The 54448-nt window shown below is 57.6% G+C and carries 60 protein-coding genes (2 of these 60 only partly in view); 25 read left to right on the top strand and 35 right to left on the bottom strand.

What is annotated here, in order from left to right:
• The 6 genes from panC to A7P95_RS03610 form a co-directional block, all read right to left on the bottom strand.
• A protein-coding gene (gene panC, locus A7P95_RS03585) for a pantoate--beta-alanine ligase (RefSeq protein ID WP_067591588.1) crosses the window boundary here: on the bottom strand, positions 1-179 show its start. It extends 655 nt beyond the left edge of the window; only the first 179 of its 834 coding nucleotides appear in the window; it begins with the start codon at positions 177-179; its stop codon lies beyond the left edge, outside the window.
• Between the two features lie 173 nt (positions 180-352).
• A complete protein-coding gene (locus tag A7P95_RS03590) occupies positions 353-1327 on the bottom strand; it encodes a glycosyl transferase family 90 (protein ID WP_067591291.1) in 975 nt (324 codons plus the stop codon).
• A gap of 5 nt (positions 1328-1332) precedes the next feature.
• Positions 1333-1575 (bottom strand): zinc-ribbon domain-containing protein, encoded by a 243-nt coding sequence (locus A7P95_RS03595; protein ID WP_082890710.1) that lies wholly within the window; start codon positions 1573-1575, stop codon positions 1333-1335.
• A gap of 73 nt (positions 1576-1648) precedes the next feature.
• Entirely contained in the window at positions 1649-2140 is a 492-nt protein-coding gene (locus tag A7P95_RS03600; RefSeq protein ID WP_067591294.1) for a peptidylprolyl isomerase, read from the bottom strand.
• A gap of 76 nt (positions 2141-2216) precedes the next feature.
• Positions 2217-2777 carry a YceI family protein gene (locus tag A7P95_RS03605; RefSeq protein WP_067591297.1) on the bottom strand — a complete coding sequence of 187 codons (561 nt, stop codon included), beginning with the start codon at positions 2775-2777 and terminating at the stop codon, positions 2217-2219.
• A 30-nt stretch (positions 2778-2807) separates the two neighbouring features.
• Positions 2808-3380 (bottom strand): peptidylprolyl isomerase, encoded by a 573-nt coding sequence (locus A7P95_RS03610; RefSeq protein WP_067591300.1) that lies wholly within the window; start codon positions 3378-3380, stop codon positions 2808-2810.
• Between the two features lie 269 nt (positions 3381-3649).
• On the opposite strand from A7P95_RS03610, the gene A7P95_RS03615 reads away from it, so the two are divergent.
• The 3 genes from A7P95_RS03615 to A7P95_RS03625 all read left to right on the top strand — a co-directional run bounded on the left by A7P95_RS03615 (position 3650) and on the right by A7P95_RS03625 (position 6129).
• Positions 3650-5278: an ABC-F family ATPase gene (locus A7P95_RS03615; protein ID WP_067591303.1), complete on the top strand. Its 1629-nt coding sequence runs from the start codon at positions 3650-3652 to the stop codon at positions 5276-5278.
• A gap of 9 nt (positions 5279-5287) precedes the next feature.
• Positions 5288-5548 carry a hypothetical protein gene (locus A7P95_RS03620; RefSeq protein ID WP_067591306.1) on the top strand — a complete coding sequence of 87 codons (261 nt, stop codon included), beginning with the start codon at positions 5288-5290 and terminating at the stop codon, positions 5546-5548.
• Positions 5549-5634: 86 nt separating this feature from the next.
• Positions 5635-6129 carry a hypothetical protein gene (locus A7P95_RS03625; protein WP_067591594.1) on the top strand — a complete coding sequence of 165 codons (495 nt, stop codon included), beginning with the start codon at positions 5635-5637 and terminating at the stop codon, positions 6127-6129.
• Between the two features lie 95 nt (positions 6130-6224).
• On the opposite strand, the gene A7P95_RS11040 is transcribed toward A7P95_RS03625, so the two are convergent.
• The 8 genes from A7P95_RS11040 to dsbD all read right to left on the bottom strand — a co-directional run bounded on the left by A7P95_RS11040 (position 6225) and on the right by dsbD (position 13919).
• On the bottom strand, positions 6225-6500 hold the full coding sequence (locus A7P95_RS11040; RefSeq protein WP_082890711.1) for a hypothetical protein: 276 nt from the start codon (positions 6498-6500) through the stop codon (positions 6225-6227).
• A 32-nt stretch (positions 6501-6532) separates the two neighbouring features.
• The gene (locus A7P95_RS11495) at positions 6533-7057 is read right to left on the bottom strand and encodes a hypothetical protein (protein ID WP_156503481.1); all 525 of its coding nucleotides are present in this window, start codon (positions 7055-7057) and stop codon (positions 6533-6535) included.
• Positions 7058-7526: 469 nt separating this feature from the next.
• Positions 7527-7724: an alternative ribosome-rescue factor A gene (arfA, locus tag A7P95_RS03630; protein ID WP_067591309.1), complete on the bottom strand. Its 198-nt coding sequence runs from the start codon at positions 7722-7724 to the stop codon at positions 7527-7529.
• Between the two features lie 280 nt (positions 7725-8004).
• Positions 8005-8745, bottom strand: coding sequence for a tRNA adenosine(34) deaminase TadA (gene tadA / locus A7P95_RS03635; RefSeq protein ID WP_067591312.1), 741 nt, complete (start codon positions 8743-8745; stop codon positions 8005-8007).
• Between the two features lie 303 nt (positions 8746-9048).
• Entirely contained in the window at positions 9049-9915 is an 867-nt protein-coding gene (locus tag A7P95_RS03640) for an ATP-binding protein (RefSeq protein ID WP_067591315.1), read from the bottom strand.
• A 112-nt stretch (positions 9916-10027) separates the two neighbouring features.
• Positions 10028-10399: a hypothetical protein gene (locus A7P95_RS03645; RefSeq protein ID WP_067591318.1), complete on the bottom strand. Its 372-nt coding sequence runs from the start codon at positions 10397-10399 to the stop codon at positions 10028-10030.
• A gap of 197 nt (positions 10400-10596) precedes the next feature.
• Positions 10597-12006, bottom strand: a complete 1410-nt coding sequence (locus tag A7P95_RS03650) for a leucyl aminopeptidase (RefSeq protein WP_067591321.1) — start codon at positions 12004-12006, stop codon at positions 10597-10599.
• 128 nt (positions 12007-12134) lie between these two features.
• The gene (dsbD, locus tag A7P95_RS03655; RefSeq protein ID WP_067591324.1) at positions 12135-13919 is read right to left on the bottom strand and encodes a protein-disulfide reductase DsbD; all 1785 of its coding nucleotides are present in this window, start codon (positions 13917-13919) and stop codon (positions 12135-12137) included.
• A 243-nt stretch (positions 13920-14162) separates the two neighbouring features.
• Between dsbD and grpE the strand changes: the two genes are divergently transcribed.
• Positions 14163-14729 carry a nucleotide exchange factor GrpE gene (gene grpE, locus A7P95_RS03660; RefSeq protein ID WP_067591327.1) on the top strand — a complete coding sequence of 189 codons (567 nt, stop codon included), beginning with the start codon at positions 14163-14165 and terminating at the stop codon, positions 14727-14729.
• 396 nt (positions 14730-15125) lie between these two features.
• Here grpE and A7P95_RS03665 read toward each other — a convergent pair whose 3' ends face one another.
• From A7P95_RS03665 to A7P95_RS11050, 3 genes are all read right to left on the bottom strand, one after another.
• Positions 15126-15710: a biliverdin-producing heme oxygenase gene (locus A7P95_RS03665; RefSeq protein WP_067591329.1), complete on the bottom strand. Its 585-nt coding sequence runs from the start codon at positions 15708-15710 to the stop codon at positions 15126-15128.
• Positions 15711-15935: 225 nt separating this feature from the next.
• Complete coding sequence (locus A7P95_RS03670; RefSeq protein ID WP_067591332.1) at positions 15936-18389, bottom strand: TonB-dependent hemoglobin/transferrin/lactoferrin family receptor; 2454 nt, start codon at positions 18387-18389, stop codon at positions 15936-15938.
• 40 nt (positions 18390-18429) lie between these two features.
• Entirely contained in the window at positions 18430-19380 is a 951-nt protein-coding gene (locus tag A7P95_RS11050; RefSeq protein ID WP_082890713.1) for a transferrin-binding protein-like solute binding protein, read from the bottom strand.
• A gap of 149 nt (positions 19381-19529) precedes the next feature.
• Between A7P95_RS11050 and A7P95_RS03680 the strand changes: the two genes are divergently transcribed.
• The gene (locus tag A7P95_RS03680; protein ID WP_067591338.1) at positions 19530-21092 is read left to right on the top strand and encodes a porin family protein; all 1563 of its coding nucleotides are present in this window, start codon (positions 19530-19532) and stop codon (positions 21090-21092) included.
• A 479-nt stretch (positions 21093-21571) separates the two neighbouring features.
• Here the strand turns inward: A7P95_RS03680 and A7P95_RS03685 are convergent, their stop codons facing one another.
• From A7P95_RS03685 to A7P95_RS03705, 5 genes are all read right to left on the bottom strand, one after another.
• Positions 21572-22537, bottom strand: a complete 966-nt coding sequence (locus tag A7P95_RS03685; protein WP_067591341.1) for an SPFH domain-containing protein — start codon at positions 22535-22537, stop codon at positions 21572-21574.
• On the bottom strand, positions 22537-22956 hold the full coding sequence (locus A7P95_RS03690; RefSeq protein WP_067591344.1) for an NfeD family protein: 420 nt from the start codon (positions 22954-22956) through the stop codon (positions 22537-22539). The genes A7P95_RS03685 and A7P95_RS03690 overlap by 1 nt, the downstream gene beginning before the upstream one ends.
• A 118-nt stretch (positions 22957-23074) precedes the next feature.
• Positions 23075-23512, bottom strand: a complete 438-nt coding sequence (locus A7P95_RS03695) for a protein tyrosine phosphatase family protein (RefSeq protein WP_067591347.1) — start codon at positions 23510-23512, stop codon at positions 23075-23077.
• 82 nt (positions 23513-23594) lie between these two features.
• Positions 23595-24089, bottom strand: coding sequence for a pyridoxamine 5'-phosphate oxidase family protein (locus tag A7P95_RS03700; protein WP_067591350.1), 495 nt, complete (start codon positions 24087-24089; stop codon positions 23595-23597).
• A gap of 151 nt (positions 24090-24240) precedes the next feature.
• Entirely contained in the window at positions 24241-24480 is a 240-nt protein-coding gene (locus A7P95_RS03705) for a DUF7660 family protein (RefSeq protein WP_067591354.1), read from the bottom strand.
• Positions 24481-24770: 290 nt separating this feature from the next.
• Between A7P95_RS03705 and A7P95_RS03710 the strand changes: the two genes are divergently transcribed.
• Positions 24771-25757: a putative transporter gene (locus A7P95_RS03710; protein ID WP_067591357.1), complete on the top strand. Its 987-nt coding sequence runs from the start codon at positions 24771-24773 to the stop codon at positions 25755-25757.
• Between the two features lie 112 nt (positions 25758-25869).
• Positions 25870-27132 carry a serine/threonine transporter SstT gene (gene sstT, locus A7P95_RS03715; protein WP_082890715.1) on the top strand — a complete coding sequence of 421 codons (1263 nt, stop codon included), beginning with the start codon at positions 25870-25872 and terminating at the stop codon, positions 27130-27132.
• Between the two features lie 102 nt (positions 27133-27234).
• On the opposite strand, the gene A7P95_RS03720 is transcribed toward sstT, so the two are convergent.
• The 5 genes from A7P95_RS03720 to A7P95_RS03740 all read right to left on the bottom strand — a co-directional run bounded on the left by A7P95_RS03720 (position 27235) and on the right by A7P95_RS03740 (position 32477).
• A complete protein-coding gene (locus A7P95_RS03720; RefSeq protein WP_067591360.1) occupies positions 27235-28674 on the bottom strand; it encodes an alanine/glycine:cation symporter family protein in 1440 nt (479 codons plus the stop codon).
• A 378-nt stretch (positions 28675-29052) separates the two neighbouring features.
• Complete coding sequence (ilvE, locus tag A7P95_RS03725; protein ID WP_067591363.1) at positions 29053-30069, bottom strand: branched-chain-amino-acid transaminase; 1017 nt, start codon at positions 30067-30069, stop codon at positions 29053-29055.
• A gap of 178 nt (positions 30070-30247) precedes the next feature.
• Entirely contained in the window at positions 30248-31108 is an 861-nt protein-coding gene (ypfJ, locus tag A7P95_RS03730) for a KPN_02809 family neutral zinc metallopeptidase (RefSeq protein ID WP_067591366.1), read from the bottom strand.
• 86 nt (positions 31109-31194) lie between these two features.
• On the bottom strand, positions 31195-31947 hold the full coding sequence (locus A7P95_RS03735) for an SIMPL domain-containing protein (protein WP_067591369.1): 753 nt from the start codon (positions 31945-31947) through the stop codon (positions 31195-31197).
• Positions 31948-32066: 119 nt separating this feature from the next.
• Positions 32067-32477 carry an RNA-binding S4 domain-containing protein gene (locus tag A7P95_RS03740; RefSeq protein WP_245636553.1) on the bottom strand — a complete coding sequence of 137 codons (411 nt, stop codon included), beginning with the start codon at positions 32475-32477 and terminating at the stop codon, positions 32067-32069.
• Positions 32478-32706: 229 nt separating this feature from the next.
• Here A7P95_RS03740 and A7P95_RS03745 point away from each other — a divergent pair, with 229 nt between their 5' ends.
• The 11 genes from A7P95_RS03745 (at position 32707) to A7P95_RS03790 (ending at position 38760) form a co-directional block, all read left to right on the top strand.
• Positions 32707-33207 carry a hypothetical protein gene (locus A7P95_RS03745; protein WP_067591372.1) on the top strand — a complete coding sequence of 167 codons (501 nt, stop codon included), beginning with the start codon at positions 32707-32709 and terminating at the stop codon, positions 33205-33207.
• Positions 33208-33235: 28 nt separating this feature from the next.
• Positions 33236-33991, top strand: coding sequence for a hypothetical protein (locus A7P95_RS03750; RefSeq protein WP_067591375.1), 756 nt, complete (start codon positions 33236-33238; stop codon positions 33989-33991).
• 39 nt (positions 33992-34030) lie between these two features.
• Positions 34031-34696: a PspA/IM30 family protein gene (locus tag A7P95_RS03755; RefSeq protein ID WP_067591378.1), complete on the top strand. Its 666-nt coding sequence runs from the start codon at positions 34031-34033 to the stop codon at positions 34694-34696.
• A gap of 86 nt (positions 34697-34782) precedes the next feature.
• Positions 34783-35019 (top strand): hypothetical protein, encoded by a 237-nt coding sequence (locus A7P95_RS03760; RefSeq protein WP_067591382.1) that lies wholly within the window; start codon positions 34783-34785, stop codon positions 35017-35019.
• Positions 35020-35081: 62 nt separating this feature from the next.
• A complete protein-coding gene (locus A7P95_RS03765; RefSeq protein WP_067591385.1) occupies positions 35082-35387 on the top strand; it encodes a hypothetical protein in 306 nt (101 codons plus the stop codon).
• Positions 35388-35496: 109 nt separating this feature from the next.
• The gene (locus A7P95_RS03770) at positions 35497-36195 is read left to right on the top strand and encodes a GNAT family N-acetyltransferase (RefSeq protein ID WP_067591388.1); all 699 of its coding nucleotides are present in this window, start codon (positions 35497-35499) and stop codon (positions 36193-36195) included.
• 175 nt (positions 36196-36370) lie between these two features.
• Entirely contained in the window at positions 36371-37030 is a 660-nt protein-coding gene (locus A7P95_RS03775) for a YqiJ family protein (RefSeq protein WP_067591391.1), read from the top strand.
• 34 nt (positions 37031-37064) lie between these two features.
• Positions 37065-37190, top strand: coding sequence for a hypothetical protein (locus tag A7P95_RS12330; protein WP_255593132.1), 126 nt, complete (start codon positions 37065-37067; stop codon positions 37188-37190).
• 15 nt (positions 37191-37205) lie between these two features.
• Entirely contained in the window at positions 37206-37607 is a 402-nt protein-coding gene (locus A7P95_RS03780; RefSeq protein WP_225748462.1) for a hypothetical protein, read from the top strand.
• Positions 37608-37752: 145 nt separating this feature from the next.
• Positions 37753-38256 (top strand): hypothetical protein, encoded by a 504-nt coding sequence (locus A7P95_RS03785; protein ID WP_156503483.1) that lies wholly within the window; start codon positions 37753-37755, stop codon positions 38254-38256.
• 21 nt (positions 38257-38277) lie between these two features.
• Positions 38278-38760, top strand: coding sequence for a hypothetical protein (locus tag A7P95_RS03790; RefSeq protein WP_179945894.1), 483 nt, complete (start codon positions 38278-38280; stop codon positions 38758-38760).
• 344 nt (positions 38761-39104) lie between these two features.
• Here the strand turns inward: A7P95_RS03790 and A7P95_RS03795 are convergent, their stop codons facing one another.
• From A7P95_RS03795 to A7P95_RS11500, 3 genes are all read right to left on the bottom strand, one after another.
• A complete protein-coding gene (locus A7P95_RS03795) occupies positions 39105-40898 on the bottom strand; it encodes an ABC transporter ATP-binding protein/permease (protein WP_067591400.1) in 1794 nt (597 codons plus the stop codon).
• Between the two features lie 188 nt (positions 40899-41086).
• Positions 41087-43336 carry a TonB-dependent siderophore receptor gene (locus A7P95_RS03800; RefSeq protein WP_067591403.1) on the bottom strand — a complete coding sequence of 750 codons (2250 nt, stop codon included), beginning with the start codon at positions 43334-43336 and terminating at the stop codon, positions 41087-41089.
• A 482-nt stretch (positions 43337-43818) separates the two neighbouring features.
• On the bottom strand, positions 43819-44283 hold the full coding sequence (locus tag A7P95_RS11500) for a hypothetical protein (RefSeq protein ID WP_156503484.1): 465 nt from the start codon (positions 44281-44283) through the stop codon (positions 43819-43821).
• A 151-nt stretch (positions 44284-44434) separates the two neighbouring features.
• Between A7P95_RS11500 and A7P95_RS11505 the strand changes: the two genes are divergently transcribed.
• Positions 44435-44977, top strand: coding sequence for a hypothetical protein (locus A7P95_RS11505; RefSeq protein WP_156503485.1), 543 nt, complete (start codon positions 44435-44437; stop codon positions 44975-44977).
• Between the two features lie 49 nt (positions 44978-45026).
• On the opposite strand, the gene A7P95_RS03810 is transcribed toward A7P95_RS11505, so the two are convergent.
• Positions 45027-45524, bottom strand: coding sequence for a hypothetical protein (locus tag A7P95_RS03810; RefSeq protein ID WP_156503486.1), 498 nt, complete (start codon positions 45522-45524; stop codon positions 45027-45029).
• A 295-nt stretch (positions 45525-45819) separates the two neighbouring features.
• Here A7P95_RS03810 and A7P95_RS03815 point away from each other — a divergent pair, with 295 nt between their 5' ends.
• The gene (locus A7P95_RS03815; RefSeq protein WP_067591408.1) at positions 45820-47574 is read left to right on the top strand and encodes a flotillin family protein; all 1755 of its coding nucleotides are present in this window, start codon (positions 45820-45822) and stop codon (positions 47572-47574) included.
• A 75-nt stretch (positions 47575-47649) separates the two neighbouring features.
• Here A7P95_RS03815 and A7P95_RS03820 read toward each other — a convergent pair whose 3' ends face one another.
• The 3 genes from A7P95_RS03820 to A7P95_RS03830 form a co-directional block, all read right to left on the bottom strand.
• Complete coding sequence (locus tag A7P95_RS03820) at positions 47650-48045, bottom strand: ClpXP protease specificity-enhancing factor (protein ID WP_067591606.1); 396 nt, start codon at positions 48043-48045, stop codon at positions 47650-47652.
• A 94-nt stretch (positions 48046-48139) separates the two neighbouring features.
• Complete coding sequence (locus tag A7P95_RS03825) at positions 48140-48745, bottom strand: glutathione S-transferase N-terminal domain-containing protein (RefSeq protein ID WP_067591415.1); 606 nt, start codon at positions 48743-48745, stop codon at positions 48140-48142.
• A gap of 278 nt (positions 48746-49023) precedes the next feature.
• Positions 49024-50271, bottom strand: a complete 1248-nt coding sequence (locus A7P95_RS03830; RefSeq protein WP_067591418.1) for a YihY family inner membrane protein — start codon at positions 50269-50271, stop codon at positions 49024-49026.
• Positions 50272-50472: 201 nt separating this feature from the next.
• Here A7P95_RS03830 and rlmH point away from each other — a divergent pair, with 201 nt between their 5' ends.
• The 5 genes from rlmH (at position 50473) to A7P95_RS03855 (ending at position 54244) form a co-directional block, all read left to right on the top strand.
• Entirely contained in the window at positions 50473-50943 is a 471-nt protein-coding gene (rlmH, locus tag A7P95_RS03835; RefSeq protein WP_067591421.1) for a 23S rRNA (pseudouridine(1915)-N(3))-methyltransferase RlmH, read from the top strand.
• Positions 50944-51327: 384 nt separating this feature from the next.
• Complete coding sequence (dnaQ, locus tag A7P95_RS03840) at positions 51328-52047, top strand: DNA polymerase III subunit epsilon (RefSeq protein WP_067591423.1); 720 nt, start codon at positions 51328-51330, stop codon at positions 52045-52047.
• Positions 52029-52751, top strand: coding sequence for a 2-C-methyl-D-erythritol 4-phosphate cytidylyltransferase (gene ispD / locus A7P95_RS03845; RefSeq protein WP_067591426.1), 723 nt, complete (start codon positions 52029-52031; stop codon positions 52749-52751). Before dnaQ ends, ispD begins: the two co-directional genes overlap by 19 nt.
• A 271-nt stretch (positions 52752-53022) precedes the next feature.
• The gene (locus A7P95_RS03850) at positions 53023-53520 is read left to right on the top strand and encodes a YbhB/YbcL family Raf kinase inhibitor-like protein (RefSeq protein WP_067591428.1); all 498 of its coding nucleotides are present in this window, start codon (positions 53023-53025) and stop codon (positions 53518-53520) included.
• A 181-nt stretch (positions 53521-53701) separates the two neighbouring features.
• Entirely contained in the window at positions 53702-54244 is a 543-nt protein-coding gene (locus A7P95_RS03855; RefSeq protein WP_156503487.1) for a hypothetical protein, read from the top strand.
• A gap of 99 nt (positions 54245-54343) precedes the next feature.
• Here the strand turns inward: A7P95_RS03855 and ribBA are convergent, their stop codons facing one another.
• A protein-coding gene (gene ribBA / locus A7P95_RS03860; RefSeq protein ID WP_067591434.1) for a bifunctional 3,4-dihydroxy-2-butanone-4-phosphate synthase/GTP cyclohydrolase II crosses the window boundary here: on the bottom strand, positions 54344-54448 show its final stretch. The gene runs 1257 nt beyond the window's last position; the window shows 105 of its 1362 coding nt (coding positions 1258-1362); its start codon lies beyond the right edge, outside the window; it ends in the stop codon at positions 54344-54346.

Genomic DNA, 54448 nt, shown 5'->3' on the forward strand with positions numbered 1-54448 from the left:
TGGCCGAATTGTAGGCGGTTTACGAAAATGCTGACCACAACCTGCTGCGCGCGTTTGGCCGCTTCGCGCACCAAGGCCAGATGGCCTTCGTGCAGGTTGCCCATGGTCGGCACCAGCGCCACGCTGCCGGCTTCTTTGCGCCAGGCGCGGAGTGCTTCGATAGTATGGATGATTTGCATAATGGTTTGCCCGATAAACAAAATGCGGCGCAGTATACTCCGCTGCGCGTGGGGAGGCTACCTGAAAACTTTTGTTTGGGTGATAGGGAGGCGGGTTTTGGGCGGGGAGGCAGGTATTGCCCAGCTCAAGTGAAACGTGTTGGGCTGTGTTGAAGGGCGATGGCGCAAAAGCCTCAGTCTTGCAGTTGGCTGAAGTATTTCTGCATCACGAGCAGGCTGGTGATGAGCTCTTGCTTGGGCTGAAAGAAGGGCTGCATATAGGCGTTGGCATTGCGGATGATGCGTTCGGCGGCTTGGGGGTGTTGGCGGTAGAAGTTGAGTTTTTCGTCGAAGTCGCTGTAGTCGGGCTGGAGGTGGACATAGTGGATTTCGGGTTGGAGATGGCCTTCCATGAGCCAGGTTTCATATACGGGGCTGGTCATGAAGCAGAGGGAGCGGGATGCCAATATCCATTTGAGGTTGGTGGCGACGTCGTTGCCTTCGATGCTGAGGATGTATTTGTATTGCAGCTGCTGGCCGACGCTGAGGAAGCTGCGGTGGTATGGCTCGTGGGCGGATTGTTTGAGTACGCAGCCGACGTCGCACAGGGGGTGGCTGTGGTATTGGCGCAGGAAGCGTAGGCGCTGTTCTTGGTGGGCGGCGCCGCGCCAGACGAGCCGGTCTTGTTTGGCGGCGAAAGGGGTGCGGTCGGGGTAGATGTAGAAGTGGCGCACGCTGTCGAACTTGAGCAGGACGGAGTGTTGGTTATCTTTCCGGATGGGGCGGCTTTTGACGAAGGCGGGTTGGGCGGGGATGTGGGTAACGTCGCCGAATTCGTAGGCGAATCGGGCGCTGGCGGGGAAATAGCGCAGCAGGGCGGCAAGGTCGTAGTAGTAGGAAGAGATATGATCGCCGCGTTTGAACGCTCCGGCCTGCCCTATGGGGGTGAGGCTGCCTGAAATAGTAAATGGCTGATTTTGCTTGTTGTAATAATCAACTCGCTCGTGGATGTGCTGTTGGGTTTCAGCAGGCAGGTGGGCAAATTCGGCCAGCGCGGGTCCGATGGCTTTGGCGAGCAGGCGGTGCGGCAGCAAGCCGAGGGGGCTGTGGCGGGTGTAGTAGGCGAGTTTGTGCAGGCGGCGGTGGTAGATGCCGAGATCGATAGACATAGCGTTTAGCGGGCTTGCAGCAGTCGTTTGGCTTCCTGGCGTTTGAGCTTCCAGCCGTGGGAGCAGATGGGGCAGGCGAGGTAGTATTTGGATTCCATGCGGAACAGGGGGATGAAGAAGAGGGTGAATTTGGTGTAGGCGTTGGTGATGTGAAGGTTGACGCGGTTGTTGCAATTGCCGCAGATGCAGCTCTCGCCGCTTTCGCCAAGGTCGTCGAAATAGCCTTTGCTGCCGAAGATGAAAATCATGCTGTGCTTTCTGTTTGGAAGGTTGCCTGCTTGCTCCGGGTCGGCTGGTGTGCGGCCGACCCGGATGCTTGGCTTAAACGATTTCGGCTTTGGTGATGACCACGGGCTCTACGGGCACGTCGTCGTGGTAGCCGTGGCGTTTGGTGGTGACGCCTTCGATGGCGTCCACCACATCTTGGCCTTCCACGACTTTGCCGAATACGGCGTAGCCCCAGCCGTGCAGGCTGGGCTCGGTGTGGTTGAGGAAGGAGTTGTCTTTGGTGTTGATAAAGAATTGGGAGGAGGCGCTATGCGGGGCTTGGGTGCGCGCCATGGCAAGGGTGTATTTGTTGTTTTTCAGGCCGTTTTGGGCTTCGTTTTTGATGGGCGCGCGGCCGGGTTTTTCATGCATGTTTTCGTCCATGCCGCCGCCTTGAATCATGAAACCTTTGATCACGCGGTGGAAAATGAGGCCGTCGTAGAAGCCGTCTTTCACGTATTGTTCGAAGTTGGCGGCGGTTAGGGGGGCTTTTTCGTGGTCGAGCTCGATGCCGATGGTGCCGAAGTTGGTGTGGAGTTTGATCATGTTGGTTGGTCCTGTATGGGTGGGGGAAATGGGAAGAGGCTACCTGAAATTTTCAGGTAGCCTTTGTTGTGCCGGATTATTGTTTGAAGGCTTCGATTTGGATGTTCAGCTTCACTTGGTTGCTGACGATGCCTTGCAGGAAGTTCATGCCCCATTTGCTGCGGTCGATGGTGGCGCTGAAGTCGCCGCCGCATACTTGGGCGTTGGCGCGCTGGCTGTGGTAGCAGTTGAAGCGGTCGGCGTTGAGGCGCACGGGGTGGGTTTGGCCGAGCAGGGTGAGGCGGCCGTCTACGCTAGCGAGCTTGCTGCCGCGGAAGTTGAAGCGGGTGGATTCGAAGCGCATGTTGGGATATTGGGTGGCATTGAAGAGGTCGGCAGAGGCGAGGTGTTTGTCGAAGTCTTCGTTGCCGCTGCGCAGGTTGGCCACGGGGATGTCGATACTCACGCTGCCGCGTTTGGCTTGGGGGTTGTATTCTACGGTGCCGTTGAGGTTGTAGAAGCCGCCGGTGTTGGTGCTGGTGTTGAAGTGGTCAATGGCGAAGCGGGCGTTGGCGTGGTGGCTGTCGATTTTGTAGGTGTCGGCCTGGGCGCTGCCGAAGGCGGCGGCGAGGATGGCGAGGGCGAGGACTTGTTTCATGCTGCGATACTCCTGATGTGGTTGGGAAAACTACTGGGAAAGGATGCGCACTTGGCGGATGACGACGGGCGTGCGCGGCACATCTTGATACATACCGTTGCTGCCGGTGGGGGTGGCGGCGATTTGGTCCACCACGTTTTGCCCGGCCACCACTTTGCCAAACACGGCATAGCCATAGCCGCGGGCGGTGGGGGCGGTGTGGTTGAGGAATTCGTTGTTTTTCACGTTGATGAAAAATTGGCTGGTGGCGGAATGGGGCTGGGCGGTGCGCGCCATGGCAATGGTGTAGCGGTTATTTTTCAGCCCGTTGGCGGCTTCGTTTACGAGCGCGGGGCGAATGGGGGCTTTTTCGGCCATTTGGGCGGTGAGGCCGCCGCCTTGGATCATGAAACCGGGAATCACGCGGTGGAAAATGGTGCCGTTATAAAAGCCGCTGCGGGCATAGGCCAGAAAGTTTTCCACGGTTTTGGGGGCTTGCTCTTCGTTCAGGGCGAGCTCGATGTTGCCTTGGCTGGTTTCGAGCAGCACGCGGGTTTCGGCTTGGGCGGCGAAGGCGGCGCAGCCGAGCGCGGCGGCGAGAATGAGTGTGCGGAAGGGTTTCATGTTGTTTGCTAAAAAATGAAAAATCGGTAGGTGCGCTAGGGTAAAGGCTACCTGAAAATTTTGCAAGCTTGGCCAAAGCAATTCTTTCTTCCTGCTGCGTTATCTCGCCTTGCCGTATTGCCCATACTGTTTGCGGCTTACTGCCTGGCATGAAGAAAAAATGTCTTCAGCCGCAAGATGCACCGGATGGCTGTTTTTAGTACAGAAAATATTGATTGTGTTAAAATCGCCCGCTTTTTCTATTCCATTTTCCGCAGAGGCACACACCCATGATTTCCACTTCTGGCATCACCATGCAGTTCGGCGCAAAACCGCTGTTTGAAAACGTATCCGTCAAATTCGGCGAAGGCAACCGCTACGGCCTTATCGGCGCGAACGGATCGGGCAAATCCACGTTTATGAAAATTCTGGGCGGCGATTTAGAGCAGACCAGCGGCGAAGTGGCGATTGAAAACGGCGTGCGGCTGGGCAGGCTGCGCCAAGACCAGTTTGCTTATGAAGATATGCGCGTGCTGGACGTGGTGATGATGGGGCACACCGAAATGTGGGCGGCGATGACCGAGCGCGACGCGATTTACGCCAACCCAGAAGCCAGCGAAGAAGACTACATGCACGCCGCCGAGCTGGAAGCCAAGTTCGCCGAATACGACGGCTACACCGCCGAAGCGCGCGCCGCCGAACTGTTGAGCGGCGTGGGCATAGACGAGAGCCTGCACAACGCCGTGATGGCCGAAGTCGCCCCCGGCTTCAAGCTGCGCGTGCTGCTGGCACAAGCCCTGTTTTCCAAACCCGACGTGCTGCTCTTGGACGAGCCCACCAATAACTTGGACATCAACACCATCCGCTGGCTGGAAGGCGTGCTCAACCAATACGACAGCACCATGATTATCATCAGCCACGACCGCCACTTTTTGAACGAAGTCTGCACCCACATGGCGGATTTGGACTACAACACCATCACCGTGTATCCCGGCAATTATGACGACTATATGCTCGCCTCCGCCCAATCCCGCGAGCGCGCGCTGAAAGACAATGCCAAAGCCAAAGAAAAATTGCAGGAACTGCAAGAGTTTGTGGCGCGTTTCTCTGCCAACAAATCCAAAGCCCGCCAAGCCACATCGCGCCTGAAACAGGCCGACAAAATCAAGGCCGAAATGGTGGAAGTGAAGCCCTCCACCCGCCAAAACCCGTATATCCGCTTTGAAACCGACGAGAAAAACAAGCTGCACCGCCAGGCCGTGGAAGTGGAGAATCTGGCCAAAGCCTTCGACAAAACCCTGTTTGAAAAACTGTCCTATATTTTGGAAGCGGGGCAGCGGCTGGCGATTATCGGCCCCAACGGCGCGGGCAAATCCACCCTGCTGAAACTCTTGGCCGGCGCGTTTGACGAAAAACTTTCAGGTAGCCTCAAACCCGATTCAGGCAGCATCAAATGGGCGGAAAAAGCCACCATCGGCTATTACCCGCAAGACCACGAAAACGACTTCGACTGCGACATGGATTTGACCGAATGGATGCGCCAGTGGGGGCAGGAAGGCGACGACGAACAAGTGATTCGCGGCACACTCGGCCGCCTGCTGTTCGGCAGCAACGATGTCGTCAAAAAAGTCAAAGTGCTCTCCGGCGGCGAAAAAGGCCGTATGCTCTACGGCAAACTGCTGCTGCTGCGCCCCAACGTGCTGATTATGGACGAACCCACCAACCACATGGACATGGAAAGCATCGAATCGCTGAACATGGCCTTGGAAAAATACACAGGCACGCTGATTTTCGTATCGCACGACCGCCAATTCGTCTCCTCGCTCGCCACGCAGATTATCGAACTCGACGGCAAAGGCGGCTTTGAATACTACATGGGCGACTACGAAAGCTATCTGGTAAAAAAAGGCATCGAATAAGAAAAGAACATGAACGCCCATTTAAAGAAACTGCTGCAAAACCTGTTTGCACTCATCGTATTACCCGCGCTGGGCTGGTATATCACGCGCGGCGGCACGGTGGATGTGGTCGATACCGAAAATGCCCGCCGCAAAGGCCGTGCCATTGACTGGCTGTTTAACGAATTCGGCGTAACAGGCGTGTGGGGGCTGCTGGGCGCGACGTGGATTGTGTGCCTGATTTTCGCCGTCCGCTCGTATCGGGCGTGGCAGCAGGAGAAGCGGCAATAGATGATGGAGGCTACCTGAAAACGCAAAATCGGTTTTCAGGTAGCCTTTTTCAGATGGTTTCACAACAAGACAAAGAAAGAAAAAACATGTTCACACTCAACGGCTTCGGCACCACATTTGTTGGCGAATGCGATTATGAACCGGACGGCAGCTACATCACCACCGCTTGGATTGTGGCGTTGTGGATACTGCTGATTCCGCTGTATAGCGCGCGGATTTTGTCGGCGGATTCCACCCTGCTTTCCGGCACGAACTACCAAATCATCAAGCTGCCGGTTGATTGGCGGCAGGCAAGGCGGATATGGGCATACGTCCTCGGCATACCCGCGCTGCTTGCCCTATTTGTTTGGATGACGGACGTGCTGGATGCTGTGCCGTCGCCGGCAGGGCAAATCCTATTTTGGCTGGCAGCGGGAGCGATGCTTGCCTACGCCTTTCTGCCGTATTTCCTGCGTTATCGGGCCTGCAAGGCAATCGGGCTGCGCTATGGCGGGCTGAATGCCTCGCCCCTGACTTGGCTGATGCTGGTGTTGCTGGTGCTTGCCATCGGTTATGCGGCATTGTCCGGCGGCAATGCGTAGTGCAAGCAAGAGGCTACCTGAAAAACAGCCGGCTTGATTTTCAGGTAGCCGTTTGAACACGGAATGGAGATTATTAAGGCGGCTGTTCAGCCCAATTACGAATCAAACCATATCCTTCTCATTTCAGCGAGTAACTCGGGTGTAATCTCGTATCCCTGTGATTCCCCGATTACACTATCAATACCGCAATACGGGCACCAAGCAGTACAAACACCGTCATCCTCAGGAATAAAATCTTCATCTTTCAACTCGCTGGATGAATAAATACGCTGGCAATAGAAACAACCACACAATTGTTCTTTTTCAAGGGCAGATTTATTTTTAAAGCTGGCTGAATGGGCTTCAATGGCAATTTTTTTTAAATTTTGCATATTTTATTCTCTTCAATAAGGCTATATTCTGTTTAAGAAAAATCAAATGAATCTATATCATATTCTATTTTTAGTTTAGGTTGAAATTCTTGTTTTGTATCCAAGCTAATCAGCACTGGGCAGAAATAAACTCGCTCTTCGATAGGGATACTTGTCCTAGGGGCTCCTATAGATAATCCTTTAATTTCTGGTTTGCTGCGGCTATCATATTTTTGCAGATCTTCTAATTTAAAGCTAATACTACTATCATAAATACTGCCATCATAACTATCATTTTTAAATTGTTTTAAAAGAATTGGATCATTTCCTGAGTCATAGCGTACAAAACCGTCTGCAAACATTAATTCTAGCAGTTTGCCTGCTTGATAAAATTCCTCAGGAGCTTTCTCCCATTTGATTACTTGTTCAGGCATCAAACGAAGGCAACCTGCCACATAAAGCGATACTTCTGCCTTACTCAATTTAGCCAGTATATTGCGGTTGCTTACAGTGCAAACACGATATTCAGTAGGCTTTTCAGGCAGCAAGCGGATAGTAATACGTAATTTAGTTATCATAATTTTTCCCCCAAACTAATGGATAAGTAGCCATAGGTACAATTTGATAGCTAAGAAAATCATCGAGACAGCAGCCTACATAGCCACAAAGGTAAATCTTCAGCTGATTTGGATTTAAACTGCTCAGCAATTTGGCAGGCAGGCTTAGTTGAGATACATGTGGTCGAACACGGTAGCATTTTTTGCTGAAGCAGCGGTAATAAACCAATACTATGGTGTGCATTACAAGCTCCAATCATTATGAGCAAAGCCAGCACCAGTATCCGAGTAAAACCTACAACGCTGGTGGGTTTTGCAATCGGTTAAAAATTAAATAATGGGGTATGGGAATTATCGTTCCAGAACGGAACTTAAATAAAGCTGCGAACGAGCTAATGAGTTACGTTTTCAGTATAAGGAAAAATCGGATTTAAGGCAAGCAGTAACGAAAATTATCAGGCAAACTATCGTAAAAATGGAACAAAACAGCCTAGGGAAAATAGCCTTCAGCCAGCCCAAATAAAACGGGACGGTTTTCAAAACCGTCCCGCCATTTTTTGGCCGTTTGCCTGTGATAGCTACCTTTGCCTTTTTTCTTGCGTTCCACCTTGTGCCGGAACAGGTTGGAGCGCACCAGCGCCTTGAGCGCGTTGTCGCGGATTTTGCCTTTGTTGGTTTGGTGTTTCATGGTTTTCCTTTGTGATGGAAACAGACGGGCGCGGATTGTATAGTGAATTAAATTTAAAACGCTACAGCGTTGGCTCGCCTTGCCATACTATCTGTACTGTCTGCGGCTCGCCGCCTTGTCCCGTTTTAAATTTAATCCACTATATCGCGGGGCGGCGTGTGGTGAAAGGGTTTTACTGCGTTGCAGCTTGTGCTGTTGGGTAAGCTGTTGCGCTTATGTCGGGCAAGGGGCTACCTGAAAAATGCCGGGCAGGATGCTTGCCCGGCTGCGTTTTGGTTTTTCAGGTAGCCTGCCTGTCCGAGCGCCGTTCGCTGAAAAACTGCTGCAACAGCCGCGTGCTTTCGTCGGCCAGGATGCCGCCCAGCACGGCGGTGTGCGGGTTGAGCGCTTTGTGAGCAAACAGGTCGAGCACGCTGCCGGCGGCGCCGCTTTTGGGCTCGGCGGCGGCGTAAACCAGCCGGGCGATGCGCGATTGCATGATGGCGCCGGCGCACATGCCGCACGGCTCGAGGGTAACGTAGAGGTCGCAGCCGTCGAGGCGGTAGTTGCCGAGCTTTCGGCCGGCTTCGGTGAGGGCGAGGATTTCGGCGTGGTGGCACACGCTGTGCCCGCCGATGCAGGCGTTGGCGCCGCTGCCGATGATTTCGCCCTGGCGCACCACCACGGCGCCCACGGGCACTTCGCCGGCGGCTGCGGCCTGTTCGGCCTGGTGCAACGACTGCCGCATCCAATATGCCATTTCCTCTTGCGGCGGGAACACGGCCACGGGGCGGTGGGCGCGCAGGCGGCTGCGCCATTGGGCTTTTTCGGCATCGTTTAAATGGTCGGTACGCCCTTTGGCCAGCAAGACGAGTTGCCACAGGGTGGATTCGGTGATGGTGAGCCCGGCGGCTTTGAGCAGCAGGAAGGCTGCGGCGGGGCCGGTGCGGCGCAGGGCGGCGGTGTCGGCAATGCCGAGCCGGAGTAGGGTGCGCCGTGTTTGCGGGGCGAGCGGCGGGGTGGTAAGCGGGCGGGCGGTCATGGCGGGATGGGTTGGGAAAGCGTCTGATATATCAATAATGTGTCGGGTTTCCTGGCAATGTGTAGCGGTGGGGAGGGGCTACCTGAAAGCGCAAGCTTCAACGCAGTTAAAACGGGCAAAGCGGGTTTCTGCGAAGCTGGAATTTTTGCTGTGCAGAAACTCGGCCCTGGTTTTGCCAAGACGGCGGTCCACCGCGTTGAAGCTTGCGCTTTAGCTTTGCTGAAACTCAGCCTTGCTTCGCAAGACATCGATCCACTTCGTTGAAGCTCACGCTTTCAGGTAGCCTTTGCTTGGCCGGTGGTGCTAATCGACGATTCTTTCGTGCGGGAGGCGGCCGGCCCAGTCGCTGGCGAATTGGTAGGCGGTGCGGCCGGAGCGGCTGCCGCGCATTTGCGCCCAGTTGAGGGCGGCGCGGCGGGCGGTGTCGTCGAGGGGGAGGCCTGCGTCGGCGAGCCAGCTTTCGGCGGCGGCGAGGTAGTCTTCTTGGCTGAAGGGGTAGAAGCTGAGCCAGAGGCCGAAGCGGTCGGAGAGGGAAACTTTTTCTTCTACGGCTTCTTGTGGGTGGACTTCGCCGTGTGTGCCGGTGCGGCCGAGGTTGTCGGCCATGTGTTCGGGCATGAGGTGGCGGCGGTTGGAGGTGGCATACACGAGGACGTTTTCGGCACGGCGGGAGAGGCCGCCATCGAGGGCGGTTTTGAGGGCTTTGTAGCTGTCTTCGCCATCTTCGAAGGAGAGGTCGTCGCAGAAGACGATGTATTTTTCGCTGCGGGGGGCGAGCAGCTGGAGCAGGGCGGGCAGGCCGGCGAGGTCGTGTTTGTCGACTTCGATGAGGCGCAGGCCGCGCTCGGCATATTCGTGCAGCAGGGCTTTGATAAGGGAGGATTTGCCGGTGCCTCGGGCGCCGGTGAGGAGGGCGTTGTTGGCGGGGCGGCCGGCGAGGAATTGTTCGGTGTTGCGCACGAGGCGTTGGGTTTGCGGGCTGATGGCGGCGAGGCGGGAGAGGGGGAAGGTGTGGGGGCGCGGGAGGGCGGTGAGCAGGCCGCCGTTGCCGTGTTTCTGCCAGCGGTAGGCGAGGGCTTGCCAATCGGGCTCTTGCTGCTCGGGGGGGAGGATTGGGTCGAGGCGGCGGAGGACGGAGGCGGCTTGTTTGAGGAAGGTTTTGAGTTTCATGGCGGTTGGGCGGGCGGTGGATGGGCTACCTGAAAAATTGGAGGCTACCTGAAAAGCGGGTTGGGATAAAGGGTGTTTTGTTTTTCAGGTAGCCTTGGGTGCGGGGGTGGGTTTAGTCGTAGCGCTGGCAGCGGATGTTGGTGTCGGCGCAGAAGATGGCGTTTTGTTCGGCGTTGCAGGCGCGGCGCACTTGGGCGCGGGCGAGACCTTCGTTGTGGCTGGTGGCTTCGTAGGTTTTGCGGAAGGGGGAGATGCTGCACACATACACGGGGTCGCGGCCGGTGCGGTGCTCGATGATGACCTCGTTGCTCCGGCTACCCTGGGATTGGTTGCGCTCGAGGATGGCGATGCGGTTTTCCAGGTCGGCGATGCGCTGCTCGAGGGCGGTGATGCGGGCGCTGTCGGTGTGCACGGCGGGGGCGGCGGAGAGGGTGGCGGGCAGGAGGGCGAGGATGGCGAGTGCGGGGAGGAGGTGTTTTTTCATGGGGGATTCCTTGTTTGGAAAAGTTTAATTTTGCTGAGGCTGTTTTTCAGGTAGCCGGAATGGGGGTAGGCTACCTGAAAATCGGGGAATAAAACAGGGCGGGTGTGAATGAATGGGGTGGTGTTTGGTTGGTATGTTCTCAGGTAGCCTGCTTTTGGCAAGAGGCTACCTGAAAACTTTGTGGCCGCTGCGCTGCCTTATGCGCGGGCAAGGTTGCAGAGGTATTGCCACAGGAGGGGCACGGGGCGGCCGGTGGCGCCTTTTTCTTTGCCGGATTTCCAGGCGGTGCCGGCGATGTCGAGGTGGGCCCAGGTTTGCTCTTTGGCGAAGTGGGCGAGGAAGGCGGCGGCGGTGAGGGTGCCGGCGGGGCGGCCGCCGATGTTTTGCAGGTCGGCGAAGTTGGATTGGAGCTGTTCGCCGTATTCTTCAAACAGGGGGAGCTGCCAGGTTTTGTCGCCGCTTTGTCGGGCGGCGGCGAGCAGGCTGTCGGCGAGGGCTTGGTTGTTGGCTACGAGGCCGCTGGCCACGTGCCCCAGGGCGATCACGCAGGCGCCGGTGAGGGTGGCCACGTCGATGAGGGCGGCGGGCTTGAATTGAGCGGCGTAGGTGAGGGCGTCGCACAGGATGAGGCGGCCTTCGGCGTCGGTGTTGAGGATTTCGATGGTGGTGCCGTCCATGGCGGTAACGATGTCGCCGGGTTTGTTGGCGGCGGCGTCGGGCATGTTTTCGCAGGCGGGCACGATGGCGATGAGGTTGAGCGGGAGTTTGGCGCGGGCGGCGGCAATGAAGGTGCCGATTACGCTGGCGCCGCCGCACATGTCGAACTTCATTTCGTCCATTTCGGCGCCGGGCTTGAGGGAGATGCCGCCGCTGTCGAAGGTGACGCCTTTGCCGACGAGGACGACGGGGGCGGCGTTTTTATCTGGCGCGCCGAAGTAGGAAAGCTCGATGAGGCGGGGCTCTTGGGCGCTGCCTTTAGCCACGGACCAGAAGGAGCCCATGTGCTCGCGGATGTAGTCGGCGCCGAGGATTTTGGCGGCGGCGCCGGCGGCCTGGGCTTCGGCGCGGGCGGTGTCGGCGAGGTAGGCGGGGGTGCAGATGTTGCCGGCGGTGTTGCCGAGGTCTTTGCACAGGTTGATGCCGTGCAGCAGGGCTTGGGCTTGCTCGAGGGCGGTGCGGGCGGCTTCGTCGGCGGCGGGGGCGTAGAAGTCGGCTTGTTGCAGGGCGGCGGGTTTGGCGGTTTTTTTGAAGCGGTCGAAACGGTAGGCGGCTTCGCCCAGCGCGGTGGTGAGCGCGGTGAGGGCGGCGGGCAGCTCGGCGGCGGGGAAGGCGCTCAAGTCGAGGGCGAGGGAGGGCTGTTTCTGCGCCCAGGCGGTGGCGTGGCGGAAGGCTTTGGNGAGGGTGTCGCGCTCGGTGTTGCCGAGTCGGAGCACGGCGATGTCGGTGAAGCTGCCGTTGGCGGGAATGCGGGCGGCGGCAAAGGGTTCGCTGTCAGTCAGGCCGGCGTAGAGGGCGGCGGCGGTGGGGTCGGCGGGGGTGCCGGTGCTGAGGTAGAGGCGGGCGGGGGCGTTATCGGGCAGAGCGGCGGGGTGGAGCTGGAATTGCATGGTGGTTTCCTTTAATTATGGCTGTGTAAATAAACAGGCTGGATTTTAGCGGCTGGGGTGGGTAAAGGCTACCTGTAAAAATATCGAGCTGATTTTTTTCAGGTAGCCTTTTGTGCAGGAAAACGGGTTTACGACACCTGCTGCCGATACCACTCGATAAAGTCTTGCGGGGCGGTGTAGCCGATGAGCGGGCTGCTGCGGCGGCCGTCGGGGTGGATCACGAAGATGCCGGGCGGGCCAGGCAGGCCGTATTCTTTCAGCAGGGCGCGCTGCTCGGGGGTGTTGGCGGTGAGGTCGATTTGGAAGATGCGGTTGCCGGGGATGGCGGCCTGCACTTCGGGCTGGTTGAAGGTTTTGTGTTCCATTTCTTTGCAGCTGGCGCACCAGTCAGCATAGAAATCGAGCAGCACGGGTTTGCCATCGGCCAGGGCTTGGCGCATGGCTTGGTTGAGCTGCTGCGGGGCAGTGAATACTTGGTGCGCTTTTTCCTGTGGCAGCAGGAGGTTGAGCGCCTGATGCAGGGCAGTGGGCTGCATGCGCACACTCTGCACGGCAAAGAACACGCCGCCGGCCAGCAACACGCTGCCCAAGCCCATGGCCAGCGGCTTGAGCTGGCGGGAGCGCAGGTGTTTGCCCAGCAGGAGGCCGCCGGGAATCACCAGCAGCAGGGCATACAGCGCCACGGTGAAGCCATAGGGCAGGAAGGGCGCGGCCAGATACACGGCCACGGCCAAAAGGATGATGCCGAAGGCATGCTTGATGCTGTTCATCCAAGCGCCGGCCTTGGGCAGGATGTGCCCGCCGAACGTGCCCACCAGCATCAGCGGCAGGCCGGTACCCAGCGCCATGCTGTATAAGGCCAAGCCGCCCAACGCGGCATCGCCGGTTTGGCCGATATAGCCCAGCGCCACGGCCAAGGGCGGCGCCACGCAGGGGCCGACAATCAGCGCCGACAGCATGCCCATCACAAACACGGAAGCCATTTTGCCGCCGGAAAGTTTGCTGCTCTGCTGCTGGAAATAGCTTTGAATGAATGAGGGCAGCTGGATGGCGAACACGTCAAACATACCCAGCGCCAGCACCACAATCAGCCCGGCGGCAGCCAGCACCACCCAAGGCTGTTGCAGCCACACGGTGAGCAGCGAGCCTGTGAGCCCGGCCAGCACGCCCACTGCGGCATAAGTGAGCGCCAAGCCCTGCACATAAATGGCCGATAAAGCCAATCCGCGCCGTTTTCCGGCATTGGCCCGGTCGCCCACAATGATGCCCGACACGATGGGCAGTAGCGGATACATGCAGGCGGTGAAACTCAAGCCAATGCCGAAGCTAAAAAAAGCCAGCAGGTTTGCTCCCAAAGTGTCGCGCGAAAGGGAAAACGGGCTTTTGCGCGGCTGCGGAATCGGGCTGGCGGCGGGCGCGGCATCCTGCGGCGCGGTAAAGCGGCTGCCGCTACCGGCCGGGGCGGAAGCGTTGCCGCCGTAGATGCCCGGGCCTTTGATTTCAATCGTTTGCGTTACCGGCGGATAGCACACGCCCGCATCGGCGCAGCCTTGGTAGCTCAGCGTGAGGCGGTAGGGCGCGGCGGGCGCGGTTTGATAGGGCAACTTCACCACGGCTTGGCGGTAGAACACGGTTTGCTTGCCGAAAAACTCGTCTTCCTTTTCCTTGCCCGGGGAAAATTCGGCCGCGCCCAGCAGGCCTTCAGGCTCGGTGGTGGCGCTGATTTTCTCTTGGTAGAGGTAATAGCCATCGGCGATGGCGAACTGCATGGAAATGCTTTGCTCTTCCGCAATCACGGTGGGGCGGAAAGCCTGCTCCGCCGGCAGCAGGCTGTCGGCATCAATGGCCTGCGCCGCCAGGCTGGTGCCGAGCAGGGCAGGCAAAATAAGGAATCGGATAAACTGCTTAAACATGAGGCTACCTGAAAACCGATACGGCTTAAAATATTTGCGGATTATAAGGAAATATGCCCACCCCCGCCATGACCTTAATTTAACAGAGCGATTAAACAGATTTACCAGGGCAGCCCCACGGCAAAGCCCGCGCCCGTTCTGACAACACCCCGCCGAATGCCGTAAAATAAGCTCGCCGGCTTGAAAACCGCCATTCGCGCCCCATTTGGCAGGGCAACCGTATATCTATTGCCGAGGAAAACCATGTCCCACCACAATCACCACCAACACCCCGAAACCGAACAGCCGCAACACGAAGCCGCCGTGGAAACCCCCGAGCAGGCCGATGCCCAAGTTCAGCCCGAAGACACCCCCGAGCAGCTCAAACAGCGCATCGCCGAGCTCGAAGCCGAGCTGGCCGACATCAACAAATACCACCAAGCCGAGCTGCAAAACCTGCAACGCCGCCATCAGGAAGAAATCCAGTCTGCCCACAAATTCGCTGCCAAGAAATTTGCCGAAGAGCTGCTCAAAGTGAAAGACTACCTCGAAATGGCGCTGCAAGACCAAAGCGGCAACTTCGACGCCCTCAAAATGGGCGTGGAAATGACCCTCACCGAGCTAAAACGCGCCTTCGAGCAGGCACAAATCAAAGAAATCCTGCCCCAGCCCGGCGAAAAGCTCGATCCGCACCGCCACCAAGCCTTCCAAACCGTGGAAAGCGAGCAGGAGCCCAACACCATCGTCAGCGTGATGCAGAAAGGCTATACCCTGCACGACCGCGTGCTGCGCCCCGCCACCGTGTCTGTGGCCAAAGCGCCGGAGGCCTAAGGCTTAGAAGCAGTTTGTAGGAATGGCATAAATTTCAGGTAGCCTCTGTTGCGTGCGGAGGCTACCTGAAAAATTTTGTGGGCTGCTTGGGTGGTGCATGCCCAATGGTTTGCTATAGCGAACCAACTTAACTTTCGCTACGGCGTTAGCTCGCCTTGCCGTACTCTTGTACTGTCTGCGGCTCGCTGCCTCGTATCGAAAGCCAATTTGATTCGCCATATCCTTCGCAGGAGCGGATTTTATATTCGCCCCTACGGTGTGGCGGGGCATTGTTCAAACCTTGCAGAATTGGCAGGCCGGGCACGAATAAAGGCTACCTGAAAATGCCATGCGGTTTTTGCGCAGCGATATTTTCAGGTAGCCTTTGATTATGCCGGGCTTGGCGGGCGGGCAAACTTATGCGGCGGTGGGCAGCTCGAAGATTTCGCGCAGCAGTTGTTTGTAGAAGGCGAAGGCGGTAAGGGAGCCTTGCAGGGCTTGCTCTTGTTCGGCGGGGGTGAGGCCGAGTTCGTTGAGGCGGGCGGCGAAGTTGCGCCAGTGTTTGCCGCGGCCGTCGGCGTGGGGGCCGAGGTGGCGGGCGCCGTGTTCGGCGGTGTAGCCGAGCTTGTTTTGCGCGTCTTTAAACAGGAAGGCGGCGCCCACGTTGGAGCCTTCGGCGCAGTAGAGCCAGCCGATGGCTTCGGCACCCTGCGGCTGCGGGATGGGCAGGGATACGGCTTTTTCGGCGGCGCCGAGGTCTTGCAGGTCGAGCAATACGTCGTCGTAGCGGGCGAGCTGGGCGAGGCCGGGGATTTTCTCGTTGAGCTGCGGGTTTTTATAAATGTCGTCCACGATTTTGTGGAACACGGCTTGCAGCTGGAGGAAGCGGGTGTAGTTTTCGGCGGTGTCGAAGGGTTTGACGGACATCACGAGCTCGTCCACGCTGTCGTGGGTGGCGCGGCTGTTTTCTTTGAGGTATTGGTTGAACGGGGTTTGGGACATGATCGGGTTCCTTTTGTGTGAACGTTTGTGCTGCTGTTGTTGGCGGCCTGGCGGGTAGGCTGCCTGAAAAATGAGAGGCTTCGGTTTGGCGGAAATGTTAGCTTCGCAGAAGCTCAGCCGTGGCTTCGCCGAAACATCGTTTTAACTTTGTTGAAGTTTATGCTTTCAGGTAGCCTGCGGTGGGGCGGCAGGCTACCTGAAAATGTGCTTGCAATCAAACCCGGGCTAGAACTTGGCTTCGATAATGAGGCTGAAGTTGCGGCCGGGGGCGCTGAAGCGTTCGATGCCAGCATGGGAACAGCCGTCGTGTTGGGGATTGCCATTTGAATCCGGACAATTATTGACACGATTAACAGTACCGAATTCGCGAATACTGCGCAGAGTTTCCCAAGAATAATAATGTTTATTAAATAAATTAAAAATACCACCACGAATGGTTAGATGTTTTCTGAATTGATAATTACCAGTTAAATCTACTAACCAGACATTACGACTATGCCTAGCAAATGGAAAAGGTCGATTGGTATTTTCATAGGAGGCAACAGTATCGCTAGGATTTTTGCGGGCAAAGTAGCTGACGTTCATATCAAGCCCCCAACGATTATCTGGATGCTGGTAACCAATACCGATAACACCGTTGAAAGGATGGATGGCATTAATCGGGATGTGGCCGTCGGCCTCGCCTTTGGTATAGTTGGCGGCCAGGGTGGTGTAGCTGCCTGCGGGCAGCCCGATGCTGTCGAGATTCCAGCGGGCTTTCAGCTCCAAGCCTTTGATGTCGGCGCGGGAGCGGTTTACGTTTTGATAAACATTGGCGTACTCAGGTGAAGATAATGATTTTGTTCGGTAATTCCAAAGTTGAACTTCTTTGTAGCCCCTGTTAACAAAATCAATAAAATCACGGTAACGTGTGCGGTAACCTGATAAACGAACATTACCCCAGTTGCCATGTAAGTCGATGCCCAATTCAAAATTCTTAGCTCGTTCAGCTTTCAAGGTTGGATTCGGGTCAACATAGAATTGAGTATTTGGGAAATAGAACCACATTTCATCAGTAGTGGGGGCACGGAAGCCGGTGCTGTATTTGCCTTGCAGGGTAACAGCCGGGGAAATGTTCCAATCCAGCGCGGCCACATAGCTGGGCGAGCTGAAACGTGCCTGCTGGTTCCAAAGACCTTTGGCTTCGAGCTGGCCTCTCACGTCGGGGTTGAAGCTGTCGGTGTCGAGCGTGTGCATTTTGGTGCGGTCGTAGCGCACGCCCAAATTCAGCTTGAAGCGTTCGCTGAAGCGCAGAGTATTGTTCCAATACACGTTGTAGCTAGTGGATTGGGTGCTGACTAGGAATTCTTTATGATCATTATTGGAAGCTAATCGATCTGGATAAAAAACGAAACTCCAATATTGTGTGTTACTGTTTGTATTGCGCTTACGTGAACCACCTATACCATATGCGATATCCCAAGTAGTATTTGAACTTAAATCAAAATGCTTGTCTGCGGCAATTTTAAATTGGTTTGTCTCATAATTCAGACTACGGCGAATAAAATAGTTTTGGGCAATAAACCCATATCGGCGAATATAGTCAGCATTTGGAATATCCCATGACATAGTAGTCATGCTGATTTTTTGGCGGTCTAGATTGATAGTCAGTTTATTCCACGGCCCCCATTCCAGCAAATTTTCATACTCTAAACCTACTCTCCTACGGTAGGCAACATCATGGCGATATCGATAACTGGTTTTAGGAGTCCCCCAAGTGTCAAAGAGGTTTGATAATTCATCGGTTTCTCTGTCTTGGCGAGTAGCTTCGTAAATCCCACTTAAATAATTATTGCTATTGAAGTGGTAGCCAAGACGAAAAAGTTCAGCATGATCTTCAGTATTTTGTGGATCGGGTACACCACGAGTTACACCGCTATAGGAAGTGTTCCCATAGCTATGATCATCATTAAATCTCAGATTTAAATCCTTACCTGGACGATGATTTTTAGTTTCATGTCCATTACGTACCGTACCCACCACTAGGGCATCGAACCCACCCAAACGACCAGCGGCGGTAATGCTGGCCAGCCATTGTTCGGAGCGGCTCAAATAGCCGGTTTTCATGCCGACATAGTAGGGTTTTTCCTCGTCCACATAATCGCGCGGCGATTTGGTGCGGTAAATCACCGCGCCGCCCAAGGCGCCGCTGCCGGCGGTAATCGAATCGGCGCCTTTGCTGATGGTCACTTCGCTCATGTGCTCCATTTCCGCGGCGTTGCGGTTGGCGTTGAAGTTGCCGTATGCACCAAATAAATCTTGGAAAGCAGAAGAGGAGCGGCTTTCGCCTTGGTCGAGGCCGTCCACCACAATCGCCACGCGGTCTTTATCCACGCCGCGGATGCTGAAGCCGTTGGAGCCGGCGCGGCCGCCTTCGGCCACGCTGATGCCGGGGTCGTAGCGCACCATATCGCGGATGTCCTGCACCATTTCCTTATCCAACTGTTCGCGGCGGACGCGCTCGCGCCCGAGCTGGCGCGGGGCATGCCGCCGGCCGCGGATTTGGATGGTTTCCAGCTGGCCGGACACGGTATCGCCGCCGGCGCTGCCGGTTTCGCTTGCTGCCCAAGCGGGGGCGGAGAAAATGCCGCATAATGCCAAGAACAAAATGCTCGGTTTATGATGAATATGTGTTTTCATGTTTGCTTCATACCAAATGACTAGATTTGACTACTTTAGGTTATGGATTAATGGGATTTAGATCAGTTGAAGTGGTGTCTTGGTCACGTCGGTCATCCCTAGTAGTTCCTCCAAACACGCTATTAAGATCAGGTCTATTGCCAAAGGTAATTTTCCCACCAATTTCAGTACCAGCAGGATCATACCAATCACTTTTACCATAAAAGCCACCATCCACTTGGCCATTGATGCCATTGGAAGTAGCATTACCGCTAAAAGTATTACCATTGACACGAACGTCATCAAAATTTATATCTGCACCAAAATCCGTATTACCCTTGATAGTGCCACCAACTTTCCCAGTATTGAAATTTACTGTGAGCAATGAACGGACACCATTATCTCGGCTAGTATTATAAGAAGAAGTTACAACGTTTCCCTCTTTAACTCGGAAAGCCCATACTTCATAAGTTGCCTTACCTGTAGGAACAGTTGAACCACTACGTTTTTGCATATCTTCTACTGGTGCTGGTATGCCCCCTGCGAACATATCTATTTGTCCATCAGAACCAATCCATACGCCGTAACGCATACTAAGCACATAACCAGCAGGAAGGCTAGAATTGGTATTTTCACAACAAACTAATAATTTACTACCATTCGCAGTTGCTTGGGGAGTAATTTTGGTTGGCTGTGTTTTGTCAGGGATAGAAGGGGCAGAAAAATCTGGGGGATTGGTAAAACGGTCAAATGCATAACTTTTACCATCTGGTGCTTGATAAATGAATTGATCTGAGTATGAACCAGCAAATCGCACACGCCGCAACTCGCCGTTACCTGTTTGGAATGTAGTTGGTATATCTGCGCTAGGGGAAGCTCCCGAGATTTTGTTTTGATCTATTGGCGTCAAGGGTGGAACAGGGGCGGTACCGTCGGGGATGGCAACGCCGCCGTTGCCGGCACATCCGGCCAACACGGCGGCCGCAGACAAAGATAAAATCAAGCGTTTCATGGTTAAGTTAAACCTGTTTTTGTTAAAAAGTAATGGTAATATATATCATTTCCGCAAATAAGGGAATCACTTTGTGCGGGGAAGGCTTTGCCGCCCGGCAGGGGCTGCGGGAATGCCAAATAATACGTTTTCAAATAATTAGTTGAGATATGCAGAGAAAAATCATTGCAATGGCGGCTTTGGCGGCGGTATGCGCGGCGCAACATAGCCGTGCTGACACACCTGAACAAGATCAAAGCCGTTTTTTACAATCCGGGCAGCAGCAATGGCTGCGGCAGCTGGAGCAGGGCGGGGAAAAGCCGCCTGCGGCGGAGGCGGCGCAGCGGCAGCCGAGGGTGGTTACGCAGCAGGATTTGCTGCAACAGCCGCAGCTTTTGGCGAATATGCTGGTGCAGGTGTTGAACAGCCGCCCGCAGCCGGAACTGCTGGCGGATCTGACTGCGCTGTATGCGCAAACGCCCAATCCGGACACGGTGTTGCTGCGGCGCGCGCAGGGCATGCTGGCGAAATATCAGGGAAACTACGCGCAGGCGGTGCAAACCTACCGCGAGCTGGCGGCGGAGCAGCCGCAGGATGTGCGCATCCGCCTGGATTTGGCGGCGATGCTCACGGAAGATAAGCAATGGCGCGAATCGGCGCGGCTGTTTGAAGCGGTGCGGCGCGAGCCGGAAGTGCCGCAGGCGGTGCGGGATAATGTGCAGCAATATCTGGGCTATATCAGCAAGCAGCAGCAATGGGAGTGGGGCGGCGGGTTTTCGCCGGCGTTTGATGATAATGTGAACAATGCGCCGCCGAGGCATTGCAGCCCCTTCGGTTGCAGCCGCGAGCAGCCGGAAAACGCGGCGGGTGTGGCTTATAGCTTGGGTTTGGCGAAAAACCAGGCGCTGGGCGGGCATCACAATCTGCGCGTGCAGCTGGATGTGAGCGGCACAAATTATTATTGGAGCAACAAATCGGCTTATGACAGCGCTTACGGGCGTTTGGGCGCGGGCTGGCTGTGGCAGGATGCGCGGCAGCGGCTGCTGGTGTTGCCGTTTTACCAGTTCCAGCTCAGCGGCACGGATAATTGGGAAGGCCGCAAACGGCAAAACAACCACACGCTGAAAATGTATATGTGGGCGCATGCGGGCGGCCTGCGCACGGAATACAGCCGCCTGCTCACGCCGCGCTGGCAGCTCCATACCGCGCTGGATGCCTACCGCCAGCGCTACCGTATGCAGGAAAAAGCGGAGGTTTACAACGGCTGGTATTTGGGCGAGAGCGTGTCGCTGGCTTGGCGCGCCACGCAGCGTAACACGCTGTATGCTGGCTTGAATTTCAACCAAATGCTGCCTGATAAGGGCGATTTTCCCGAGCGCTACGGCCGGCCGGGCACGCGCCCGAACGACGCCGCCTACCGCCGCTACGGCATCAACGCGGGCTGGATTCACGATTGGGACGCACTGGGCGGCTTGTCCACTCGGCTGAATGTGGCGCTGGGCGAGCGGCGTTTTAGCGGCAGCACCATCAATATCGACCCGGTGCGCGGCTTTATCCCCGAGCGGCGGCGCGACCGCGAAACGCAATATTCCGCCGCCGTGTGGCACCGCAACTGGCGCATCTTGGGGCTGACGCCGAAGCTGAATTTTTCCTGGCAGCGCATCCGCAGCAGCCATGTGTGGGCAGGGCGGGAGAGCAAGCAGGTGTTTTTGGAATTGGAGAAACAGTTTTAGCGGCGGAAGAGGCTACCTGAAAAAAGGTTTGGCTTGGCGGAAACGTTGATTGGGACTTGCCGAAGGTTTTCAGGTAGCCTGAGCAAGATTAGCTTGGGTTACGCCCAGGCTAACCCAAACTGCTCATCGAATTTCCTCGTAGCGGCGGATTTCATATCCGCCGTTTGTTTTGGTTGCGGCTAAGGGCGGATATAAAATCCTCCCCTACGGATGGTTGGGCCATGGTTTGCAAAGGTTTCGGGCTTAAACAGATGAGGCTACCTGAAAATTTCAGGTAGCCTCTATTTTTTATAAAACAGCTAATTATTGGTAGGTCAGGCATTTATGCCCGACACTAACGTTCTCCTCATCCCAAACGTCGGGCATGAATGCCCGACCTACCGTTTGGATGATGTTCATTTATGTGGATAAAGGCTACCTGAAAACGCAGCATGGCGAAAATTTTCAGGTAGCCTTTATCTTGTTTGCAAAATAGTGGTTTAGGAAGCTGCCCCTTTGCCCTGCTGACTTTTCACAATGCTCATGCCGGCGGAAACGAGGCTGCCGATGTCGGCCACGTTGGCGGGCATAATCAGGGTGTTGCTTTCTTTGGCCAGTTTGGCGAAGGCGTCCACGTATTGCTCGGCCACTTTCAGGTTTACGGCCTCGCTGCCGCCGGGCTGCTGGATGGCTTCGGCCACCATGCGGATGGCGTCGGCACTGGCTTGCGCCACCAGTTTCAGCGCTTCGGCTTCACCTTGGGCGCGGTTGATGCGGGCCACTTTTTCGCCCTGTGAGGCGTTGACGGCGGCTTGGGCTTCGCCTTCGGATTTTTTGATTTCGGCTTCGCGCTCGCCCGATGCCAGGTTGATCTGCTCGATTTTCAAGCCTTCGGATTGGGCGATGCGGGCGCGTTTTTCGCGCTCGGCGGTGATTTGCGCCTGCATGGCGCGCAGGATTTCCTGCGGCGGCACGAGGTCTTTGATTTCGTAGCGCAACACTTTCACGCCCCAAGATACGGCGGCTTCATCCAGCGAGGCGACCACGGTGCGGTTGATGTCGTCGCGCTCTTCGAAGGTTTTATCCAGCTCCATGCGGCCGATCACGGAGCGCAGGGTGGTTTGCGCCAGCTGGGTGATGGCGGTGATGTAGTTGCTGGAGCCGTAGGAGGCGAGCTTGGCGTCGGTTACCTGAAAATAGATGATGCCGTCTACGGTGAGCTGGGTGTTGTCGCGCGTGATACACACTTGGCTGGGCACGTCCAGCGGGATTTCTTTGAGCAGGTGTTTGTAGGCCACGCGGTCGAGGAAGGGGATAAGGAAGTTGAGGCCGGGCTTGAGCACGGCGTGGAAGCGGCCGAGGCGTTCGACCACATAGGCTTCCTGCTGCGGCACGATGGTGATGGCTTTGAAGCCGAACACGACAACTACGGCAAACAGGATAAGGGGCAGGGTGAGAAAGTCCATCAGTTTTCCTCCAAGGGTTGCAAAATCAGGATGTTGCCGGATTTTCCGGCAATGCGGGCGGCTTGGCCGGCCCGGGCGGCGAAATCGGCTTCGGCCTGCCAATAGGTGCCGCGGTATTGCACAAGCCAGAGCTTGCCGGATTGCGGCTGGTGCAGCAGCACGGTGTTGCCGATGTCTAAGTCTACATCTTCTGCGGCAGCCGTGCGGTGGTTGCGCCGCCAGCGGTACACGGCGGCGATGCCGGCGGCAGACAAAATCACGGCCACCAGCAGCGCCGCGCCGCCGCCCGCGCCAAACAGCCAGGCGGCCACGCCGGCGCCGGCCAGCGCGATGGCCACAACCAGCAGGTAAAACGTGCCGCTGAACATTTCGGCAATCAGCAGGGCGGCTGCGGCGATAAACCAATACCAGTAGGGCATGTCGGCTCCTTTCTTTGGTGTGGGCGGGGTGGCTTGGCGGAAACTTGTTCCGTTTTTCAGGTAGCCTTTGGGCGGCGGATGAGGCTACCTGAAAAATTGGTATTGCGCCAAGCGGTGTTTAGGGTTGGGCTTCGAGCAGGCGCGGCAGGGCGGCGGTGAGGTCTATGCCGGCGGCTGCGGCGGTTTGCACGAGCTGCTGCGGGGTGGCGCCGCGTGCGGCTTGGCCCATTGCCCAGAGCAGGCTGCTGCGGGTGCCGCTGCGGCAGTAGGCGAGCGCGGGGGCGGGATGGCTGGCTAGGTGCTCGGCGAAGGTTCGTGCGGCGGCGGTGTCGATTTGCGGCATGAGCATGGGCTGGTGGATTACATGGCGGATGCCGGCTTCGGCCGCCCAATGGCGGATTTGCTCGAAGCTGGGCTGGCCGGGCTCTTCGCCGTCGGGGCGGTTGCAGATGATGGTTTGGATGCCGGCGGCTGCGGCGGCTAGGATGTCTTGGCGGCTGATCTGCGGGGAGACGAGTAGGCCGTCGGCAAGCTGGGGAAAGGGGGATTGTGGCATGATTTTCCTTAATTGCTGGGGATGGTTTCGGCATGGTTTGGCCGAGCGGGGCGGCTGGGCGGCCCGGCTCGGTGGGTTGCGGTTATTGCTGCGCTTGTTTGGCGTTTACCAGCTCGATGGATTCTTTGGCGGTGAGGTGGTCGATTTCGAGGTTCATCACTTTCACATAGTCGAAATGTTTGCCGATATAGCTGAGCAGGCCGGGCTGGCCGGGGGAGTATTTGTGGCCCACGGCTTCGAGGGCTTCTTGTTTTTCGGCGGGGTCGGTAACGGTGCGCACGGTGCCGAACACGATGGCGCTGCGGAAATAGGTGGTGAATTCGGGGGAGATGATGTCGTTGAGGTCGACCACGCAGAAGGAGACGTGGTTATCGCGGGCGAGGAGCTCGTGTTTGTGGCCTTCGGGCGCGCCGTGCAGGATGATTTTGCCGTTGTGGTACACGTAGCTGATGGGCACGGCGTAGGGGTAGCCGTTGTCGCCGTGCAGGGCGAGTACGCCTGATTTGCCGCGCTGCAATATGGCAACGGCTTCTTCTTGCGATAGTTGCTGGTTTTTGTGTTTCATTTCTCTGAACATGATTTTCTCCAATATTTACTGTTCTCAAAACCGGCGGCTTGAGGTTACCTGAAAAATGAAGGTTGGCTTTGCAAACCGGTTTTCAGGTAGCCTTGGCCGACGGGTGAATCATACCAAATTTTGGGGCGGCAGGCTTGGCTTGGGTCAGGGTTTATTCATATACGGCGGCGGCTTGCAGGATGTCGGCGAGGGCTTGCCAGCTGAGGCTGGTTTCGCTGAAGGGCTGGGTTTGATTGGTGTTGCGGTAGTAGGCTTCCATGTCTGTTATCCGTGCATTGGCTTGGAGGAAGTCGGGCAGGGCGGCGTTGGGGAGGGATTGGCTGTGTTCGGGTGCGGCAAACTCGGCGAGGAAGGCGAGGAAATCTTGGCGGGTGCGGATGGTTTGGGGCATGGTGGGAAGTTTCCGGGAGTTGGGGTGGCGGGCGGAAGGCTACCTGAAAATCGGGATGGCTGCATAGGAGGATATAGTGGATTCAATTTAAATCGGGACAAGGCGGCGAGCCGCAGACAGTACAGATAGTACGGCAAGGCGAGCCAACGCCGTAGCAGTTTAAATTGAATCCACTATTATTGGGGCGCGGCTGAAGCCGGGTTGCGGAGCTGCCAAATCTGCTTCATGGGCATGCAAACGGCGATATAATCGCGGCTTTTCTTGTTTACAGGTTTACAGGGAGGCGGGCGATGTTCCGCAGTTTCTTTATCAGCCGCCGCTGGCTGCGTTGGTCGGTGGCGGGCACGCTGCTGATTTTGGCGGCCACTTGGTATCGGGTGCAGCTGAATGTGCAGATTAACGATTGGTTTGGCACGTTTTACGATTCGGTGCAGAAGATGTTGGAAAAGCCGGGCTCGGTGAGCTTGGAGGAGTTTAACCGGCAGGTGTTTACTTTTGCGCGGATTGCGGGCGTGTATATTTTGGTGGTGGTGGTGGGCAGTTTCATCAACAAGCATTATGTGTTCCGCTGGCGCACGGCGATGACGGAGCATTATATGCGCCATTGGCCGCTGTTACGGGATATCGAGGGGGCTTCGCAGCGTATTCAGGAGGATACGATGCGTTTTGCCACAATTATGGAGTCGCTGGGCGAGAGCGGGCTGCGGGCGGTGCTGACGCTGGTGGCGTTTTTGCCGATTTTGTGGAAGCTGAGCGAGCCGATTACGGAGTTGCCGTTGGTGGGGCATGTGGACCATTCACTGGTGTATGTGGCGATTTTGGCGTCGCTGCTGGGCACGGTGGCGCTGGTGGCGGTGGGCTGCAAGCTGCCGGGGCTGGAGTTTGATAATCAGAAGGTGGAGGCGGCCTACCGCAAGGAATTGGTGTTGGGTGAAGACGATGCGGCGCGGGCGGATGAATTTATGCTGGCTGCGCTGTTTCAGAATGTGCGGCGCAATTATTTCCGCCTGTATTGGCATTATCTTTATTTTGATGTGGCGCGTTATTCTTATTTGCAGTTTTCGGTGGTGCTGCCTTATCTGGCGATGGGGCCGGCGCTGGTGGCGGGCACGGTGGCGCTGGGGGTGATGCAGCAGATTGTGCGGGCATTCGGGCAGGTGTTGGAGGCGTTTCAGTTTTTGGTGCGCTCGTGGCCGACGATTGTGGAGCTGATGTCGATTTACAAGCGGCTGAAGGCGTTTGAGCACAATATTGTGGGCAGGCCGCGCGCCGAATAGAATTTTTGATTATATCGACATTAATAAAAAGTATTTCTGGAGGCTTTTTTCTTCTTCTATCATAAGCCGGGAATGTGGGCAAACCACCAAACCGATATTGAAGGAGAGAAAGATGCCGAATAGATTCAACCGCCTGCTGCCAAAATGGGGCTTGGCTTCGCAGATTACCTTTGCCTTTGCCGGCGCGATTGCACTGGGCTTGCTGGTGCGCTTTACCGGCGGTGGCGGCCCGGTGGCGGCGGCAGGCAATTTTCTAGGCTCGCTGTTTGTGGGTGCGCTCAAGGCGATTGCGCCGCTGCTGGTGTTTACGCTGGTGGTGTCGGCGATTGCGCAGCACCGCAAAGGGATGAATTCCAATATCCGGCCGGTGATTGTGCTGTATGTGGTGGGGATGGCTGCGGCGGCGCTGCTGGCGGTGGCGGTGAGCTTTATGTTTCCGTCTTATGTGCCGCTGAGCGGGGTGAATGCGGCGGATAAGCCGATTCCGAACGACTTCGGCGAGGTGCTGCAAAACCTGCTGCTCAAGGTGGTAAGCAATCCGGCGCAGGCGCTGGCGGAAGCCAACTACATCGGCATTTTGGCTTGGGCGGTGGTGCTGGGCTTGGCTTTGCGCTTGTCTGACGAGCCGACCCGGAATTTCCTGAAAAACATTTCCGATGCGGTAAACAAGGTGATGTATTGGATTATCCGCCTGGCGCCGGTGGGCATTTTCGGTTTAACGCTGCATACTTTCATCAGCACGGGCTTGGACAATCTGGCGGCGTATCTGCATGTGCTGCTAGCGATCGTGGGCGCGATGGCGTTTATGGTGCTGGTGCTGAACCCGCTGATTGTGTTTGCCGCCACCCGCAAGAATCCTTATCCGCTGGTGTGGATTTGCCTGAAGGAGAGCGGGCTGATTGCCTTTGTGATCCGCAGCTCGGTGGCCAATATTCCGGTCAACCTCAATTTGTGCAAAAAGCTGGGTTTGAACGAGGAAACCTATGCCGTTACCATCCCTTTGGGCGCCACCATGAATATGGAGGGCGCATCCATCACCATCACCATCCTCACACTGGCGGCGGTGCACACGTTGGGCATCCACGTGGATTTCATCACAGCTTTTTTGCTGGTGCTGATTGCCGTAATCGGCGCGTGCGGGGCTTCCGGGATTCCGGGCGGCGCCCTGCCGCTGGTGCCGATGGCGTGCAGCCTGTTTAATATCGATAACGATGTGGCGATGCAGATGGTAACCATCGGGCTGATTATCAGCGTGGTGCAAGACCCGTGCGGCACGCTGATCAATTCTTCCACCGACGTGCTGTTCACCGCCGCGGTCGATCCGGCGTATCGGAATCGGGATAAGCTGGTGCCGGCGGAAACATCATCTTCTTGAATATCCGGCCAAATAAAAGGCTACCTGAAAACTGTTTTCCTGTTTTCAGGTAGCCTTTGTTTTATGAGGCTTTGCCGTTTTCAGGTAGCCTTTGCCGCCTGCCTACTGCTTATCGTGAAACTCGTGGAATTCATAGCGGTACGACAGCGCCCCGCCGGCTTTTTTCTGCGCCAGGTAGTCATCGTATACCGCGCGGATTTCCTTGCGCAGCAGGAAGAGGGCGATCAAGTTCGGGATCACCATGAAGCCGTTGAACATATCGGAAAGATTCCACACCACGTCCACCTTGCCCAGCGTGCCCAACACAATCGCCAGCAGCACCAGCGCGCGGTAGATGCCCAAATGGCGGTCGCGGAACAGGAAGCGGATGTTCGATTCGCCGAAGTAATACCAGCCGATGATGGTGGTGAAGGCGAAAAAGGTGAGGCACACCGCCAAGAGCTGCGCGCCGAAGCCGCCGAAGGCAATCACAAAAGCCTGCTGCGTTACTGCTGCGCCTTTCAGCCCTTGCTCCGCCGCCGTGATGTTGGCATCGGTGAGCAGGATAATCAGCGCGGTGGCGGTGCACACCAGCACGGTGTCGATAAACACGCCCACAAACGCCGCCATGCCCTGCTGCACGGGGTGCTGCACATCCGCCGTGGCGTGCGCGTGCGGCGTGGAGCCCATGCCCGCCTCGTTGGAAAACAGGCCGCGCGCCACGCCGAAGCGCACCGCCTCGCGCATGCCGATGCCGGCCGCGCCGCCCAACACCGCTTCCGGCTGGAAAGCCGCCACGAAAATATGGTTAAACATCGGCACGATGTGGCCGGAGAATTGGAACAGAATCACAATCGCGCAAATGATGTAGATAATGGCCATAAACGGCACCACAAACTGCGCCACATTAGCGATGCGGTTTACCCCGCCCACGATAATCAGCCCGGCCAGCACCGCCAAGCCGATGCCCACCGCCAGCGCGGGCACGTTGAACGCCACGGTAACCGCTGAAGCGATGGAGTTGGACTGCGTGGCATTGCCGATGAAGCCCAGCGCGATAATCAGCGCGATGGAGAAGCCGCCGGAGAGGAAGCGCGCCGCACTGCGGCCGATTTTCGGCGTGAGGCCGTGCGTGATGTAGAAGGCCGGGCCGCCGATGTATTTGCCGTGGCTGACCACGCGGTATTTCTGCGCCAGCAGTGCTTCGGCGAAGATAGTGGACATGCCCAAAATGGCGGAAAACCACATCCAGAATATCGCGCCCGGCCCGCCGGCGGTAATCGCCGTGGCCACGCCGGCCACGTTGCCCGTGCCGATTTGGGCAGACACGGCCACCGCCAGCGCCTGAAACTGCGACAGGGATTTATGGTCTTTGTCGGCCGGGTCTTTTTTGGCAAACAGCCCGCCGAACACGGATTTGAATGCGGCGCCGAGCCGGGTGATTTGCGGCGCGCCCAAATATAGGGTGAAAAACAGGCCGATGCCGAGCAGGGCGTAGATCAGCAGATAGTCCCACAACACGAAATTGACTTTATCCACCAGGTTAGAGAGTATTTTTTCCATAGTTAGCACCTCGCAAAATAGGGGGTTGGAAACTAGCGGCCGAAGCGTTTCCTTGATGTGTGCCGCTTGGCCGTGGGTGAAAAGAAGGGTGGTTGGGAGGAAAACAGCCGGGAGGAAATGCATGCCGACTGCGGCGGGCGGGGGAATGGTAAAGGCTACCTGAAAAAAATTTCCCCCGATAGCTTAAGCAGTTGCCTTGTTGCACGCAGCCGCTGCTTTGCTGAAAATGAAAGCGGGGCAAAATAAATATGCGCGGCGCTCGGCCGTGGGTATGTTTATTTTGCCCCACTGTGTTTTTCAGGTAGCCTGCTTCGGGCTACCTGAAAAATTTGATGTAAGCTTGGGTTAATTTAACACAAAAAATGCGAAGGCGGGATTTTATTTCGCCTCCCCGGCGGCAGGCACCGGAATCAGCCAGCCGTAGCGGTCTTCGGCGAGGCCGTATTGGATGTCGGTGATGGCTTGGCGGATGGCCATACCGCGCTCTTGGCTCTGCACGGGGATTTCCTTGCCGTCGATCACCAGCGAGGTTACGGGCGATACCACGGCGGCGGTGCCGGTGAGGATGGCTTCGGCGCCGTTTTCCACCGCTTCTTGCAGTTCGGCCACGGTGAAGTTGCGCTCACTCACCTGGTAGCCCAAATCTTTGGCCACGTGCAGCACGGAGTCGCGGGTTACGCCGTGCAGGAATTCTTCGGTGAGCGGCTTGGTGATGATTTCGTTGCCTTTAATCAGCGCGAAGTTGGAAGCGCCGGTTTCCTGCACGTCGCCGCCGGGGCAGAACAGCACTTGGTTGGCGCCGTATTGCTGCCGCGCGCGCACCACGGTTTGCAGGGCGGAGGCGTAGTTGCCGCCGCATTTCACGCGGCCCATGTGCGGGGCGCATCGGATGTGCTCGGTTTCCACCAACAGCTTCATCGGCGAGCCTACTTTGAAATAGTCGCCCACCGGCGAGGCGAGGATATAGAGCATGGCGGAAGAGGAGCCCACGCCGGCCTTGCCGATTACCGGGTCGGTGCCGATGAGTGTGGGGCGCAGATAGAGCGCGGCGGGAGCATCGGGCACCTCGTCTGCGGCGCGCGCCACCAGTTCCAGCATGGCCGACAAAAACGCCTGCGCGTCGGGCACGGGCAGCTCCAGCAGCCGGGCGCTCTGCTGCATGCGGGCGATGTTGGCTTCCGGGCGGAAGATGACGATGCGGCCGTTTTGCTGGCGGAAGGCTTTGAGGCCTTCGAAACATTCGCTGCCGTAGTGCAGGCTGTGCGCGCCGGGCGGCAGGGCAAGCGAATCGGAAGATTGCCAGCGCACCGGCTGCCATGCGCCATTAGTGTAAACCAGCACCGGCATCTCGCGGTGGAAAACGCTGCCGAAAACGGCAGGAACTGCTTTTGCCATGATAATTCCTTGTGATTTGTGCTAAAGCTCGAAAGATACTCTTGTAGCAAAGCGTTTGACAAGCCCTCTGCTCAAGAAAACAAAAAAAGGCTACCTGAAAACGGCTTGGCAGGGCGCTTGTGCCTTGCCTTGGGTTTTTCAGGTAGCCTGTTTGCCGGAATGGGGCGCGATTTTGGAATTAAATATTGCCGGCGAAGGTGTTGCACTGGGCGGGGTCGCCACTGTTGAGGCCGCGGCGGAACCATTGCAGGCGCTGGGCGGAAGTGCCGTGGGTGAAGCTGTCGGGCACGGCATAGCCGCGGCTGCGCTGTTGCAGGCGGTCGTCGCCCACGGCTTCGGCGGCGTTGAAGGCTTCTTCCAAATCGCCTTCTTCAAACAATTGCCGCTCCTGCGCGCGGTTGGCCCACACGCCGGCCAAGCAGTCGGCCTGAAGCTCCACCAGCACGGAGAGGCGGTTGGCATCGCGCTCGTTTAGGCGGGCGCGGGCGCGGTTGACGCGGGCCATGGTGCCGTCGAGGTTTTGCACGTGGTGGCCGACTTCGTGGGCAATCACGTAGGCGAAGGCGGCGTCACCCGCTGCGCCGAGCTGGTTTTTCATGTCGTCGTAGAAAGAGAGGTCGAGATACACTTTTTGGTCGGCGGGGCAGTAGAAGGGGCCCATGGCGGCCTGGCCGGTGCCGCAGGCGGTGGGGGTGCTGCCGCGGTAGAGCACCATTTTGGGCTGCACATACTGCCGGCCTTGGCTGCGGAAGTAGCTGCCCCAGGCGTCTTCGGTGGTGGCGAGGATTTGGGCGGAGAAGCGGGCGAGCGCTTCTTCTTCGGCGCTGGCGGCCACGGGGCGGCTTGGCTGCTCTTGCTGCAATTGTGGCATTTGGCCGCTGCCCATCAGGCCGCTCAAATCGACGCCGTAATACGCGCCGATGAGCACGATAATCAGGCCGACGATGCCCATTTTGCCGCCGCCTCCGCCGTAGCCTCCGCCGCCGGAGCCGCGGCGGTCTTCGATATTGCTGCTGCTGCGCTGGTTGCCGAGTTTCATTGGGTGTTCCTTGGGTTGATGTGGTGGGGGCGGATTATATAACAGGCTACCTGAAAAAGTTCAGGTAGCCTGTTGCGCGGCGGCGTTTATTCGATGGCGTATTCGATGGTGACGACCAGGCGCACTTGTTTGCCGACGGTGCTTTTGTCGTAGCTGCCGCCGTATTCGTCGTCGCCGCTGCTGCCGCTGTCGGCGTAGATGTTGAACGAGCCTTGCGAGGCGGAGCGCATGGCGCCGACTTTGCCGCCGCCGGTGGCGGCGAATTCGTCGGCGCGGCGGCGGGCGTCTTCGGTGGCTTGCTTAATCAGGCTGTGTTTGATGGTTTCGAGGTTGCCGAGCAAGTATTGCGGGGCTTCGAAGTCGATGGCGTCGTTGCCGGCGCGCAGGGTGAGGATGTTTTGGTGGGCGCTTTGGATGCGGTCAAGCTTGTTGGTGGCCACGGTGAGCTGCTGTTTGCCGTCGTAGCCGTTGGGGGTGCGGATTTCGTTGCCGTGGGCATCGTGTTCCACTAGGAAGGCGGGGCTGATTTCGGGGGCGTCGGTTTGGATTTCGGCGGGGTCGAAGCCTTGGCTGCGCAGGAATTGGTGGAGCTTGGGCCGCTGTTGTTTGAGCTGGTCGAGCACTTCCTGATAGCTGCTGCCGTGCACGCGCACGGCGGTGTTCCAGCGGGCGCGGTCGGATTGGAAGTTTTGCTCGGCCAGGCCTTTCACGGTGATGGTGCCGGGCTGGCGGAAGTTTTTAAACTGGGTGCCGAGCACGAAGGCGGCGGCCACGAGGCCGACGGCGAGCAGCAGGCCGAGGGCTTTGACGCTGCCGGAGAGGGTTTTTTCTTGGGGCATGATATTTCCTTAACTTGGAAGGGAGGGGGAAGGCTACCTGAAAAATCGGCAATACGGTTTGACTTGGGTTTTAGCTTCGCAGAAACTTCGCTGCGCTCATTTTCAGGTAGCCTTTTGTGCTATTCCTGCCAGCCGCGTTTGATTTTGTCGAGCGCGCGGCGGTCGCGTTTGGTGGGGCGGCCGTCGGGGTAGGCGGCGCTGATGCGGCTGGCTTGGTCGAGGGCTTTCTGCGCTTCGCGTTTGGCGGCGGTGGCGCTGTCTTCGGCATAAAGGGCGCGGGCTTCGGGGGCGGGGCGGCGCTGGTGGTTGAGCGCAAGCACGGTGATTTTGTAGGGCAGGGAGTTGAGCGTGAGGTCGATGGTGTCGCCCGGCTCGATGTTTTTGCTGTTTTTCACTTTGGCGCCGTTCACCTGCACGCGCCCGAGCTCGATGTGCTTCTGCGCCAGGCCGCGCGTTTTGAAGAAACGGGCGGCCCACAGCCATTTGTCGAGCCGCATGTGGTGTTCTTCGTGGGTGTGTTTGCCTGCCATATTCTGCCTCCGGTGGGAAAAATTTATTTTATACCAAAGCGGGGCGGGCGGCTAATGCTGCGCAGCGGGGTTGGTGTGTTGCGCGTATGCACGTGTATGCAAAATATTTTATGGTTTAATATCATTGTGTTGTTTTGATTTTATGCTGGATTGGCAAATAAAATATTGCAGCATTAAATCTTTTTCGCTATATTTGCATACAAATGAATACAAAGAGAGGTGTTTGCATATGGCCGCGATAAACCGAATCCCCATCAGCGTGCGAATATCGCAGGAAGACGCAGATTTTATTGCTGAACTTAAAATCGAAGGCGCGAATACGCCCTCCGAGAAAATCCGCGAGCTGCTCAAGCAGGCGCGGCTGGCACACAGCCAAATCCACGATTACGGCGCCGCCCTGGCCGCGCAGGAGCAGTTTTTTCAGGTAGCCAAGCGCGACGTGCTGCACGCCGAAAAAGAATTCGGCATCCATTCGCACATTGTGGCGCGTCTGTTTGAGCAGCTGCCCGACCTCGGCGCCACCCTCGCCGCCGACCTGCCCGCCAATGCGCAGGAAGCCGATTTGAAGCAATACGAACGCGAGCTGATGTGGCGAATCGTGCGCCTCAGCGACAGCATTTTGCAGCTCGCCGTAACCGGCAAAGGCGCGGCTTACGACGATACCGTGCTGCAACAGCTTGAAAATACGTTGAAGCTGGCAAAAATCGTGCAGCAGGCCGGCGAAGTTTGAGCTCGCCTGGAAAGGCAGGGGCAAGTAGATGGAAAAATGGATAGCAGAAGCATATGAAATATTTGCACCTTATGGCGTGCGATTTCCGCTAAATATCTGTACCTGTAACAGTTGTTCCCCTGAAGATTTTCAGCGAGAACTGCTGCGTTATCCGTTGCGGGATGTCCCGACCGATATGTTGCAGGCGTATTTGGGCAGCGTGCCTTTGGAGGATGAAGCTGCGACGGCTTTAGATATGAAACATTTCCTGCCACGTATTTTGCAGGCTTTGGTTGATGGAGAAGATGTCAGACCGCTTGATGAAACGCTGCTCGATAAATTGCGCTGTGATTTGCCCGAATGCTGGACTGATAAAGAAATTCATTGGCTGAAACGCTTTGCCGCCGCTTGGTTTGCCGCGCAACTGACCGCACCCCGCTACGAAGGCTGCTTGGTCGCGTGGCTGAATATGTTTCAATTTGCCAGATTGGATGTCATCGACGAACTGTTGGCATTATGGACGGAGCAGACGGATAAAACAGGGGCTGTGCGCGAATTTGTCGGTTTGTATTCGGAAATTCCGTATGGAGGCAGCGAGCCGGATTGGTACAAAGTCTGCTATCTGCCCGAACATTGTCCTGACAGGGAACAATTTGCCGACCGACTTTCAGCTTGGTTTGCTCATCCCGATACACGTGCTGCATTCAAACGGGCTTTGGAACAAGCCTTGCTGGAAGGTAGGAAAAATGAAGAAGAAACATTGTTATGGGAGCAGTGTTATGACTGGCTGCCCCGTGTTGGATAAGCTTTGCAGCTTGTATTTAAAACAGAAAGGAAAATCAAAATGAGCGAAACCCTATCCCGCAGAGTGGGCCGTTTGGTGAGCGGCGGCTTCCATGCCCTGATTGACGCAGCGGAAAACCTCGCGCCCGAAGCCGTGATGAATGAAAGCATCCGCGAAATCGAGCGCGCCGTAGACGAAGTGCGCGCCGAGCTGGGCAAAGTGCTGGCGCAGAAACACCTCGCCTCCAAGAAAATGGCCGACGAGAGCAACCGCCACGAAGCCATCGACGCCAACCTGCAAGCCGCCGTGGCCGCCGGGCGCGACGACCTGGCCGAAGCCGGCATTGCCGAGCAGATGGATATCGAAGCCCGCCTGCCTGTGTTGGAAAACACCATTGCCGACTGTGCTGCGCAGGAAAAAGAGCTCGAAGGCTTCATCGCCGCCCTGCAAGCGAAAAAACGCGAAATGCAGCAGCAGCTGCAAGATTGGCGCGCCGCCCAGCAAAACGCCGGCAGCGCAGGCCGCAGCGGCGGCGACATGAGCCGCATTGCCCGCAGTGCCGAAAAAAGCGGTAACGCCTTCGACCGCATCATGGGCCGGCAAAACGCCATCCACAGCAGCACCGACGCCGCCCAGCTGGCCAAGCTGAAAGAGCTGGAAGACCTCAGCCGCAGCAACCGCATCGCCGAACGCCTGGCCGCGCTGAAAGCCAACAGCAAAGAGTGAGCGGCCAATTTCAGGTAGCCTCAAGCAGGCAGATAGGGCTACCTGAAAATTCCGGCAAAACCAAGCCCTAGCCCAAGGAGCCAACCATGATTTTCGCCCTCGCCGCCGCCCTCGTTACCGCCGCCTTGCTTTACACCCTGCTGTTTGAGGATGGGCGCGAATTTATCGAAAGCGTGAAATCCTGCTTCACCCCCGAGCTCTTCCTTCCCAGCTTTCTTTTTCCTGGCTCAGACGAGGAAGACGATTGGGGGCAAACCAAACTCATAATCTGGATGCTGATCAGCATGCTGGTGGGCGCGTTGGCTTATGCCAAATTCGGTTAGCCATCGGCCGGGCTGGCTCTTGCCAACAATTTCAGGTAGCCAAAAACCGCAAAGGAAACAAGATGAAACCTTCAAGCAAGCAGCTCAACACACAGGAGAAACTCAAACACCTCGGCACGCTCGCCGTCATCTGGCTGCTGATTTCCGCCCTGTGGGCGGCCGTGGCCAATGCCGGCGGCAGCATGTCTTACGGCATCGCGCGCGTGGCCATGTTCACCATCTTCTGGAGCATCCTCGCCGCCGTGTATTCGCTGGTGTCGTTTATCCAAACCCTGTTTGGCAAGCCCAGCCCATCGTGGCCGAAAATCCTGCTGCCCGCGCTCGGGCTGTGGCTGTTTCTTTGTGCTTATGCCTTTGTTTTCAGGTAGCCCGAGCCGGGGAGAACGAGGCTACCTGAAAAATTTTGCAGCCGTTTTAACTACGTTGAAGCTAGCGCTTCAGGTAGCTTTATCCATCTTCAATACAAGGAGAAAAACCATGCCTATCAATGAATTTAACCAACCCATCGGCGAAAGCCTGCCCGGCTACACGCCCGGCGAACGCCCCACCGCCGAAGTGCTCTCCGGCCGCTACTGCCGTTTGGAAAAACTTTCCGCCGCACGGCACGGTGCGGATTTGTATGCCGTGTACGGCCCCGATTCGCCGCTGCCGAACTGGACGTACCTACCGCTCGACCACGTGGCCGATGCCGCCGAGCTGGGCGCGCTGCTGCACAAGCTGGAGCAATCCGCCGACCCGTATTACTTCGCCATCATCGACCAGGCCGACGGCCGGGCAGTCGGCACCATGGCGCTGATGCGTGTGGATACGGCCAACCGCGTGATTGAGGTGGGCTGGGTAATTTATTCCGAGCGGCTCAAGCGCAGCCGCATTGCCTCCGAGGCGCAATTTTTGCTGTCGCAATATGTGTTTGAAACCCTGTGCTACCGCCGCTACGAATGGAAGTGCGACGCGCTGAACCAAGCCTCGCGCCGCGCCGCCGAGCGTTTGGGTTTCCGTTTCGAGGGCGTGTTTCGGCAGGCGGTGGTGTACAAAGGCCGCAACCGCGATACCGCCTGGTTTGCCATGCTCGATTCGGAATGGCCGCAGATTAAGCGGCGGATGCAGCGCTGGCTGGCCGAGGAGAATTTCGATGCGCAGGGGCGGCAGCGCGTGCCCTTGCAAGAGATGGAATGAACTCTTTAGAAAATCCATTCTAAGAAGCTGGCTAAAGAGGCAATACGGTTTTCAGGTAGCCTTCCCCCGCCTTGAGGCTACCTGAAAGCGCAAGCTTCAATGCAGTTAAAACGAAAGAAGCAAGTTTCCGCCAAGCTGAACACCCGATTAACCGACAACCCGCGAAAGACCCGCCATGTGGAACTTAATCAACGCCCCCGAAACCGAAATCTTCGGCATTGCCATCGCCCTGATGCTGATGCTCGGCCTCTTAGAGCTGCTCTCGCTGCTGGCCGGCGGCTTCACCGACTGGCTCGACAACCTGCTGCCCGACAGCCTCACCGAAGCCGATTTGGATACCGACCTGCACGGCGGCATCGAAGGCGCGGGCGCTTTCGTGCGCTTTTTGGATTGGCTGTATGTGGGGCGCGTGCCGCTGATGATGCTGCTGGTGGTGTTTCTCGCCGTGTTCGGGCTCTCGGGCTATGTGCTGCAATCCTTGTGTGCCAGCCTGTTTGGCGGCTACCTGAATGGGTGGCTGGCGGCCTGGTTCCTCTCGCTGCCCCTGGTGCGGCTCACGGCGGGCGGCTTATACAAAATCATGCCGAAAGACGAAACCACCGCCGTGCCGCAGGCCAGCCTGGTGGGGCGTGTGGGCACGGTGGTGCTGGGCGAGGCGCGGCCGGGCAGCCCGGCGCAGGTGCGCGTGAAAGACAGCTACGGCCAGCAGCACTACGTGATGGCCGAGCCCGACGGCGAGGGCGTGCTCAAACAGGGCGAGGCGGTGCTGCTGGTGTCGCTGGCGGGCAATACGTTTAAGGCGATTGCCAATCCGAGCGGGAGCTTGGTGGATTAGAGGCTACCTGAAAAACAAAAATCAAGAGGAAACCATGAATAACTATGCTGTTGGGCAAAATCTGGCTGCCCGCTTGGCGACGTTGCGCCACAAGCCGCCGCAGGGCGTGGGCGTGGCGGGCGAGGGGCTGCTGTTTCGCCATTCGCTGCTGCGCGGCTAGCTGCTGCAACCATTGATGGCCTTGTGGCTCGGCGTGTTTTGCTGGGTGGGCGGCGGGTTGCAACTGCTGAAATGGAGCGTGCTGCCGCTGCCGGATGCGGCATATTGGCCGCTCACGGCGCTGTTTGCCCTGTTTTGGCTGTGGCGCACGGAGCGCTGGTGGTGCCCGCTGACCACGCGCAAATCGCTGTACCTCGATAGCGAGCGGCTGGTGGTGTATGGCGCGTTTGGGCGCATCCGCTATCAAGGCGGGCATGAAGGGGCGTATCGGGGCTTTTTTGCCGGCCTTCCCACGCAATACGAAATGTTCACGGGCGGCCTCTCGCTGCTCACCGGCCGCCGAGGCAGAAGCTTTTGGCAGGGCTTGGTGCTGGGGTGGGACAGGCACAATATCGGCGCCACGGCCGCCGAGGCATAAGCTGGCGGATACGGCAGGCTGGCCGGTTTATTCGGCCTGGCGTTGGGGCGGGGATTGAGGCTACCTGAAAATATTTTGGGATAAGGCAAAGCAGTCAGCCATATCGGATGGAAAAGTTGGGCTGCGGCCGGATGGAGAGAAAACCATGTCAAACAAAATCAAAGATTTGCCGCCGAGAGCTGAGCCTGCGGGGCGGTACGATACGGAGCTGGTGTTCAGGCAGATGGGGCTGCTGGCGGCGCTCACGCTGGGGTGGCTGCTGTTTGCCGGCTCTTGGCTGACGGGCGAGGCGACCACCACGCTGCGGCTGCAACAAATCAGCGGCTTGCTGCTGACCGGCTTTTATTTGTGGCGGTGCTGGCGGGGGCTGCGCAAAATCTGTTATCGCGCGGAAGAAGATTGCCTGTTGGTATATGCCGTGTCGCTGCGCGGCTGGCGGCTGGCCGGGCGCTATCCCTTGGCTGATTTTGCCGGGCTGTACCGCGGTGGCGAGGGCTCAATCGCCGAGGTGTGGCTGGCGGGCAAAAACGGCGGGCAGGATGTGCTGCTGGACAGGATATTTTTGGGCACGGGCGCATTGCGGAAACGCTTTGCGGCGTGTTTGGCGGAATTGAGCCGCGCCACGGGTTTGCCGGTGCGGGAGCGCTAGAGGCTACCTGAAAAAGAGGAAATGATGGATAAAAATAAAAACAAAACTGTGCTGCTGTATCCGGCCTCGTTTGGCGATATGGTGTTGGAAGGCGTGCTGGTGGGCGTGGCGCTGGCAGTGTTTGCGTTTATTGCGGCGGCTGTTTTGCTCGGCATTGTGGGCAAGGATTGGTGGCTGGTGCTGCTCGGCCTGCTGTCGGTTTTAATATTGGCCGTGATAGCGGGCGTGATTGCCGTGCCGTGGTGGCGGAAATATATGGTGAACGACATCCTGCGGCTGGACACAGAACGCGGGGTGCTGCAGCACGGGCGCTGGCGCGATAGGCAGGCGCAGCGGGAATATCCGCTCTCAATGTTTGCGGCGGTGGCGGCGGAGAAGGTGCAGGACGATTACCGCGGCTACTACGGGCGTTTGGCGGGAGTTGTCGGAATATCCGATTTCGGCCTTTGCTGCGGTGGCGGGGGAGCGGGTATGCAACGTTTCTTTGGGTTGGGGCAGCTATGAGCGGTTGTGGCTGGCGGGGGCGGATGGGCAGCATGATTTGATGATTGCGGAATGCGCTGCATCGAGGGGATTGAATAAGCTGGAGGCGGTGCAATACAAAATTTCCCGCTACACCGGATTGCCGCGTGTTCGGATTGGGAGTAGGGAGATATAGGGGTTTCAGGTAGCCTTTCTTTTTTCAGGTAGCCTATCTGGTTCGGGCTACCTGAAAAAAGGAAACGGGAACTCCTGCAAGGGAAAAGGCTTGCTTGCTTTGTGCGGTTGTGTGCATGGGTTTGCGGTTTTCAGGTAGCCTTTGGCAGCTGCCTGGCTGGGGAATATGTGTTCTTTAACAATCCGGTATGTTAAATCCGGCTGGCGCCGCAATCGACCAAGGTGTCGCCCACGCAGATGATTTGGCTGTGGAAGGCGTGGAGGCTGCTGCGGTGGCCGATGCTCACGATGATGCTTTCGGGCAGCTCGCGGCGCAGGAGGCGGTAGAGGGCGGCCTCGGTGTCTTCATCCAGGGCGGAGGTGGCTTCGTCGAGCAGCACGAGGCGGGGGCGGGCAACGAGGGCGCGCACGAAGGCGATGCGCTGGAGCTCACCAGGGGAGAGTTTGTTTTGCCAGTCGTCTTCGGTGTCGAGCTGGGGTTTCAGGTAGCCTAGGCGGCAGGCGTCGAGGGCGGCAGCGAGCTCGGGCTCGGAGGGGGTGATGTTGGGGTAGCAGATGGCGCGGCGCAGGCTGCCTTGGGGGGTGTAGGGGCGCTGGGGGAGGAAGAGGATGTGTTCGCGCGGGGGGCCGGCCATGTGGCCGCTGCTGCCGAAGGGCCAGAGGCCGGCGAGGGCGCGCAGCAGGGAGGTTTTGCCGCAGCCGGAGGGGCCTTGGATGAGGAGGGCGTCGCCGCTTTGGGCGTGCAGGTTGATGTTGCTGATGAGGGGCTCGCCGTTGTTGCGGTAGAGGGTGAGGTGTTGGGTGTGGAGGATGTGTTGGTGGCTGCGGTGTTCGGGCTGGCGGTAGGGTAGGTGGTCTTGCATGCTTTGGAAGAAGCCGTCGAGGCGTTCGAGCCGGGCTTGGTAGGCGGTGAAGTCTTTGTAGGAGTTGCGGAAGAAGGAGAGGGCGCGTTGCAGGCGGTTGAAGGCTTGCACGGTTTGGTGCATATCGCCGATTTTCACTTGGCCGGCGAAAAAGCGGGGGGCTTGCAGCATGAGGGGCAGCAGGTTGGAAATTTGGGTGATGCCGGTGTTGAAGCCGTTCAGCCCGAGGCTGCGGTACACAATCTGCCAGCGGTTGCGGATGATACGGTGGAAGCGGCGGCGCAGGTTGCGCTGTTCGGCGGCTTCGCCGTTGTAGAAGGCGATGCTTTCGGCGTGCTCGCGGATGCGCACGAGGGCGTAACGGTAGTCGCCGTTGTAGCGTTCGTTTTGGAAGTTGAGCTTCACCAGCGGGCGGCCGATCCACACGGAGGTGGCGGTGGCGAAGAGGATGAAGAGGTAGATAAACATCACCATGCCGCGCGGGATTTCCAGCCCCATGACGGCGAGCACGCCGGAGAGGCTCCACAGGATGGCGGTGAATTCCACGGTAGACACGACGGCGTTGATGAGCCCGCGCACCAAGCTCATGGTGGAGGCGATGAAGTCTTGTGCGTCTTGCTGGATGCGCTGGTCTACGTTGTCGGGGGCGTGGCGGCGCATGTGCAGGCGGTAGTAGTTTTTATGCGCGAGCCAGCGCTCGGTGAGCGCGGCGTTGAGCTTTTCCAGCCAGCGGATGAGGAAAACCTGCTCCAGAAAGTCGTTGGTGATGATGTGGATGATTTTGCACAGCACCAGCATGATGTTGATGCTGGCGAAAAACCAGAAGGCGGCGGCGGCTTTGTCTTGCAGCGAGCTGTAGAGGCCGTTGTAGAAGAAGGTGTTGAGCACGCTGATGCGCACTTCGAGCAGCACCATCAGGAGCAGCGTGCCCAGGAGCAGGGCGGTTTGCACGGCGCTGCTGCGCGAGAGGCAGGGGCGCACGATGCGCTTGAAGCGCCGGCCGAAGGTGGTGCGCCGCAGCAGCAGGGCGGCGAGCAGGCAAAACAGCAATACGCCGCAAAAGCTTTGCAACAGCCACAGGGGGCTGCCCAAGAGCTCGGTTTTCCATTGTTCTTGTTTCATGGTGTGCGGGTGGGGTGGGGTAAGGTTATTTTCAGGTAGCCTTTAAGCGGGTTTGGGCGGGCGGCAGGCTACCTGAAAAATCAAAATGCGTATTGAAAGCAGGCAAGCCAAACAGCGCGGAAGGCTACCTGAAAAACGGAGCTGCATTTTTCAGGTAGCCTCTTGCGGGGGCTGTGCCGCCCCAACGCTTAAAACTCAAACTTGGCGGAAATGCTGACTTCGCGCGGGTTGCCGATGGCGATCATCGGGTATTGCGCGGAAGAGCCCACGGTGGAGGTGTAATACAGGCGGTTGGTCAGGTTTTTGCCGTTGAGGCGCACGTTGAGTTTGTTGCCGCCGAAACGGGTTTCATAGGAAACGAAGGCGTCGGCCACGGTGGCAGAAGGCACTTTCCACAAGCGGCCGTTGTTGTCGGCATCTTTGGCAATATACCAAGCGCCGTTGTATTTGGCGCCGAGGCCGGCACGCCAGTTGCCGCCCAGCGCGTTGCCGAAATCGTAGGTGAGGTAGAGGCCGAACTGGTTGCGCGGGGTGTTGTTCAGCGGCAGGCCGACCAATGTGGGTCTGCCATCCAGCATCTTGGTTTCGGTGTAGGCGTAGTTGGCGTTCACGCCCAGGCGCTCGGTAATCTGACCGCCCATTTCGGCTTCAAAGCCCATGGAGCGGGCGCGGGCATCGTAGAAATACTGCCTGTTGCTAGCGGGGCCGACAGAATAGCTGACGTTATCCCGAATGATATGGAAGGCAGCCACAGCGGCGGAGAGGCGCTCGCCGGCAAATTTGGCGCCAATTTCAAAGGCGCGGCCTTTTTCGGGATTAACACTACCCGGAACTTCGTTGGCGATGGCTACCTGCGGGCGGAAGGAGGTGGCGTAGCTGCCGTAGAGCGACCATTGCGGGGTGAGGCGGTAGGTAACGCCGAGCGAGGGCGAGAGGTTCCAGCCGTGGTTGTCGGTGTTGGCTTTGAATACGAAGTTGCGGTTGGCGCGGCCGGCGTATTGGTCGTAGTAGTCTGCGCGCAGGCCGGCAGACACAATCCATTTTTCGCCGAAGTGGATGTCGTCGTTGGCATACAGGGCGAAGGTTTTGAGGATTTCGGTTTGCTGCGTGTTGTTGCCCTGGCCGTCGATGGTGTTCACGCCGGGCTGTGGGGAGATTTGGCCATACACGGGGTTATGCATATCGAGGTTGTACTGGAGCGGGCTTTGATAGATTTTGCCCAGCAGGCGGTCGTTGTGCATGGCTTCGATGCCAAAACCGAGTTTGTGGCGCACGCTGCCCCAGCGCACGTCGCCGTTGAGGTTGAGGGCGAGGTTGTGCACGCGCAAACGGGCGTCCTGCGTACCGTCGATACGGCGGCGTACCCTACCGTAGTTTGGTAATGCGGGATCACTTCTAATGCCTGCTTCGGTATTGAGGATACGGGCTTTCCAGTCGTCGTAGGTGTGGTAGGTGAAGCCATAGTTGAGGCGGGCTTTCCAGTTGTCGTTCAGATAGTGGTCGAGGGTGAACTGGAAGAGGTGGTTTTTGCCGCTCTGCTCGCTGAAGGGTTCGTCTAGGCGGCGCTCGGCGGGGATGGCGAGGGGTTTGCCGTAGTTGGCGGTGTCAGCGGAATCAATGAAGGTGCCGCGGTCGAAGGGCACGGTGTAGTTTAAGTATTCGTAGGAGGCGGTGAGGGTGGTTTTCTCGCCGATCCATTTGATGGAGGGGGCGAGGGTGGTTTGCTTGATTTCGCCGAAGTTGCGCCAGTAGTCGCTTTGGCGGTGATCGGCAATGAAGCGGTAGGCCAGGCTGTGGCTGTTGCCGATGGGGCCGGTGAAATCCACGCCGATTTGGCGGGCGCTGTGGCTGCCGAGGCTGGCGCTGACGGAGCGGGCGGGTTTGAGCTGCGGCTGTTTGGTAACCACGTTTACCACGCCGCCGGGGTCTTGCACGCCGTAGAGTGTGGAGGCGGGGCCTTTGAGCACTTCCACGCGCTCGGCGGTGGGGCTGAACACGTGGGTTTGTGTCATCTGCATGCCGTTGCGCAGCACGGAGTTGTCGCGGTTGTCGCCGAAGCCGCGTTTTACCACGGCTTCGAGCGTGCCGGCCAGGGTGTTGGCCTGGCGGATGCCGCTCACGGTGAGCAGGGCTTCATCCAGCGAGCCGGGGCGGCGGTCTTCAAGCACGGCGGGGGTAACGATGTTTACGCTGCGCGGCACTTCGAGCAGAGGGGTGTTGCCGCCGCCGATCACGTCGGCGGAAATGGGCTGGTAGCCGCTGGCGTAGCGGCGGCGGGCGGTGATTTCGATGGTTTCGAGCTCGGCGCTGTCGGCGGCTTCGGCGTTTGCCTGGGCGGGCGCGGCTTGCGTGCCTTCGGCTTGGAGCAGGCCGGGGCTGCCGATGGCGGCGAGGGCGAGGATGAGGGTTTTGAGGTGTGCGTGCTGCGGTTTTTTCATAGACGGTTTTCCATAAAGAAAGGCAGTGAGAGCTAAGCTACTGCCGTATCGGTTAAAACAAGCGGTATTGAGAACGGTTGGCATTCTAATGGGCGCTGGCTGTTTGGCAAGCCGCAGGCGGGCTGTTTTTGGTTAACGTGATGTTTTGTTGATGAAAAATTGTTTGTAAAAGCGGGGTGTTGTTGCAAAAGGGTTACAGATTGGCATGGAGTTGAATGAAAAGGGCGGGGCTGGGCGGGGGAATAGGCTACCTGAAAAGGGTTTTGGGGGAAAATGGCGGGCGGTTTCAGGCGGGCTGCGGGGATGGAGGCTACCTGAAAAAAGGAAATGGATGATTGGGAATTTGCTGGCAAAGGATTTTCAGGTAGCCTCTTGGCCGCTTGAGGCTACCTGAAAAATCTCGGGGTATTGGGTGTATTGCAAAACGGAAGCATCACAACGGAAGTGAGAGAAATCATGGCTGGAAAAAGCAAAAAACCGCGTTACCGCAAGGGCGGCGGGAAGGCGGGTTGGAACAGCGGGTATTTGCGTATCGACTCGGATGTGGGGCTGATGGCCGAGCCGGGGGTGCGCCGCGCGGGCGGGCAGACGGTATATCTGAACGGATGGCTGCGCAGTTTGCTTCCGGCGTTGTTGGCGTGGGCGATTGTGGGACTGCTGGGTTTGCTGGTTTGTGCTCTTGCTGGGAGCGTGCTGGGGGATAGGGCGGCTAAGTGGGCGGGTCTGTCGGCGGTGCTGCTGGGCTTGAAATGCTCGGAAGGCTGGTGGTTTGGGCTGACTTGCCGACGCTTTGCGATGGTGGACGGCAGGCAGTTGGTGGTATATGGGGCGTTGGGGCGGGTGCGTTTCCGTTGCGGGCTCAACTGGCAGTTTGAATACGATGGGGGTTTGTGTGCTGTCTCGCCAGATGGGCGTTCCCGCTGGTTTTCGCTGATTTGCTGTGCCAACCGTTATGCTTTATTGGACAGATTAGGAGCGGAGGTCTGTGATGGCCAAGTGCGGGAGGATTGGCAGCAGTGGTGGCGTGAGTTCGCGCAAAGTCAGCCGCTGCGTCATAAAAAGCTTCTAGTGGCGATATATGCGGAGACAGCAGCTTTCTTGCTGACGACGTGGCCGATATTGTCGGGGGAGTGGCTTTCCATCCGCCTGCTGCCGACGGTTTGGTGTGCGGCGGCGGCACTGACGGCGTTGTGGCTGCTGCCGATGGCTTGGTGGGGCAGGGGTGTGCTGGCGGGCAACCGGCGCTTTAGGCTGCCTGAACATCATGTTTGGCGGCGTTCTGCTGCCGGGCGGGTGGCGGCAGCGGTGTTGTTTGCTGGGAAGCTGGCGCTGTTTTGGCTGGTGATGGGGGCGATATTTGCGTGCCCGGTGGCTTGGGTGGGAGGCTGGCTGAGCTTGCAGTGGCAGCCGTATCAGGCGGTGTCGGCCGTGGAGTTGGCGGATACGGGGGATACGTGCCTCTCTGGCAGATACGGGCCGCGGGTGCCGAGCATTGTGGTGCGGCTGCCGGAGGAATATGCAGCGTTTGACGGCGCGTGGTGCAGCCGTTTGAGGGACGATGTGTATCTGCTGGAAGACGGCAGCACGGTGTATCTGCGCGGGAATGTGTTTGCCCGCGAGCTGCTCTTCCGGCGGCCTTAGTCATTTTCAGGTAGCCTCTTGGCCGCTTGAGGCTACCTGAAAAACGGCATCAGCGTTTGAAGTAAATGTCAATGTAGTCGGCGGCGTTGTCGCAGGGGTTGCCTATCGGCTGCATGCGCCAGTAGCGGCGGGCGTCTTTGGCTTGGAAGAGGAAGGTGCCGCTGCGTTCGCAGGCTTGGCCATTGTTGAGGTAGGAAACGCGGGTGATGACGTTGCCGGTGAAGTAGAAATGGCGCCGGTCGATGATTTCAATCAGGCCGTCGAGCTTCACGTAATTGCCGTCTAGGGCTTGGTAGGCATTGATTTCCAAGCCGTTGCTGCCACGGCGGATGGTGGCGGTGCCGAAGCGCTCCCAGCTCACCCATTGCAGGGAAAACATATGCCGGCCAAGCAGGCTGCTTTCTGCGGCGGCCACTTCTTCCGGGCTGCCGGTTTGCAGCGAGGCATCGCGCATATTCACGATAGAGGGCAGGTTTTGCGCGGCGGCGGGCTGGAGGCAGAATAATCCGGCCAAGAGCAGGGCGGATAGGCGGGAAAGAAAGCGCATGGCGGGCTCCTTATAAGTAAAGTTGTGAAAAGGAATGCGGTATCCCCATCATAGCGCATCCGTATTTAAGCCGCCATAATGATTTCATCTTTAAGGAAAAGTGTTTGCTTTAGGGCAAATTATATGCGGCAAGATGTGTTGAGTTTGGCAGAAATTCTGCTTCACTTGTTTTAACTGACTTTTCAGGTAGTCTTCTGGCTGTTTGAGGCTACCTGAAAGCATCAGCTTCTGCGAAGCTAAAATCCACGAGGCCTGTACAGGCATTTTATAAACCTAAGTATCAGAAAGGAAAACCATGAACCTTATCTCCATTGCCACCATCGCCGGCGTGATTCTGGCCGCGCTGTTTGTGCTCGGCCTCATCCTCACCCGCCTGTACCGCCGCGCCAGCAAAGAAGTGTCGTTTGTGCGCACCGGCTTCGGCGGCGAAAAAGTCATCATGAACGGCGGCGCGATGGTGCTGCCCGTGCTGCACGAAATCATTCCGGTGAACATGAACACGCTGCGCCTTGAAGTGCGCCGCGCGGCGCAGCAGGCCCTGATTACCCGCGACCGGATGCGTGTGGATGTGATGGCGGAGTTTTACGTGCGCGTCAAACCCAGTGCCGAAAGCATCGCCACCGCCGCGCAAACGCTGGGCATGAAAACCATGTCGCCAGACGAGCTGAAAGAGCTGGTGGAAGGCAAGTTTGTGGATGCCCTGCGCGCCGTGGCCGCCGAAATGGCGATGGAAGAGCTGCACGAAAAACGTGTTGATTTTGTGCAGAAAGTGCAGCAGGTGGTGAGCGAAGACTTGTTTAAAAACGGCTTGGAACTGGAAACCGTGTCGCTCACCGGCCTTGACCAAACCAGCTTTGAGTTTTTCAACCCGCAAAACGCCTTTGACGCGGAAGGCTTGACCAAACTCACCGAAACCATCGAAGGCCGCCGCAAAAAACGCAACGAAATCGAACAAGACACCGATTTGGCGATTAAAACCAAAAACCTCGAAGCCGAGCAGCAACGCCTGAAAATCTCGCGCGAAGAAGAATACGCTAAACTCGAACAAGAACGCGAAATCGCCGTGCGCCGCGCCGAACAGGAAGCCAGCATCGCCGAGCAGGAAGCGCAGAAAAAACGCGAAGCGGAAGAAGCCAAAATCGCCGCCGAGCGCGAAGTGGATTTGAAGCGCATCGCCGCCGAACGCGACATTAAAAACGAAGACATCCGCAAAGCCCAAGCCGTCGAGCAGGCAGAGGTTGAACGCCGCAAAGCCATCGAGCTTGCCGAACAAGACCGCGCCATTGCCGTGGCCGAAAAATCACGTGCCGAATCCGAAGCCAAAGCCGAGGCCGACAAAGCCCGCGCCGCCGCCGTGCGCGAAGAAGAAAGCGTGATTACCGTGCGCGAAACCGAACGCGCCGAACGTGCCAAAGCTGTGGAGCTGATTGCCGCCGAAGAAGCCGCGCAAAAAGACGCGATTTCGCTCACCGTAGCCGCCGAAGCCGAGAAACAGGCCGCGCAAGACCGCGCCGAAGCCGTGCGCATCGCCGCCGAAGCCGAAGCCGAGAAACAGCGTTTACAGGCCAAGGGTGAAGCCGATGCCAAAGTGCTGCTGGCACAAGCGCAAGAGCAGCAATACAAAGTCGATGCCGAAGGTACGCGCGCCGTGAACGAAGCCGCCAACGTGTTGAGCGTTGAGCAGGTTGAAATGCAGGTGCGCCTCGCCCTGTTGAAACACCTGCCCGACATCATCCGCGAATCCGTGCGCCCGATGGAAAACATCGACGACATCAAGATTTTGCAGGTGAACGGCTTGGGCGGTTTCGGCAACGGCGCAGGCGGCGCGGAAGGCGTGTCTGCCGGCGCCCATGCCGCGCCGGGCAACGCCGCCCTCTCCGACCAAGTGGTGAACAGCGCCCTGCGCTACCGCGCCCAAGCCCCGTTGGTGGACAGCCTGCTCAAAGAGCTGGGCTTGAGCGGCGGCGACATCAACGGCCTCACGCAGGGGCTGAACCAGGCTGCTGCCGTGGCGGAAAGCGTAGGCCAGGCGGGAAATGCTGAAGAATAAGTAGTTTGCCGAACAAGAAGGCTACCTGAAAACGATTAATACAGTTTTCAGGTAGCCTTTTGATTGCGGCAATGCTTATTTCACCAGCTTGAGCCCTTTGCGTTTGGCGGCGGGTTTGTCGCCTGAGTCGGCGCCGGATTCGGGCGGGGTGTCGGGCTGGTAGGGGATCACTTCGAAGCTCATGCCTTCGCCGCTTTCGCGGGCATACATGCTGGCCACATGGCCTACGGGCACCCAGATTTCCTGCGCCACGCCGCCGAAGCGGGCGGAGAAGCTGATCCAGTCGTTGTCGATAGTGAGGCCGGCGCAGGCGGTGTGGCTGATGTTGAGGATGATGTGCTCGTCTTTCACAAACTGCATGGGCACGCGGGTGTGCTCGTTTACCCATACTTGGATGTAGGGGGCGTGGCCGCGGTCGTTGCACCATTCGTAGAGGGCGCGCAGGAGGTAGGGTTTGAAGGTGGAGTTCATCATGGGGTTTTCCTGGATTGGGGCTACCTGAAAAAGGGCTACCTGAAAATGAAGAAGCCGGCCGGTTCGGGTTTCCCCGCCGGCCGGCTTGGTGTTAGCGGCGCATGGCTTTTTCGGCGGCGGTGAGCGCGGCGATGAAGGATTCGCGCTGGAAGATGCGTTCGGCGTATTTGAGGATGGGGGCGGCAGATTTGCCGAGCTTGATGCCGTAGTGGTCGAGGCGCCAGAGCAGGGGGGCGAGGGCGACGTCGATCATGGAGAAGTCGTCGCCGAGCACGTATTTGTTTTTGGCAAAGGCGGGGGCGAGCAGGGTGAGGCCTTGGCTGATGGCGTCGCGGGCTTTGGTTTGCTCTTTGCTGGGGGTTTCGGGGCTTTCGAGCTTCTGCACGTGGCTGAAAAGCTCTTTTTCCATGCGGAACAATACTAGGCGGCCGCGCCCGCGCATCACGGGGTCGCCGGGCATGAGCTGGGGATGGGGGAAGCGTTCGTCGATGTATTCGTTGATGATGTTGGATTCAAACAGGATGAGGTCGCGCTCCACCAACACGGGCACTTGGTTGTAGGGGTTCATCACGGCGAGGTCTTCGGGCTTGTTGAAGACATCTACATCTTTGATTTCGAAGTCCATGCCTTTTTCGTAGAGCACGAAGCGGCAGCGGTGGCTGAAGGGGCAGGTGATGCCTGAATACAATACCATCATAATTTATCCTCCCTGAATCAATTTATGGCCAGATTGTTTGCGATATAACAGCGGCTTATTATAGCCGTTTGGCGGTTTGATGGCTAGGAAATCAGTATAACAATATGATTATTATTGGTTTAATTGCAATCGGAAAAGAAGAGGGAGGCTACCTGAAAACGGGGCTTCCGAAGGAAGCAAAGTTTCTGCGAAGCTAAAACAGTTTTTCAGGTAGCCTTTTGGGGAAACAGGCTACCTGAAAAACAGCAAAGGCTTGGAAAGCATATCGGGCAACAGGTTTAGCCGGCCGTTTGCTGGCCCTGTTGGTTGCTTTGCCGAATAAATTCCGCCAGCGTCATATTGGCGGCGGCGAGGGCGGGCGACATAATCTGCTGTACATTCCGGCCGATGAAATCGTGCTGGCCGGGCTGCTCGCCATACACAAACAGGCGGAACAAATCGGCAATGCGGATGGCTTCGGGGCTGGTTTTCAGCATCCAGCCCTGGCGAGTGCTCTGTGCCACATAGCCCTTGCGGGCGAGGTGTTCCAAAAGGTCGCCCAGCTCGTCGTAGCCCAGGTTGATATGGCGGCGGAACTGCTGGGTTTTGATGCTTTGGCCGTGCGTTTGCGCTTGGGCGAGCAGGCTGAGGATGCCCAGCGCATCGTGGAAACGCGTGCCGTGGCGGCCTTGGCGGCGGAAAGCGTCGCCCTCCCAATAGGAAAGCGAAGCCGCCAACAGCGCGCCGCTCAAAATCACAATCCAGTTTAAATTCAGCCACAACAGAAACATCGGCACGGCGGCAAACGTGCCGTACACCAATTTATAGTTGTTGAAATTGGCCACATACACGCCGAAACCGCGCCGCAACAGCTCAATAGACACCGCCGCCAGCGCCGCGCTCACCACCGCATGCCGCACCGGCACATAGCGCGCCGGCACCAATTTATAGAGGAAACACAGCAGCACGCCCGTGGCCGAAAGTGCCACGCAAAACTGCACCACATTCGCCAACAGCGGAAAATGCAGATAAAACAACGTGCGCCGCCACACCATCCCCCACAGCGACATGCCCACGCCCACCAGCAGCGGCCCCAGGCTCAGCAGCGCCCAATACACCAACACGCGCGTTACGATGCTGCGCTGGCGTTTCACCCGCCAGATTTGGTTGAACGTGCGCTCGATGGTGTGTACCAGCATCAGCGAAGTAATCATCATCAGCGCAATGCCGATGGCCGTGAGCTGGCTCGCCTGCTCGCGGAACTGGAAAATATAATCGCCCACCGCCTCCACGCCCGCCGGCATCATGATTTGCGACACCAAATCATGAAACTGCGCCGAAAAATCCGCAAACACCGGAAATGCCGACACCACCACAATCACCACCGTAAACAGCGGCACCAGCGCCAACAGCGTGGTGAACGTGAGGCTGCCCGCCACCTGCGGGATGTTCACCTCATAAAACCGCGCATAAAGGAAACGCGCAAACGCCAAGCGGCGCGAGCGGCGCAAAGGTTCGGGCAACGAGAATTTAGGCAATAGGCGCATGATGGTGTTCGGGCCGGAAGAGGCTACCTGAAAACTTCAACGAATACATTTTCAGGTAGCCTTCAAATGGTTTGGATAGATTTATTCTTATATTTCAAAATAATGCGGCCAAGTTACCCCAGCAGGCTTAACCCGCCGCCGCGCACATTGTAAAATAATGTTATCCAAAACTCAAAACCGCCGCATACCGGCAGGAAACACATGAACATCACCGTATTGGCCGTGGGCAACAAAATGCCCAGCTGGGTAGACCAAGCCGTAAAAGAATACGCCAAACGCTTCGGCCGCGACATCAAATACACCCTCAAAGAAATCAAACCCGAAAAACGCGGCGCCGGCGTGAATGCCGCGCAAGGCATGGCCGCCGAAGAAAAACGCCTGCTCGAAGCCATCCCCACCGATTCATTCCTCGTGGCGCTCGACGAACGCGGTGCCGCCCCCACCTCGCAAGAGCTGGCGGGCTACCTGAAAAAATGGCAACAGGAAGGAAGGCACGTTTGCATGATCATCGGCGGCGCCGACGGCCTCACCGATCGCATTAAGCAGCAAGCCGGCCTGTTGCTGCGCCTCTCCAGCCTCACCCTGCCGCACGGCATGGTGCGCGTGTTGCTCACCGAGCAGCTCTACCGCGCCGTTTCCATCCTGCACAACCATCCCTATCACCGCGAATAATCAAAGCCTTGCACCATTTTCCGCATCCGCCGCGCAAAAAAAACCGCCCCGGAAACCGGGGCGCAAAAGGAACACAAACCACTACCAAAACTGGAGAATCCCGCCTTGGGGCAGAACTCTGAAAACTCTCTGTTCAACCATCTGCAACGCTTCGCAGCCTTGCTTTGCTGAACTTGGGCGAATCATACCGAAAACCGGCGTATTTAGCAAATGATAATTATTTGTATTATAGTATAAATATGTAATTGTTTGTTATATTTGTAAATATTGTTTTGACAAGGCTAGCGGGAAGAGGCGCCTGCAAAGGCGAAATCCAACTAACCGCCGAGCAGGCTTTTGGGTTAATATGCCGCCCGTTGCCAACATTATAAATCCGAAACCGCCATGAAACATTTGCGCCAAATCATTCTTGATACTGAAACCACAGGTTTTTACTATGACCGCGACGACCGCCTGATCGAATTCGCCGGCCTGGAAATGATCGACCGCCGCCTCACCGGCCAATATCTGCACCTGTATGTCCACCCCGAGCGCGATATTCCCGAAGAAGCCGCCAAAGTGCACGGCATCACGCTGGAGAAGCTCGAAGGCATGCCCAAATTTGCCGAAGTGGGGCGGCAGATTGCCGATTTCATCAGCGGCGCCGAGCTGGTGATCCACAACGCGCCGTTCGACGTGGGTTTCCTCAATGCCGAATTCCGCCGCGCGGGGCTGCCGCCGGTGGAAGACTTAACCGCCGGCGTGGTGGACACGCTGGTGATGGCGCGGGCGATGTATCCCGGGCAGAAAAATTCGCTCGACGCGCTCTGCGCCCGCTTGGAAGTGGACCGCAGCAAACGTGTGTTCCACGGCGCATTGATCGACTGCGAGCTGTTGAGCGAAGTGTATTTGGGCATGACCCGATCGCAGTTTAGCCTAGCCGACCAGTTTGCCGAAGAAGAAAGCACCGCCGCCGCGCCCGTTGCCGCCGTGGCCACCACCGAACGCCCGGCGCACCTGAAAATCATCGCCGCCGACGGCAGCGAAACCGCCGCCCACGAAGCCTATCTGGACGAGCTCGACAAAAAAGCCGAAGGCGGCAGCGTATGGCGGAAAGCACCGTGAGCCGGTATCTCTCCCTCGTGCCGGCGGCGGGCGTGGGCAGCCGTTTCGGCGCCGCGCTGCCCAAGCAGTATGTGCCGATTGCCGGGCGCTGCGTGCTCGAGCACAGCCTGCGCCGTTTGCTGGCGGCACCGCAAATTTTTCAGGTAGCCGTGGTGCTGGCGCCGGGCGACGAATGGTTTGAACGGCACATCAGGCTACCTGAAAATTTGGCAGCGCGGTTGATTGCGTTGCGCTGCGGCGGGGCAAGCCGTGCCGAAAGCGTGGCCAACGGCCTGAACGCGCTGCTGGCGCAGGGGCTGGCGCGGGAGGGCGACAAGATTCTGGTACACGATGCCGCGCGCTGCTGCCTGCCGCACGAAGCCCTGCAACGCCTGCTGGCCGAGGCGGGGGAACACCCCGTGGGCGGCATCCTCGCGCTGCCCGCTGCCGACACGCTCAAGCGCGACAACGGCAGCGGCTGCATTGCCGAAACCGTGAGCCGCAGCGGCCTGTGGCAGGCGCAAACGCCGCAGCTTTTCGCCGCCGGCCTGCTGCAACGCGCCCTCGCCGCCGCCAACCTGGCCGAAATCACCGACGAAGCCTCCGCCATTGAGCGGCTCGGTTTGCAGCCCCTGCTGGTGCAGGGCGACAGCCGCAACTTGAAGCTCACCTGGCCCGCAGACGAGCAAATTGCGCGGCTGCTGTTGCAGGAGGAGGCCGGTTGAGCGTCGGCTTTAACCAAGTTGGAAAGCCAGCTCTCACGAGCCAAATATTTTTCAGGTAGCCTTTGATGTGTTTGAGGCTACCTGAAAAACGAGTGGGAACAAATGCCCAACCTGCTGCTGTTCTTTGAAATTTAGTTTTCAGGTAGCCTTCAATACGCTTGAGGCTACCTGAAAAATTTTCCGCCAATCCCACGCCATTCCGCCGCACGCCCGCGCGGATTGGCTATAATCTGGCTCACCCTGCTTCACCCCAACCCAAGGAGGATTCCCAATGAAAGTCAGCAGTTCCGCCATCCAAAACGGCGCCTTCGCCGACCGCTTCGGCAAGCGCGGCAGCCAGTTCAGCCCCAACGGCATGCCCACCTATTCCATCCCGTTTGAAATCAGCGACGCCCCGCCCGGCACGCAGTCTTTCGCCGTGGTGCTGGAAGACAAAGACGCCGTTACCGCCAGCGGCTTCGTGTGGGTGCACTGGCTGATTGCCGACCTCACGCGCACCTCCGTGCCGGAAAACGACAGCCAAAGCGCCAAAGATTACGTGCAGGGCGCCAACAGCTGGGCCAGCGTGTTGGGCAAATTCGAGCCGGAAGAAGCCTCGGCCTACGGCGGCATGGCGCCGCCCAACTGCTGCCACCGCTACGAGCTCTTCGTGTATGCGCTCGACACCAAGCTCAACCTGCCGCAGGGCTTCCGCTACAACGACCTGCACTTCGCCATGCGCGGGCATATCTTGGCCGAAGCGTATCTGATGGGCACTTATGATGTGTAGTTTGCCGGGCTGATTGGCAGGCAAAGGAAGAGGCTACCTGAAAAATTTAGCTGCGCAGAAACTCGCGAAGCTCGTTTTCAGGTAGCCTTTATTGATTTTGGTGTGGGCGGATTGGTTATCTTTTAGCAGAGTTGTAGAATTCGCTACGGGCATTTATTGAATTTTGGATAGGGAGGTGAATATGAAACGAATGATGGCTTGTTGGCTGTTTGTTTTATGTATGTGTATGCCCGCCTTGGCGAATATGGTGCCGCATACTGTGTTTTCCTGTACTACGGAACAGGGAAATCAGGTGAAGGTGGCGCGTGTGGGCAGTGTGTATCGCTATAGTTTCGGCAGGGAAGGGCAGCCGCCTCAGTTGGTGTTCGTCAATACCCGGCAACAAGTGATTGCGCAAAGTCCGCGTGGCCGTTATGCGGGATGGAGAAAGTGGATGGCGATGGTATTGGTGAACAAGGGCTACAGATATCGTGTCTATTCTCTGCTGGATGGGACAAGGAATGAGGAATATCACCACGTGCCTGGTTCAAAGAAATATGATGCATATGTGTTGGGCAATGAAAAGAATATACCTTATGAGCTGGTAAGAGGGGTGGAGGTGTGGAAGGGGCCGCATCGTTTGCTACGCAGTGAAATTTGTTCTGAGCGTTACCCGATGCAGGTTATGTTTGATGAAGAGTTTACCAGCCAAGGCTACAACAACCGATTGTTTTTTGATGAGTAAGCACCGAATCAATAGTAAAAGGCTACCTGAAAATTTTAGCTGCGCAGAAACTCGCAAAGCTCGTTTTCAGGTAGCCTTTTTTATTGCGACAACAAAGCCTTACTCTGCGCTTTCAAAGCCGCTCACTTCCAGCCCGAAGCCGGTGAGGCCGGTGAGGGAGGAGGGCTGGCCGAGCACGCGCATTTTTTTCACGTTGAGGTTGGC

The sequence above is a fragment of the Eikenella longinqua genome (assembly GCF_001648355.1).
GTDB lineage: Bacteria > Pseudomonadota > Gammaproteobacteria > Burkholderiales > Neisseriaceae > Eikenella > Eikenella longinqua.

Bases quoted from the DNA above. Each gene is read 5' to 3' on its own strand.
- A7P95_RS03615 (WP_067591303.1), top strand. From the start codon at position 3,650: ATGATTTCCACTTCTGGCATCACCATGCAGTTCGGCGCAAAACCGCTG.
- A7P95_RS11495 (WP_156503481.1), bottom strand. From the start codon at position 7,057: ATGATAACTAAATTACGTATTACTATCCGCTTGCTGCCTGAAAAGCCT.
- sstT (WP_082890715.1), top strand. From the start codon at position 25,870: ATGCCGAATAGATTCAACCGCCTGCTGCCAAAATGGGGCTTGGCTTCG.
- A7P95_RS03605 (WP_067591297.1), bottom strand. From the start codon at position 2,777: ATGAAACAAGTCCTCGCCCTCGCCATCCTCGCCGCCGCCTTCGGCAGC.
- A7P95_RS03595 (WP_082890710.1), bottom strand. From the start codon at position 1,575: ATGATTTTCATCTTCGGCAGCAAAGGCTATTTCGACGACCTTGGCGAA.
- A7P95_RS03695 (WP_067591347.1), bottom strand. From the start codon at position 23,512: ATGCCACAATCCCCCTTTCCCCAGCTTGCCGACGGCCTACTCGTCTCC.
- dnaQ (WP_067591423.1), top strand. From the start codon at position 51,328: ATGAAACATTTGCGCCAAATCATTCTTGATACTGAAACCACAGGTTTT.
- A7P95_RS03710 (WP_067591357.1), top strand. From the start codon at position 24,771: ATGTTCCGCAGTTTCTTTATCAGCCGCCGCTGGCTGCGTTGGTCGGTG.
- A7P95_RS03810 (WP_156503486.1), bottom strand. From the start codon at position 45,524: ATGCGCTTTCTTTCCCGCCTATCCGCCCTGCTCTTGGCCGGATTATTC.
- A7P95_RS03755 (WP_067591378.1), top strand. From the start codon at position 34,031: ATGAGCGAAACCCTATCCCGCAGAGTGGGCCGTTTGGTGAGCGGCGGC.
- A7P95_RS03785 (WP_156503483.1), top strand. From the start codon at position 37,753: ATGTCAAACAAAATCAAAGATTTGCCGCCGAGAGCTGAGCCTGCGGGG.
- A7P95_RS03800 (WP_067591403.1), bottom strand. From the start codon at position 43,336: ATGAAAAAACCGCAGCACGCACACCTCAAAACCCTCATCCTCGCCCTC.
- arfA (WP_067591309.1), bottom strand. From the start codon at position 7,724: ATGAAACACCAAACCAACAAAGGCAAAATCCGCGACAACGCGCTCAAG.
- A7P95_RS03815 (WP_067591408.1), top strand. From the start codon at position 45,820: ATGAACCTTATCTCCATTGCCACCATCGCCGGCGTGATTCTGGCCGCG.
- grpE (WP_067591327.1), top strand. From the start codon at position 14,163: ATGTCCCACCACAATCACCACCAACACCCCGAAACCGAACAGCCGCAA.
- A7P95_RS03770 (WP_067591388.1), top strand. From the start codon at position 35,497: ATGCCTATCAATGAATTTAACCAACCCATCGGCGAAAGCCTGCCCGGC.
- A7P95_RS03750 (WP_067591375.1), top strand. From the start codon at position 33,236: ATGGAAAAATGGATAGCAGAAGCATATGAAATATTTGCACCTTATGGC.
- A7P95_RS03685 (WP_067591341.1), bottom strand. From the start codon at position 22,537: ATGGACTTTCTCACCCTGCCCCTTATCCTGTTTGCCGTAGTTGTCGTG.
- A7P95_RS03645 (WP_067591318.1), bottom strand. From the start codon at position 10,399: ATGAAAAAACACCTCCTCCCCGCACTCGCCATCCTCGCCCTCCTGCCC.
- A7P95_RS03665 (WP_067591329.1), bottom strand. From the start codon at position 15,710: ATGTCCCAAACCCCGTTCAACCAATACCTCAAAGAAAACAGCCGCGCC.
- A7P95_RS03600 (WP_067591294.1), bottom strand. From the start codon at position 2,140: ATGATCAAACTCCACACCAACTTCGGCACCATCGGCATCGAGCTCGAC.
- tadA (WP_067591312.1), bottom strand. From the start codon at position 8,745: ATGACCGCCCGCCCGCTTACCACCCCGCCGCTCGCCCCGCAAACACGG.
- A7P95_RS03705 (WP_067591354.1), bottom strand. From the start codon at position 24,480: ATGCCCCAAACCATCCGCACCCGCCAAGATTTCCTCGCCTTCCTCGCC.
- A7P95_RS11040 (WP_082890711.1), bottom strand. From the start codon at position 6,500: ATGCAAAATTTAAAAAAAATTGCCATTGAAGCCCATTCAGCCAGCTTT.
- A7P95_RS03625 (WP_067591594.1), top strand. From the start codon at position 5,635: ATGTTCACACTCAACGGCTTCGGCACCACATTTGTTGGCGAATGCGAT.
- A7P95_RS03760 (WP_067591382.1), top strand. From the start codon at position 34,783: ATGATTTTCGCCCTCGCCGCCGCCCTCGTTACCGCCGCCTTGCTTTAC.
- A7P95_RS03795 (WP_067591400.1), bottom strand. From the start codon at position 40,898: ATGAAACAAGAACAATGGAAAACCGAGCTCTTGGGCAGCCCCCTGTGG.
- A7P95_RS03850 (WP_067591428.1), top strand. From the start codon at position 53,023: ATGAAAGTCAGCAGTTCCGCCATCCAAAACGGCGCCTTCGCCGACCGC.
- A7P95_RS03670 (WP_067591332.1), bottom strand. From the start codon at position 18,389: ATGAAAACACATATTCATCATAAACCGAGCATTTTGTTCTTGGCATTA.
- A7P95_RS03590 (WP_067591291.1), bottom strand. From the start codon at position 1,327: ATGTCTATCGATCTCGGCATCTACCACCGCCGCCTGCACAAACTCGCC.
- A7P95_RS11050 (WP_082890713.1), bottom strand. From the start codon at position 19,380: ATGAAACGCTTGATTTTATCTTTGTCTGCGGCCGCCGTGTTGGCCGGA.
- A7P95_RS12330 (WP_255593132.1), top strand. From the start codon at position 37,065: ATGAATAACTATGCTGTTGGGCAAAATCTGGCTGCCCGCTTGGCGACG.
- A7P95_RS03745 (WP_067591372.1), top strand. From the start codon at position 32,707: ATGGCCGCGATAAACCGAATCCCCATCAGCGTGCGAATATCGCAGGAA.
- A7P95_RS03690 (WP_067591344.1), bottom strand. From the start codon at position 22,956: ATGCCCTACTGGTATTGGTTTATCGCCGCAGCCGCCCTGCTGATTGCC.
- A7P95_RS03775 (WP_067591391.1), top strand. From the start codon at position 36,371: ATGTGGAACTTAATCAACGCCCCCGAAACCGAAATCTTCGGCATTGCC.
- ypfJ (WP_067591366.1), bottom strand. From the start codon at position 31,108: ATGAAACTCGGCAACCAGCGCAGCAGCAGCAATATCGAAGACCGCCGC.
- A7P95_RS03790 (WP_179945894.1), top strand. From the start codon at position 38,278: ATGATGGATAAAAATAAAAACAAAACTGTGCTGCTGTATCCGGCCTCG.
- ilvE (WP_067591363.1), bottom strand. From the start codon at position 30,069: ATGGCAAAAGCAGTTCCTGCCGTTTTCGGCAGCGTTTTCCACCGCGAG.
- A7P95_RS03680 (WP_067591338.1), top strand. From the start codon at position 19,530: ATGCAGAGAAAAATCATTGCAATGGCGGCTTTGGCGGCGGTATGCGCG.
- A7P95_RS03855 (WP_156503487.1), top strand. From the start codon at position 53,702: ATGAAACGAATGATGGCTTGTTGGCTGTTTGTTTTATGTATGTGTATG.
- A7P95_RS03720 (WP_067591360.1), bottom strand. From the start codon at position 28,674: ATGGAAAAAATACTCTCTAACCTGGTGGATAAAGTCAATTTCGTGTTG.
- A7P95_RS03735 (WP_067591369.1), bottom strand. From the start codon at position 31,947: ATGCCCCAAGAAAAAACCCTCTCCGGCAGCGTCAAAGCCCTCGGCCTG.
- A7P95_RS03825 (WP_067591415.1), bottom strand. From the start codon at position 48,745: ATGATGGTATTGTATTCAGGCATCACCTGCCCCTTCAGCCACCGCTGC.
- rlmH (WP_067591421.1), top strand. From the start codon at position 50,473: ATGAACATCACCGTATTGGCCGTGGGCAACAAAATGCCCAGCTGGGTA.
- A7P95_RS03700 (WP_067591350.1), bottom strand. From the start codon at position 24,089: ATGTTCAGAGAAATGAAACACAAAAACCAGCAACTATCGCAAGAAGAA.
- A7P95_RS03610 (WP_067591300.1), bottom strand. From the start codon at position 3,380: ATGAAACCCTTCCGCACACTCATTCTCGCCGCCGCGCTCGGCTGCGCC.
- A7P95_RS03765 (WP_067591385.1), top strand. From the start codon at position 35,082: ATGAAACCTTCAAGCAAGCAGCTCAACACACAGGAGAAACTCAAACAC.
- A7P95_RS03640 (WP_067591315.1), bottom strand. From the start codon at position 9,915: ATGAAACTCAAAACCTTCCTCAAACAAGCCGCCTCCGTCCTCCGCCGC.
- A7P95_RS03830 (WP_067591418.1), bottom strand. From the start codon at position 50,271: ATGCGCCTATTGCCTAAATTCTCGTTGCCCGAACCTTTGCGCCGCTCG.
- A7P95_RS03780 (WP_225748462.1), top strand. From the start codon at position 37,206: ATGGCCTTGTGGCTCGGCGTGTTTTGCTGGGTGGGCGGCGGGTTGCAA.
- ispD (WP_067591426.1), top strand. From the start codon at position 52,029: ATGGCGGAAAGCACCGTGAGCCGGTATCTCTCCCTCGTGCCGGCGGCG.
- A7P95_RS03620 (WP_067591306.1), top strand. From the start codon at position 5,288: ATGAACGCCCATTTAAAGAAACTGCTGCAAAACCTGTTTGCACTCATC.
- dsbD (WP_067591324.1), bottom strand. From the start codon at position 13,919: ATGTTTAAGCAGTTTATCCGATTCCTTATTTTGCCTGCCCTGCTCGGC.
- A7P95_RS03740 (WP_245636553.1), bottom strand. From the start codon at position 32,477: ATGGCAGGCAAACACACCCACGAAGAACACCACATGCGGCTCGACAAA.
- A7P95_RS03820 (WP_067591606.1), bottom strand. From the start codon at position 48,045: ATGAACTCCACCTTCAAACCCTACCTCCTGCGCGCCCTCTACGAATGG.